The organism is Curtobacterium aurantiacum, from assembly GCF_018598555.1.
GTDB lineage: Bacteria > Actinomycetota > Actinomycetes > Actinomycetales > Microbacteriaceae > Curtobacterium > Curtobacterium aurantiacum.
On record NZ_JAHEWN010000015.1, the window covers coordinates 1 to 57,671 of the forward strand.

General features: G+C 69.7%; 49 protein-coding genes (1 of these 49 running past the window's edge). 32 read left to right on the top strand and 17 right to left on the bottom strand.

Annotation, left to right across the window (positions count from 1 at the left end; translation table 11 throughout):
- Nucleotides 1-190 precede the first annotated feature (190 nt).
- Nucleotides 191-796: an ANTAR domain-containing response regulator gene (locus KK087_RS13105; protein WP_017887240.1), complete on the top strand. Its 606-nt coding sequence runs from the start codon at nucleotides 191-193 to the stop codon at nucleotides 794-796.
- Between the two features lie 108 nt (nucleotides 797-904).
- Nucleotides 905-1,375, top strand: coding sequence for a GNAT family N-acetyltransferase (locus KK087_RS13110; protein WP_214529754.1), 471 nt, complete (start codon nucleotides 905-907; stop codon nucleotides 1,373-1,375).
- Between the two features lie 16 nt (nucleotides 1,376-1,391).
- Here KK087_RS13110 and KK087_RS13115 read toward each other — a convergent pair whose 3' ends face one another.
- Nucleotides 1,392-1,760: a PaaI family thioesterase gene (locus KK087_RS13115; RefSeq protein WP_214545012.1), complete on the bottom strand. Its 369-nt coding sequence runs from the start codon at nucleotides 1,758-1,760 to the stop codon at nucleotides 1,392-1,394.
- 128 nt (nucleotides 1,761-1,888) lie between these two features.
- Between KK087_RS13115 and polA the strand changes: the two genes are divergently transcribed.
- The 7 genes from polA (at nucleotide 1,889) to KK087_RS13150 (ending at nucleotide 12,444) form a co-directional block, all read left to right on the top strand.
- Nucleotides 1,889-4,531 carry a DNA polymerase I gene (polA, locus tag KK087_RS13120; RefSeq protein ID WP_250901102.1) on the top strand — a complete coding sequence of 881 codons (2,643 nt, stop codon included), beginning with the start codon at nucleotides 1,889-1,891 and terminating at the stop codon, nucleotides 4,529-4,531.
- A gap of 68 nt (nucleotides 4,532-4,599) precedes the next feature.
- Nucleotides 4,600-6,279, top strand: coding sequence for a DUF885 domain-containing protein (locus tag KK087_RS13125; protein WP_027465700.1), 1,680 nt, complete (start codon nucleotides 4,600-4,602; stop codon nucleotides 6,277-6,279).
- 158 nt (nucleotides 6,280-6,437) lie between these two features.
- Nucleotides 6,438-7,925, top strand: a complete 1,488-nt coding sequence (gene rpsA / locus KK087_RS13130; protein WP_214529751.1) for a 30S ribosomal protein S1 — start codon at nucleotides 6,438-6,440, stop codon at nucleotides 7,923-7,925.
- Between the two features lie 92 nt (nucleotides 7,926-8,017).
- The gene (gene coaE, locus KK087_RS13135; RefSeq protein WP_214565881.1) at nucleotides 8,018-8,620 is read left to right on the top strand and encodes a dephospho-CoA kinase; all 603 of its coding nucleotides are present in this window, start codon (nucleotides 8,018-8,020) and stop codon (nucleotides 8,618-8,620) included.
- Nucleotides 8,617-9,714 carry a BPSS1187 family protein gene (locus KK087_RS13140; RefSeq protein ID WP_214565883.1) on the top strand — a complete coding sequence of 366 codons (1,098 nt, stop codon included), beginning with the start codon at nucleotides 8,617-8,619 and terminating at the stop codon, nucleotides 9,712-9,714. Before coaE ends, KK087_RS13140 begins: the two co-directional genes overlap by 4 nt.
- 22 nt (nucleotides 9,715-9,736) lie before the next feature.
- A complete protein-coding gene (locus KK087_RS13145; RefSeq protein WP_214565885.1) occupies nucleotides 9,737-11,233 on the top strand; it encodes a class I adenylate-forming enzyme family protein in 1,497 nt (498 codons plus the stop codon).
- Nucleotides 11,230-12,444 carry an acyltransferase gene (locus tag KK087_RS13150; protein ID WP_214565888.1) on the top strand — a complete coding sequence of 405 codons (1,215 nt, stop codon included), beginning with the start codon at nucleotides 11,230-11,232 and terminating at the stop codon, nucleotides 12,442-12,444. The genes KK087_RS13145 and KK087_RS13150 overlap by 4 nt, the downstream gene beginning before the upstream one ends.
- A gap of 213 nt (nucleotides 12,445-12,657) precedes the next feature.
- Here the strand turns inward: KK087_RS13150 and KK087_RS13155 are convergent, their stop codons facing one another.
- On the bottom strand, nucleotides 12,658-13,986 hold the full coding sequence (locus KK087_RS13155) for an MFS transporter (RefSeq protein WP_214529746.1): 1,329 nt from the start codon (nucleotides 13,984-13,986) through the stop codon (nucleotides 12,658-12,660).
- A 170-nt stretch (nucleotides 13,987-14,156) separates the two neighbouring features.
- On the opposite strand from KK087_RS13155, the gene uvrB reads away from it, so the two are divergent.
- The 11 genes from uvrB to KK087_RS13210 all read left to right on the top strand — a co-directional run bounded on the left by uvrB (nucleotide 14,157) and on the right by KK087_RS13210 (nucleotide 28,387).
- Nucleotides 14,157-16,229, top strand: coding sequence for an excinuclease ABC subunit UvrB (gene uvrB / locus KK087_RS13160; protein ID WP_307858388.1), 2,073 nt, complete (start codon nucleotides 14,157-14,159; stop codon nucleotides 16,227-16,229).
- Complete coding sequence (locus KK087_RS13165) at nucleotides 16,219-17,136, top strand: SDR family NAD(P)-dependent oxidoreductase (RefSeq protein ID WP_214565890.1); 918 nt, start codon at nucleotides 16,219-16,221, stop codon at nucleotides 17,134-17,136. Before uvrB ends, KK087_RS13165 begins: the two co-directional genes overlap by 11 nt.
- A gap of 48 nt (nucleotides 17,137-17,184) precedes the next feature.
- On the top strand, nucleotides 17,185-20,241 hold the full coding sequence (gene uvrA / locus KK087_RS13170; RefSeq protein WP_250901103.1) for an excinuclease ABC subunit UvrA: 3,057 nt from the start codon (nucleotides 17,185-17,187) through the stop codon (nucleotides 20,239-20,241).
- Nucleotides 20,242-22,320 carry an excinuclease ABC subunit UvrC gene (gene uvrC / locus KK087_RS13175; protein WP_214544987.1) on the top strand — a complete coding sequence of 693 codons (2,079 nt, stop codon included), beginning with the start codon at nucleotides 20,242-20,244 and terminating at the stop codon, nucleotides 22,318-22,320. It abuts the gene before it with no gap.
- A 103-nt stretch (nucleotides 22,321-22,423) separates the two neighbouring features.
- A complete protein-coding gene (gene rapZ / locus KK087_RS13180) occupies nucleotides 22,424-23,323 on the top strand; it encodes an RNase adapter RapZ (RefSeq protein ID WP_214529742.1) in 900 nt (299 codons plus the stop codon).
- A gap of 74 nt (nucleotides 23,324-23,397) precedes the next feature.
- Entirely contained in the window at nucleotides 23,398-24,378 is a 981-nt protein-coding gene (whiA, locus tag KK087_RS13185) for a DNA-binding protein WhiA (RefSeq protein ID WP_214529741.1), read from the top strand.
- A gap of 267 nt (nucleotides 24,379-24,645) precedes the next feature.
- On the top strand, nucleotides 24,646-25,650 hold the full coding sequence (gene gap / locus KK087_RS13190; protein ID WP_027465689.1) for a type I glyceraldehyde-3-phosphate dehydrogenase: 1,005 nt from the start codon (nucleotides 24,646-24,648) through the stop codon (nucleotides 25,648-25,650).
- 3 nt (nucleotides 25,651-25,653) lie between these two features.
- The gene (locus KK087_RS13195) at nucleotides 25,654-26,871 is read left to right on the top strand and encodes a phosphoglycerate kinase (protein ID WP_214565892.1); all 1,218 of its coding nucleotides are present in this window, start codon (nucleotides 25,654-25,656) and stop codon (nucleotides 26,869-26,871) included.
- Nucleotides 26,868-27,647, top strand: a complete 780-nt coding sequence (tpiA, locus tag KK087_RS13200) for a triose-phosphate isomerase (RefSeq protein ID WP_214565894.1) — start codon at nucleotides 26,868-26,870, stop codon at nucleotides 27,645-27,647. The genes KK087_RS13195 and tpiA overlap by 4 nt, the downstream gene beginning before the upstream one ends.
- A gap of 116 nt (nucleotides 27,648-27,763) precedes the next feature.
- Nucleotides 27,764-28,015: a preprotein translocase subunit SecG gene (gene secG / locus KK087_RS13205; protein WP_017887256.1), complete on the top strand. Its 252-nt coding sequence runs from the start codon at nucleotides 27,764-27,766 to the stop codon at nucleotides 28,013-28,015.
- Between the two features lie 3 nt (nucleotides 28,016-28,018).
- On the top strand, nucleotides 28,019-28,387 hold the full coding sequence (locus tag KK087_RS13210) for an RNA polymerase-binding protein RbpA (protein ID WP_214529738.1): 369 nt from the start codon (nucleotides 28,019-28,021) through the stop codon (nucleotides 28,385-28,387).
- Nucleotides 28,388-28,671: 284 nt separating this feature from the next.
- On the opposite strand, the gene pgl is transcribed toward KK087_RS13210, so the two are convergent.
- The 6 genes from pgl to tkt all read right to left on the bottom strand — a co-directional run bounded on the left by pgl (nucleotide 28,672) and on the right by tkt (nucleotide 36,989).
- Nucleotides 28,672-29,442 (bottom strand): 6-phosphogluconolactonase, encoded by a 771-nt coding sequence (gene pgl / locus KK087_RS13215; RefSeq protein WP_214529737.1) that lies wholly within the window; start codon nucleotides 29,440-29,442, stop codon nucleotides 28,672-28,674.
- A gap of 100 nt (nucleotides 29,443-29,542) precedes the next feature.
- A complete protein-coding gene (locus KK087_RS13220) occupies nucleotides 29,543-30,487 on the bottom strand; it encodes a glucose-6-phosphate dehydrogenase assembly protein OpcA (protein WP_214544995.1) in 945 nt (314 codons plus the stop codon).
- On the bottom strand, nucleotides 30,484-32,022 hold the full coding sequence (zwf, locus tag KK087_RS13225; protein WP_017887260.1) for a glucose-6-phosphate dehydrogenase: 1,539 nt from the start codon (nucleotides 32,020-32,022) through the stop codon (nucleotides 30,484-30,486). The genes KK087_RS13220 and zwf overlap by 4 nt, the downstream gene beginning before the upstream one ends.
- Before the next feature lie 22 nt (nucleotides 32,023-32,044).
- Nucleotides 32,045-33,643: a phosphoglucose isomerase-related protein gene (locus tag KK087_RS13230; RefSeq protein WP_214565896.1), complete on the bottom strand. Its 1,599-nt coding sequence runs from the start codon at nucleotides 33,641-33,643 to the stop codon at nucleotides 32,045-32,047.
- The gene (tal, locus tag KK087_RS13235) at nucleotides 33,643-34,755 is read right to left on the bottom strand and encodes a transaldolase (RefSeq protein WP_214529734.1); all 1,113 of its coding nucleotides are present in this window, start codon (nucleotides 34,753-34,755) and stop codon (nucleotides 33,643-33,645) included. The genes KK087_RS13230 and tal overlap by 1 nt, the downstream gene beginning before the upstream one ends.
- Before the next feature lie 140 nt (nucleotides 34,756-34,895).
- Nucleotides 34,896-36,989, bottom strand: coding sequence for a transketolase (tkt, locus tag KK087_RS13240; protein ID WP_214565899.1), 2,094 nt, complete (start codon nucleotides 36,987-36,989; stop codon nucleotides 34,896-34,898).
- A gap of 424 nt (nucleotides 36,990-37,413) precedes the next feature.
- On the opposite strand from tkt, the gene KK087_RS13245 reads away from it, so the two are divergent.
- Nucleotides 37,414-38,340 carry a heme o synthase gene (locus KK087_RS13245; protein ID WP_214529732.1) on the top strand — a complete coding sequence of 309 codons (927 nt, stop codon included), beginning with the start codon at nucleotides 37,414-37,416 and terminating at the stop codon, nucleotides 38,338-38,340.
- A gap of 486 nt (nucleotides 38,341-38,826) precedes the next feature.
- Here the strand turns inward: KK087_RS13245 and KK087_RS13250 are convergent, their stop codons facing one another.
- On the bottom strand, nucleotides 38,827-39,801 hold the full coding sequence (locus tag KK087_RS13250; RefSeq protein ID WP_214565901.1) for a COX15/CtaA family protein: 975 nt from the start codon (nucleotides 39,799-39,801) through the stop codon (nucleotides 38,827-38,829).
- Nucleotides 39,802-40,052: 251 nt separating this feature from the next.
- On the opposite strand from KK087_RS13250, the gene sufB reads away from it, so the two are divergent.
- Genes sufB through KK087_RS13275 form a run of 5 tightly spaced genes read left to right on the top strand, consistent with a single transcriptional unit; the run spans nucleotide 40,053 to nucleotide 44,268 of the window.
- Entirely contained in the window at nucleotides 40,053-41,471 is a 1,419-nt protein-coding gene (gene sufB, locus KK087_RS13255) for a Fe-S cluster assembly protein SufB (RefSeq protein ID WP_214529730.1), read from the top strand.
- Nucleotides 41,472-42,782 carry a Fe-S cluster assembly protein SufD gene (gene sufD, locus KK087_RS13260; protein ID WP_214565903.1) on the top strand — a complete coding sequence of 437 codons (1,311 nt, stop codon included), beginning with the start codon at nucleotides 41,472-41,474 and terminating at the stop codon, nucleotides 42,780-42,782.
- Nucleotides 42,782-43,108, top strand: a complete 327-nt coding sequence (locus KK087_RS13265; RefSeq protein ID WP_439647651.1) for a non-heme iron oxygenase ferredoxin subunit — start codon at nucleotides 42,782-42,784, stop codon at nucleotides 43,106-43,108. Before sufD ends, KK087_RS13265 begins: the two co-directional genes overlap by 1 nt.
- A gap of 57 nt (nucleotides 43,109-43,165) precedes the next feature.
- A complete protein-coding gene (gene sufC, locus KK087_RS13270; protein WP_071403760.1) occupies nucleotides 43,166-43,939 on the top strand; it encodes a Fe-S cluster assembly ATPase SufC in 774 nt (257 codons plus the stop codon).
- Nucleotides 43,939-44,268 carry a metal-sulfur cluster assembly factor gene (locus tag KK087_RS13275; protein WP_017887270.1) on the top strand — a complete coding sequence of 110 codons (330 nt, stop codon included), beginning with the start codon at nucleotides 43,939-43,941 and terminating at the stop codon, nucleotides 44,266-44,268. The genes sufC and KK087_RS13275 overlap by 1 nt, the downstream gene beginning before the upstream one ends.
- A 299-nt stretch (nucleotides 44,269-44,567) precedes the next feature.
- On the opposite strand, the gene KK087_RS13280 is transcribed toward KK087_RS13275, so the two are convergent.
- On the bottom strand, nucleotides 44,568-45,167 hold the full coding sequence (locus KK087_RS13280) for a biotin transporter BioY (protein ID WP_214565905.1): 600 nt from the start codon (nucleotides 45,165-45,167) through the stop codon (nucleotides 44,568-44,570).
- 116 nt (nucleotides 45,168-45,283) lie between these two features.
- On the opposite strand from KK087_RS13280, the gene KK087_RS13285 reads away from it, so the two are divergent.
- Entirely contained in the window at nucleotides 45,284-46,882 is a 1,599-nt protein-coding gene (locus KK087_RS13285; protein ID WP_214529728.1) for an ABC-F family ATP-binding cassette domain-containing protein, read from the top strand.
- A 316-nt stretch (nucleotides 46,883-47,198) separates the two neighbouring features.
- Here KK087_RS13285 and KK087_RS13290 read toward each other — a convergent pair whose 3' ends face one another.
- From KK087_RS13290 to KK087_RS13300, 3 genes are read right to left on the bottom strand one after another with little or no spacing between them, the layout of a single operon-like run.
- Nucleotides 47,199-48,179, bottom strand: coding sequence for an SURF1 family cytochrome oxidase biogenesis protein (locus tag KK087_RS13290; RefSeq protein ID WP_214565907.1), 981 nt, complete (start codon nucleotides 48,177-48,179; stop codon nucleotides 47,199-47,201).
- Nucleotides 48,176-48,484 (bottom strand): hypothetical protein, encoded by a 309-nt coding sequence (locus KK087_RS13295; RefSeq protein WP_439647662.1) that lies wholly within the window; start codon nucleotides 48,482-48,484, stop codon nucleotides 48,176-48,178. Before KK087_RS13295 ends, KK087_RS13290 begins: the two co-directional genes overlap by 4 nt.
- Nucleotides 48,484-48,906, bottom strand: a complete 423-nt coding sequence (locus KK087_RS13300; RefSeq protein ID WP_214529726.1) for a DUF3099 domain-containing protein — start codon at nucleotides 48,904-48,906, stop codon at nucleotides 48,484-48,486. The genes KK087_RS13295 and KK087_RS13300 overlap by 1 nt, the downstream gene beginning before the upstream one ends.
- 165 nt (nucleotides 48,907-49,071) lie before the next feature.
- Here KK087_RS13300 and fabG point away from each other — a divergent pair, with 165 nt between their 5' ends.
- Nucleotides 49,072-49,785 (top strand): 3-oxoacyl-ACP reductase FabG, encoded by a 714-nt coding sequence (fabG, locus tag KK087_RS13305; protein WP_214545458.1) that lies wholly within the window; start codon nucleotides 49,072-49,074, stop codon nucleotides 49,783-49,785.
- 106 nt (nucleotides 49,786-49,891) lie between these two features.
- Here fabG and serB read toward each other — a convergent pair whose 3' ends face one another.
- Together serB and KK087_RS13315 are read right to left on the bottom strand one after the other, a co-directional pair.
- The gene (serB, locus tag KK087_RS13310; protein ID WP_214529724.1) at nucleotides 49,892-50,530 is read right to left on the bottom strand and encodes a phosphoserine phosphatase SerB; all 639 of its coding nucleotides are present in this window, start codon (nucleotides 50,528-50,530) and stop codon (nucleotides 49,892-49,894) included.
- Between the two features lie 81 nt (nucleotides 50,531-50,611).
- Nucleotides 50,612-51,853: a glucose-1-phosphate adenylyltransferase gene (locus tag KK087_RS13315; RefSeq protein ID WP_214565915.1), complete on the bottom strand. Its 1,242-nt coding sequence runs from the start codon at nucleotides 51,851-51,853 to the stop codon at nucleotides 50,612-50,614.
- Between the two features lie 47 nt (nucleotides 51,854-51,900).
- Here KK087_RS13315 and glgA point away from each other — a divergent pair, with 47 nt between their 5' ends.
- The 3 genes from glgA to KK087_RS13330 all read left to right on the top strand — a co-directional run bounded on the left by glgA (nucleotide 51,901) and on the right by KK087_RS13330 (nucleotide 54,243).
- The gene (gene glgA, locus KK087_RS13320) at nucleotides 51,901-53,100 is read left to right on the top strand and encodes a glycogen synthase (RefSeq protein WP_214565917.1); all 1,200 of its coding nucleotides are present in this window, start codon (nucleotides 51,901-51,903) and stop codon (nucleotides 53,098-53,100) included.
- 9 nt (nucleotides 53,101-53,109) lie between these two features.
- Nucleotides 53,110-53,892 (top strand): ABC transporter ATP-binding protein, encoded by a 783-nt coding sequence (locus KK087_RS13325; RefSeq protein WP_214529721.1) that lies wholly within the window; start codon nucleotides 53,110-53,112, stop codon nucleotides 53,890-53,892.
- A gap of 102 nt (nucleotides 53,893-53,994) precedes the next feature.
- Nucleotides 53,995-54,243, top strand: a complete 249-nt coding sequence (locus tag KK087_RS13330) for a type B 50S ribosomal protein L31 (protein WP_214529720.1) — start codon at nucleotides 53,995-53,997, stop codon at nucleotides 54,241-54,243.
- Nucleotides 54,244-54,411: 168 nt separating this feature from the next.
- On the opposite strand, the gene KK087_RS13335 is transcribed toward KK087_RS13330, so the two are convergent.
- Together KK087_RS13335 and treS are read right to left on the bottom strand one after the other, a co-directional pair.
- Nucleotides 54,412-55,158: a 3'-5' exonuclease gene (locus KK087_RS13335; protein WP_214529719.1), complete on the bottom strand. Its 747-nt coding sequence runs from the start codon at nucleotides 55,156-55,158 to the stop codon at nucleotides 54,412-54,414.
- A gap of 35 nt (nucleotides 55,159-55,193) precedes the next feature.
- Complete coding sequence (treS, locus tag KK087_RS13340) at nucleotides 55,194-56,903, bottom strand: maltose alpha-D-glucosyltransferase (RefSeq protein WP_214545459.1); 1,710 nt, start codon at nucleotides 56,901-56,903, stop codon at nucleotides 55,194-55,196.
- A gap of 114 nt (nucleotides 56,904-57,017) precedes the next feature.
- On the opposite strand from treS, the gene KK087_RS13345 reads away from it, so the two are divergent.
- A protein-coding gene (locus KK087_RS13345; RefSeq protein ID WP_250901105.1) for an alpha/beta fold hydrolase crosses the window boundary here: on the top strand, nucleotides 57,018-57,671 show its 5' portion. It continues 339 nt past the right edge of the window; the window shows 654 of its 993 coding nt (coding positions 1-654); the start codon lies at nucleotides 57,018-57,020; its stop codon lies beyond the right edge, outside the window.

Sequence of the window (57,671 nt, forward strand, 5' to 3'; positions counted from 1 at the left end):
GGACCCGCGTCCCGCCACTCGTACGAAATTGCTCACGGCGTGCGGGGCAGTTCGGACCCGCGTCCCGCCACTCGTACGAAATTGCTCACGGCGTGCGGGGCAGTTCGGACCCGCGTCCCGCCACTCGTACCAAGCATCGTTCTGCGTGGTCTGGGATACGGCACTTCCGGCGTCTAGTAGGCTTTCGTCCGTGAGTGACACAGAAGCAACAGCACCAGCACCCCGTCGCGTCGTCGTCGCCGAGGACGAGTCGCTCATCCGCCTCGACATCGTGGAGATCCTCCGCGACAACGGGTTCGACGTGGTCGGTGAAGCCGGTGACGGTGAGACCGCCGTCCAGCTCGCGACCGACCTCCGCCCCGACCTCGTCGTGATGGACGTCAAGATGCCCCAGCTCGACGGCATCTCCGCAGCCGAGAAGCTGTCCAAGAACCACATCGCGCCCGTCGTCCTGCTGACCGCGTTCAGCCAGAAGGACCTCGTCGAGCGTGCGACCGAGGCCGGCGCGCTGGCCTACGTGGTCAAGCCCTTCACCCCGAACGACCTGCTCCCCGCGATCGAGATCGCCCTCTCGCGGTACCAGCAGATCATCACGCTCGAAGCCGAGGTCGCCGACCTCGTCGAGCGCTTCGAGACCCGCAAGCTCGTCGACCGTGCCAAGGGCCTGCTGAACGAGAAGATGGGCCTCACCGAGCCCGAGGCCTTCCGCTGGATCCAGAAGGCCTCGATGGACCGCCGCCTGACCATGCACGACGTCGCGAAGGCGATCATCGAGCAGCTCAGCGCCAAGAAGTAGTCCACGCACCACCGTCGCTCACGGAACGCCGCCGGACCCCCTGGGGTCGGCGGCGTTCCTGCGTCCGGGGGCGGGGCGTGTTCCGCGACCACCTGGCAGGCTGGAGGCATGGACGACGTGGTGATCCGAGCCTCCCGGCCTGACGACATGGCGGCCGTGGCCGACCTGCGGTGGCGGTGGAGCGTGGACGAGGGCGGCGCGCAGCCGGCGACGAGCGTCGAGGCGTACCGCGATGCCATGACGGCGTTCGCCGCTGCCCACGCGGAGTCGCACCGGTGCGTCGTCGCGGAGCGGGACGGTGTGGTGCTCGGCATGGCGTGGCTCGGGCTCGTCGCGCGACCGCCGCTGCCGGACCGGCCGGGGCGTCGACTGACTGCTGACGTGCAGACGGTCTACGTGCACCCGGAGCTGCGAGGTTCCGGCGTCGCCGGACGCCTCGTGACGGCCCTCCTCGAGCTCGCCGACGAACTCGGCGTGGAGCGGACGTCGGTGCACTCGAGCGTGGACGGCGAACGGCTCTACCGGCGGCTCGGGTTCGGCGACGCGCGCCTGCTCCTGCAGCGGCCGCCGGAGGACTGAGCGGTCCGTCGGTCGGTCAGCGACGCTCGCGGATCATGTTCGTGATCCGCACGGTGGAGCACCGGCGACCCTGGTCGTCGGTCAGGACGATCTCGTGCGTGGTGAGCGTGCCGCCCAGGTGGATGGCGGTGCACGTGCCCGTGACGATCCCGCTCGTGGCGCTCCTGGAGTGCGAGGCGTTGAGCTCGATGCCGACGGCGTAGCGGCCGGGCCCGGCGTGCACGTTCGCGGCCATCGAACCGAGGCTCTCCGCGAGCACGACGTAGGCGCCGCCGTGCAGCAGCCCGACCGGCTGGCGGTTGCCCTCGACGGGGATCGAACCGACCGCCCGCTCGGCCGAGAGCTCGGTGATGACCATGCCCATCTTCTCGGCCAGCTCGCCCATGCCGCGTTCGTCGAGGCGGGGATCGATCGTGGTCGATGTGGTGTCGTCGGTCACGGTCTGCGTCGACCTTCCGTGTCAGCGGGCGTCGGTAGGCTGTCCGGGTGTCGGACTCCGCAAAGCCTACCCTCATGGTCATCGACGGCCACTCGCTCGCCTTCCGGGCCTTCTACGCGCTGCCGGTCGACAGCTTCGTGAACCGCGAGGGGCAGCACACCAACGCGATCCACGGCTTCATCTCGATGCTGCTGATGCTCCTGCAGCGTGAGAAGCCCACCCACCTGGCGGTGGCGTTCGACATCTCCCGGTTCTCGTTCCGCACGCGTGAGTACGCGGAGTACAAGGGCACCCGCTCCGAGACCCCGGCCGAGTTCAAGGGCCAGATCCCGCTCCTGCAGCAGGCGCTCGAGGCGATGGGGATCACCACCGTCACGAAGGAGGACTACGAGGCCGACGACATCCTCGCGACCCTCTCCAAGCAGGGTGCCGACCAGGGTTTCCAGGTCTACGTGGTCTCCGGCGACCGCGACTCGATCCAGCTCGTCAACGACGACGTCACGCTGCTCTACCCGTCGGTCCGCGGTGTCTCCGAGCTCACCCGCTACGACCGCGACAAGGTCTACGAGCGGTACGGCATCGAGCCCCACCAGTACCCGGACATCGCCGCCCTCGTCGGTGAGACCAGCGACAACCTGATCGGCATCGACAAGGTCGGCGAGAAGACCGCGGTCAAGTGGGTGACGCAGTACGGGTCACTCGACGGCGTCCTCGAGCACGCCGACGAGATCAAGGGCGTCGTGGGCAACAACCTGCGCGAGCAGCGGGACCGGGCGATCCGGAACCGCCGGCTCAACCGCCTGGTCACCGACGTCGAGCTGCCCGTCGGTCCCGCCGACGTCGCGCTCCGCCCGGTCGACGAGACCGCGGTGCGCGAGCTCTTCGCCAAGCTGCAGTTCCGCACGCTGCTCGACCGCGTCTTCAAGGTCGCCGGATCGGGCGACCCCGCCGAGCCCGCGGCCGAGGGCACCGTCACCGACGGCGCGCCGACCCCGCCGCCCGTCAAGACCCTGATCGACGAAGAGCTCGGCTACTGGCTCGAGCGCCGCAACGCGACCGAGGCGGCGAACGGCTACGGCGTCGCGGTCGAGGTCATCGACGGCCGCCTCAGCGCCATCGGCATCGCGACCCACGACGACGCCGTGCTCGTGCCGGGCGGCAGCGGTGCGAAGGACTACGAGCAGCTCTCGGCCTGGTTCGCCTCCGACGCCCCGAAGCACTTCCACGACGCCAAGGCCGCGATCAAGGCGCTCGGTACCGCCGGCTTCGTCGTGAACGGCATCGCCGGCGACGCCCGGATCATGGGGTGGCTCGCGCAGCCCGGCAAGCAGGGGCAGCCGCTGTCCGACCTCGTCTACCAGGAGCTCGGCGAAGAGCTGCCGACGGCCGACCCGAACCAGCTCGTCCCCGAGACCGACCCGGTCAACGTCGGGGTGCACGCCTGGTTCGTGCTCCGCGTCACCACGGCCCTGCGTGCCCGGATCGACGCGTCCTCGCTGCAGGTCCTCGACGACATCGAGCTGCCGCTCGTGTCCGTGCTCGCCGGCATGGAGACCATCGGTGTCGGCATCGACCGCCCGGTGCTCACCGGCCTGTCGAAGGAGCTGGGGGAGCGCGCCGCCGAACTCGCGCAGCAGGCCTTCGCCGAGATCGGGCACGAGGTCAACCTCGGGTCGCCGAAGCAGCTGCAGGAAGTCCTGTTCACCGAGCTCGCGATGCCGAAGACCCGCAAGACCAAGACCGGGTTCTCGACCGACGCCGCGAGCCTCGCCGACCTGCAGGAACAGCACCCGCACCCGTTCCTCGGGCTCCTGCTGCAGCACCGTGACGCCACCAAGCTCCGCCAGATCGTGGACACGCTCGACGCCGCCGTCGTCGACGGTCGCATCCACACCCGGTACGAGCAGACCGGCACGAGCACCGGCCGCGTGTCGTCGACCGACCCGAACCTGCAGAACATCCCGGTGAAGACCGCCGTCGGCCGTCGGATCCGTTCGGCCTTCGCGGTCGCCGAGCCGTTCACGACGCTCGTCACCGCCGACTACTCGCAGATCGAGATGCGCATCATGGCGCACCTGTCCGGCGACCCCGGGCTCATCCAGGCCTTCAACGAGGGCGAGGACCTGCACCGCTTCGTCGGCGCCCGGGTCTTCGGGGTCGACCCGTCCGAGGTCTCCAACGAGATGCGCACCAAGGTGAAGGCGATGTCGTACGGACTGGCCTACGGCCTGAGCGCCTTCGGTCTGTCGAAGCAGCTGCGCATCGAGCAGTCCGAGGCGCGCACGCTGATGACCGAGTACTTCGCCCGCTTCGGCGCCGTGCGCGACTACCTGCGCAACGTCGTCGAGCAGGCCCGCGAAGACGGCTACACCGAGACGATCTTCGGTCGCCGTCGTCCGTTCCCGGACCTGAAGAGCCCGAACCGGGTCCTGCGTGAGAACGCCGAGCGGGCCGCGCTGAACGCCCCGATCCAGGGTTCGGCCGCCGACATCATCAAGATCGCGATGCTCGGTGTCGCCGACGACCTGCGCGAGGGCGAGCTGCAGTCCCACCTGCTGCTCCAGGTGCACGACGAGCTCATCCTCGAGGTCGCTCCCGGTGAACAGGAGCGCGTCGAGGACATCCTGCGCACCCGGATGGGCAACGCCGCCGAGCTGAGCGTCCCGCTCGACGTCTCGGTCGGCGTGGGGCCGAACTGGGAGATCGCCGCCCACTGACCCGGGGGCGGCGCGGACTCCGCTCTGCCCGGGGGCCGTCCCGCCCCGCGGGTCGGTAGGGTCGGGGCATGAGCGAAGAGCGTCCTGTCCGCCAGCCGTCCGCCGTCGACCGCGTCGCCGAGGACTGGGTCACCACCCTCGTCGACCTCGACCCCACGACCGCCACGTACATCGGCGTCCCGGGGCGCACGGGGGAGTACGGCGACACCTCGCCCGCCGGTGCCGCCGCGATGGCCGAGGCCGCGCGCGGTGCGAAGCGTGCGCTCGACGCCGCGCCCGCCGTCGACTCCGTGGACCAGGTGACGAAGGCCGACCTCGGCGCCGAACTCGACCTGGTGCAGGAGTCGTACGAGCGCAAGCTGCACCTCCGCGACCTCAACGTCATCGCGAGCCCGGCGCAGTCGGTCCGCGAGATCATCGACCTGATGCCGACCGCGACCGAGGGCGACTGGCAGGACATCGCGAGCCGACTGCACGCGCTGCCCGATGCGCTCGAGGGCATCCGCGAGACCCTGCTCGAGGGCACCCGTGAAGACGTCACCCCGGCCAAGCGCCAGGTCGCCCTGGTCGCCGAGCAGGCAGCCCGGAACGGTGCCGAGGACGGCTTCTTCGCACGCCTCGCCGAAGGTGCCGCGTTCGACGACGGTTCGCCGGTGCCGGACACGCTCCGCGCCGAGCTCACCCGCGGAGCCCAGGTCGCCTCGGCCGCGTACCGCTCCCTCGGGCAGTTCCTCGAGCACGAGCTGCTGCCGCTCGCCACCCCGGTCGACGCGGTCGGGCGCGAAGCCTACGAGCTGCACTCGCGCCGGTTCCTCGGTGCGGTCGTCGACCTCGACGAGACCTACGAGTGGGGCCTCGAGGAACTCGCGCGCATGCGGGACGAGCAGGAGCGCATCGCCGACCGCATCGAGTCCGGCGCGAGCGTCGCCCGTGCGATCGAGGTGCTCGACACCGACCCGTCCCGGATCCTGCACGGAACCGACGCCCTGCAGCGGTGGATGCAGGAGACCAGTGATGCGTCGATCGCCGCGATGGCCGGGACCTACTTCGACATCCCGGACCCGATCCGTCGCCTGGAGTGCCGGATCGCCCCCACGCAAGAGGGCGGCATCTACTACAGCGGCCCCTCCGACGACTTCTCCCGTGCCGGCCGCATGTGGTGGTCCGTGCCCGAGGGCGTCACCGAGTTCGGCACCTGGCGCGAGAAGACGACGGTCTACCACGAGGGCGTCCCCGGACACCACCTGCAGATCAGCCAGGGCGTCTACAACCGCGGCGAGCTGAACACCTGGCGCCGGCAGCTGTCCGGGTCCTCCGGGCACGTCGAGGGCTGGGCGCTGTACGCCGAGCGGCTGATGGAGCAGCTCGGGTTCCTCGACGACGACGGCGACCGGCTCGGCATGCTCGACGGCCAGCGGATGCGGGCGGCCCGTGTGGTGCTCGACATCGGCGTGCACCTGCAGAAGACCAACCCGGACGGCGGGGGCTGGACGTGGGAGTACGCCCTCGACTTCATGGGGCAGAACGTCAACATGGACCCGGCGTTCGTCCGGTTCGAGGTCGCCCGGTACTTCGGGTGGCCGGGGCAGGCACCGTCGTACAAGGTCGGCCAGCGCGTGTGGGAGTCCATCCGCGACGAGGTCGCCGCGCGCGAGGGGGCCGAGTTCGACCTGAAGGCGTTCCACCACCGTGCGCTCTCGCTCGGCAGCATCGGCCTCGACACCCTCCGGACCGCCCTGGTCGGGTGACGCGCCGTCGACACGCCCGGTTGTGGGGCCTCCGCCGGTGCGGTTAGACTTGTGCGGCGCAATCCGCGCCACTCAATCAATCGCCACGGCGGTGCACCACGGGGGCCGAGTCCCCGCACGCCATGGCCCGACTCATGTCCGTTCGGAGCAATCTCTACATGACAACCACTACGACCAAGGCTCCTAAGCAGGTCGCCATCAACGACATCGGTTCGGCTGATGACTTCCTGGCCGAGGTCGAGAAGACCCTGAAGTTCTTCAACGACGGTGATCTCATCTCCGGCACCGTCGTGAAGATCGACCGCGACGAGGTCCTCCTCGACGTCGGTTACAAGACCGAGGGCGTCATCCCCTCGCGCGAGCTCTCGATCAAGCACGACGTCGACCCCAACGAGGTCGTCAACGTCGGCGACGAGGTCGAGGCCCTGGTTCTCCAGAAGGAGGACAAGGAAGGCCGCCTCATCCTGTCGAAGAAGCGCGCGCAGTACGAGCGTGCGTGGGGCGACGTCGAGAAGATCAAGGAGTCCGACGGCGTCGTGACCGGCACGGTCATCGAGGTCGTCAAGGGCGGCCTCATCGTCGACATCGGCCTCCGTGGCTTCCTCCCCGCCTCGCTCATCGAGCTCCGTCGTGTCCGCGACCTCACGCCGTACCTCGGCCAGGAGATCGAGGCCAAGATCCTCGAGCTCGACAAGAACCGCAACAACGTGGTCCTGTCGCGCCGTGCGCTCCTCGAGCAGACGCAGTCCGAGTCCCGGACCACGTTCCTCAACAACCTCCACAAGGGCCAGGTCCGCAAGGGCATCGTGTCCTCGATCGTCAACTTCGGTGCGTTCGTGGACCTCGGCGGCGTCGACGGTCTCGTCCACGTCTCCGAGCTCAGCTGGAAGCACATCGAGCACGCCAGCGAGGTCGTCGAGGTCGGTCAGGAAGTCACCGTCGAGATCCTCGAGGTCGACCTGGACCGCGAGCGCGTGTCGCTCTCGCTCAAGGCGACGCAGGAGGACCCGTGGCAGGTCTTCGCCCGCACCCACGCGATCGGTCAGATCGCACCGGGCAAGGTCACGAAGCTCGTCCCGTTCGGTGCCTTCGTCCGCGTTGCCGACGGCATCGAGGGCCTCGTGCACATCTCGGAGCTCTCGAACAAGCACGTCGAGCTCGCCGAGCAGGTCGTCTCGGTCAACGACGAGGTCTTCGTCAAGATCATCGACATCGACCTCGACCGTCGCCGCATCTCGCTCAGCCTCAAGCAGGCGAACGAGGGCGTGGACCCGGAGAGCGACGAGTTCGACCCGGCGCTCTACGGCATGCCGACCGAGTACGACGAGAAGGGTGACTACAAGTACCCCGAGGGCTTCGACCCGGAGACCAACGAGTGGCTCGAGGGCTACGACACCCAGCGCACCGAGTGGGAAGGCCAGTACGCGGCCGCCCAGGGTCGTTGGGAAGCCCACAAGGCGCAGGTCGCGAAGACCATCGCCGACGAGGCGCAGGGTGGTTTCGACCTCCCGGCCGGCGCTTCCTCCTCGTCGTCGTCGTCTTCCTCCTCCTCGTCGTTCGCCGGCGAGACCGGTGGCGCGAGCCCCCTGGCCGACGACGCCTCGCTCGCAGCACTCCGCGAGAAGCTCAGCTCGACCAACAACTGATCGAGCGGTTCGTCCCGACCGGAAGCCCGGCACCCCTGACAGGGTGCCGGGCTTCCGGCGTTTCCGGCGGCCCGGGTCGTTACCCTGTTGCCGTGCACATCATCGGACTCACGGGCGGCATCGCCGCGGGCAAGTCGACGGTCTCCCGGCGCTGGGCCGAACACGGGGCGGTCGTCGTCGATGCCGACCGGCTGGCGCGGGACGCCGTGGCACCGGGAAGCCCCGGCCTGACGCAGGTCGCGGAGCGGTTCGGTCCGTCCGTCATCGCTGCGGACGGCTCGCTCGACCGGCCGGCACTCGGTTCGGTCGTGTTCGCGGACCCCTCGGCGCGGAAGGACCTCGAGGCGATCACCCACCCCGAGGTCTGGCGCCTCGCGCAGCAGGCCTTCGATGCGGCCGAGTCCGCCGATCCCGACGCCGTCGTCGTGTACGACGTGCCACTGCTCGCCGAGGCCCGGGGATCCCGCCCGCTCCGGTTCGACGCGGTCGTGGTCGTCGATGCGCCCGCCGCGCAGCGCATCGAACGGCTCGTCGAGCACCGCGGCATGCCACGGGACGAGGCCGAGCGTCGCGTCGCCGCGCAGGCCAGCGATGCGGACCGTCTCGCCCTCGCGGACCACGTCGTCGACGCCACCGGAACGCTCGAGCAGACGATCCGCTCCGCTGACGAGGTCTGGACGCGGATCACGGCATGAGTCACCGCCTGCTCCTGGTGCTCGCCGCGATCGTCCTCGTGGCGATCGGGGCGGGCTCACTCGTCGCCGCGAACGTCCTCGGCGCCCAGCGCGTGGCGGACAACGGGCGGGTCGCGGTGCACGAGGAGCCCAGGTCCGACGACCGGCCGGCAGCCGGAGCCGGTCCGTCGGGCGACGAGGGGCCGTCCGGTGACGAGTACGGGCCCGACGGGGAGTTCCACCGGTTCCGGCTCGGGACGGTGAACGGGGAGCGGCTCACCCCGAACCGGGACGACTTCGCCGCCCGGACCTCGTCCGACGGCCCGCTGCTGCTGTTCCTGCCGGCGACCCGTTCGCGCCCGGCCGAGTACCAGCGGTTCCTGGCTGCCGCGCTGGCGGACGGGTACCACGTGCTCGGACTCGACTACTGGAACCTCGGCCGCACGTTGTCCGGCACCTGCGAGGCGAACGCCCGCTGCTACGGCATGGTGCAGCGGAACCGTTTCGACGGCACCCGACCGTCCGAGTTCAGCGCCGTCAGCCCGGCCGGGTCCATCGTCTCGCGCTTCCGTGACGCCGTCGCCTACCTCGACGACCACGACCCCGACGGTGGCTGGGGCCGGTTCGTGCAGGGCGACGACCGGATCATCTGGAAGGACATCGTCGTGGCCGGTCACTCGCAGGGCGGCGGCGAGGCCGCGTACATCGCGCACATCCGCAGTGTCCGCGGTGCGCTGATGTTCTCATCGCCGGTCGAGTCCCGCGGCCCGGCGCACGCCGCGTGGATGGACCGACCCGGGAGGACACCCGTCGACCGCATGTACGCCATCGACGACGTCCGCGACACCTTCGGCCCCCGCATCACCGGTTCGTGGGACGTCCTCGGGCTGAGCGGGGTGACCGGCCCGTTCGAGACGGACACCGCACCGCCCCTCGCCGGCGCCGACCCGCACGCGATCCTCACGGACATCGGTGGTGACGGCAAGGCGCACTCCGTGATCATCAAGGACTCGACCCCGCTCGGCAGCGACGGGGTGCCCCGGATGCTCCCGCTCTGGCAGTGGATGCTGCAGCGGTTCTCCACAGATCCCGCTGCTCCCTCCGACCGCTCATAGGGTCGCGCAATACGCTTTCTCCGTGCAGCCCGTTCGTCACGAACCCGACCTGCGCTCGCTCATCCGGGCCCGTGCGGCCGACGGGGGCGAGCGCCACTTCCTCGAGGACGCCCGGTCCGGACGCGTCCTCACCTACCGCGTGCTCGACGACGCGGTGACCGCCTGGTCGCGCACCTTCGACGCAATCGGCATCGCCCCGTCCGGCGCCGTGCTGGTCGACGTCGGGGACCCACTCGCGTTCGCGGTCGTGCACCTCGGCGCCGTCGCGTCCGGCCGCCGGGCGATCCCCGTCGACACCGGGCAGCCGACCACCGAGCCCGGCCGTCTCGCCGACCTCATCGGCGGCGCGTCGATGGTCGTGTCGGACCGCGCGGTGGACGCGACCGTCCCCGGGGCGCCGGCCAGCGGGATCGACCCGGCCACGTTCCTCCCGGCCACCGTCCGTGACGGCGACCTGCCCGCCGTGAGCCCGCACGCACCGGGCGAGGGCTCCGTCGTGCTCTTCACCTCCGGCTCGACCGGTACCCCCAAGGGCGTCGAACTGCCGGAGACACAGCTCCTGTTCGTCGCCCGGGCCGTCGCGCGGCACAACCGGCTCACGCCGGACGACCGCGGCTTCAACTCGCTGCCGCTGTTCCACGTCAACGCCGAGGTGGTCGGACTGCTCGCGACCCTCGTGGCGGGCGCGACGCTCGTCCTCGACCGCCGGTTCCGACGTACCGGGTTCTGGGAGCTGCTGGCGGAACGGCGCATCACCTGGCTGAACGCGGTCCCCGCGGTCCTCGCGGTCCTTGCGAAGACCGGGCCCCTCGCGTTCCCGCCGGGGTTGCGGTTCGTGCGCAGCGCGTCGGCGCCGCTCCCCGATCCCGTCCGCGCGGCCCTCGGCGACGTGCCGCTCGTCGTCAGCTGGGGCATGACCGAGGGGGCCTCGCAGATCACCGCGACCCCGCTCGACGAGCCCGCCCGGCCCGGGACCGTCGGGGTGCCGGTCGGGTCCGAGGTGCAGGTCCGCGGCGAGGACGGCTCGGTGCTGCCCGTCGACGAGGTCGGCGCGCTGTGGGTGCGGGGCGAGGGGATCGTCCGGGGCTACCTGGGTGGCCGGGCCGCCGAGCGCTTCGACGCGGACGGCTGGCTCCACACCGGCGATGTCGGTTCCGTCGGTGCCGACGGCTGGGTGTCACTCGCCGGACGCTCCGACGACGTCATCAACCGCGGCGGTGAGAAGGTCTACCCGTCCGAGGTCGAGGACGTCCTGCTCGGCGACCCGCGCGTGCTCGAGGCGGTCGTCGTCGGTCGCCCCGACGACGTGCTCGGATCCGTGCCGGTCGCCTACGTGATCCCGCAGCCCGACGAACCGGTCGACCCCGCCACCCTCGTCGCCGATCTCGTGGCGCGGGCCGAAGCTCGGCTGACGCGGTTCCGCCGCCCCGTCGAGGTCATCGTGGTGCCCGACCTCCCGCGTGCGCCGACCGGCAAGGTGCAGCGCGCGAAGGTCCGGACGATGGCCAGTCCGTCGTGACCGGACCGTCGTCCGCGCTCTCGACGGCGGACGCCGGCCGGAGCGCCGGCACTGGGGTACAGACGCCGACACGGACCGCCGAGGGCAAGCCGCGGCACCTGTACGAGGTCGACGTGCTGCGCATCCTCACGTTCGCGTGCGTCATCGGGGTGCACACCACGAGCCACACCGCAGCCACCGACGACGTCGGGCTGAACGCGCTGCTCGCCCTGCTCCACTTCACGCGGCTGGTCTTCTTCTCGCTGACCGCGTTCGTGCTCGTCTACAGCTACACGTTGCGCCCGCGGCCGATGGCGCAGTTCTGGCCGAAGCGCTTCCTGCTCGTCGGCGTGCCGTACCTGGCGTGGTCGTTCGTCTACGTGGCATCGGCCTGGCTGCTCAGCCAGACCCGACGCGGTGACGTCCCCGACCTGGTGCGGACCGCGGCCGAGGGCATCGTGACCGGGACGTCGTGGTACCACCTGTACTTCCTGCTCGTGACGATGCAGGTGTACCTGCTCCTCCCGGTGATCGTGTGGTTGGTACGACGCACCCGCGGGCACCACGTCACGGTGCTGGTCGTCGCCCTCGTCGTGCAGCTGGTGGTCTTCGCCGGGTACAAGTACTTCCCGGCGAGTGACGCCTGGATGCACGGGTACCAGAAGCAGTTCTTCTTCTCGTACGTCTTCTTCATCGTCTCGGGAGCGATCGCCGCCGACCACGCGGACGCCTTCCTGCGGTTCGTCCGGGTCCACCGGCGCGCGGTGCTCTGGGCGTTCGCCGGCGTCGGCGGGCTGACCCTCGGCGGGTGGGCGCTGCAGGTGGGGCTCGGCCAGTCGCTCTACGCAGCCGGCACGCCGCTGCAGCCGATGCAGGTGATCTGGAGCACCGCCGTGTTCGTCGGCTTCCTGGCGATCGGTGCCGCGTGGGCCGACCGACGTCGGGCAGGCAGCCGGATCGCCCGCTTCGTCGACTACGCGTCCGATCGGTCGTTCGGCATCTTCCTGAGTCACCCGTTCATGATCTGGGTCCTGCTGTACGGCGACAGCTGGCTCGAGGCCGTGGTGCCGCGGCCGTGGCTCACCCTGGTGACCTACCTGCTCGTGCTGGTGCTGTCGGTCGCCGTGACCGAGCTGTTCCGGTGGACCCCGCTCAGCGTGCCGCTGACCGGGCGTCCCTCGCTCGCCTCGCGCGGGCAGCGCGCGGCGCGGGCGCGTCGCGCCGACCGCTGAGCGCTCGCACGGCGCAGCTCTCGTGCGAGGTTCCGTTCGTCGTGCGATGGCGGCTCCGCCGCACGGAGTCCGGAACCTCGCACCAGCCGTGCGCGTGCGGCGCGGTGGACCCGTGGCGGGGCGGTCTGGAGGCGCGGGGCGGGCCCGACCCGGGCCTCCAGACCGCGCGTGCGGACCACCAGGGCACGGCACACGTCCCGTGCGCACCGCGCGTCAGGCCGAGCGCTGCTCGGCCTTCGGGGTGCCGATCTCGAGCACGCCGTCCGTCGACGTCAGCCGCTGTGGCTTCATGAACCAGGCGACGACGGCAGCGGCCCCGAGCAGGACGCAGGAGAGCGCGAAGGGCAGCTGCCATCCGGAGGCGTCGATGAGCAGGCCGAAGACCACCGGGGAGACCACACCCGCGATCCCGAACCCGGTGTTCATGAAGCCGGAGGCCGTGCCGGACCACTGCGGTGCGACGTCCATCGGGATCGCCCAGAGGTTGGCGTTGCAGAGCTCGAGGAAGAAGAACGACAGGGCGAGCGAGACCGTTGCGACGAGCAGGCCCTGGCCGACCACGAGCGGGATGAGGCAGAGCAGCGAGCCGCCGAGGCCGATCACCAGGATCACCCGTCGAGCGTTCCGGGTGTCCCCGCCGCGGTGGATGATCCGGTCGCTGAGCATCCCGCCGACGGTGTCCCCGACGACACCGGCGAGCAGGATGAGGGTGGTGAAGAGCGCGAAGTCGGCGATCTCGAGTCCGTAGGTCGAACTGAGGAACGTCGGCAGCCACGTGAGGAACACCCAGAGGGTCCACCCGTAGCCGAAGTCGACGAACGTGACCGGCAGGATCTGCTTCGCCATCTGCCGCCACGGCACCGGGGGACGGGTCGCCCGGGTCTCGACCGGCGGGAGCTCGGCGAGTTCGACCTGCGTGATGCCCTTCGCGGACTCGGGCTTGTCGCGGAACCAGACGAACCAGACGATCGCCCACGCCAGGGAGAGCACCGCGGTGGCGAAGAACGCCCAGCGCCAACTCCCCGTCGCGCCGATCACCCACGCGACGATGAGCGGGGCCAGGGCGTTCCCGAGTCGCGCCGCCGAGTGCACGACGCCCTGGGCGAAGCCGTTCCGGTCACGGGGGATCCACCGGCTCATCGCCTGGGTCGCGGTCGGGAACGCGGCGGCCTCGCTGAGTCCGAGGAGCGCCCGCGCGGCGAAGAGGGTCCAGAAACCGACGGCGAACCCGGTCCAGAGCGTGGCGACGCCCCAGATCACCGTGATGACGAAGAGCGCCCTCCGCGGACCGAACTTCTCGCTGATGGTGCCCCCGAACACCTGCAGCAGGGCGTACGGCAGCGAGAACGCGGAGACGATGAGCCCCGCGGTGGCCTCGTTGAAGCCGAACTCCTCGGTGATGTGCGGCAGGGCGGTGGAGATGTTCGTCCGGTCGATGTACGAGATCGCGTACATGAAGCAGAGCAGGACGAGCACGCGGCCGCGGATGCGTCCGCGGAACGGGGTGCCCTTGGACGGTGCGGCCGGGGTCGCCGTGGTCATGAGGCCTCTTCGGGGGAGTGGGAAGGAGTCGGGGTGCTGAACAGATCGGACGGTATGCCTGACCGTTAGCAGTGGACTTGGAGCCTGCTTGCAGCGGACAATACGCCCAGGGCGAGCAACGTCCTCCCGTGTCAGGGGTGCCGACTACCGTTGTGCCCATGGGTGTTGCGATCGAACCGACCCGAGCGGTGCGTCCGTTCGAGGTCATCAGCGAGTACTCGCCGAGCGGCGACCAGCCCGCGGCCATCGCCGAACTCGCCGGGCGGATCAACGCCGGTGAGACCGACGTCGTGCTGCTCGGTGCGACCGGTACCGGCAAGTCGGCGACGACGGCGTGGCTCATCGAGCAGGTGCAGCGGCCGACGCTCGTGCTCGCGCACAACAAGACCCTCGCGGCGCAGCTCGCGAACGAGTTCCGCAGCCTGATGCCGAACAACGCGGTCGAGTACTTCGTCTCGTACTACGACTACTACCAGCCAGAGGCGTACGTCCCGCAGACGGACACGTTCATCGAGAAGGACTCCTCCGTCAACGCCGAGGTCGAACGCCTCCGGCACTCGACGACGAACTCGCTGCTCAGCCGTCGGGACACCGTGGTGGTGTCGACCGTGTCGTGCATCTACGGTCTCGGCACCCCTGAGCAGTACATGAACGCCTCGGTCGCGCTCCACGTCGGTCAGACGATCTCGCGCGACCAGCTCGTCCGCAAGTTCGTCGCCATGCAGTACCAGCGCAACGACGTCGACTTCGCCCGCGGCACCTTCCGTGTGCGCGGCGACACCATCGAGATCATCCCGATGTACGAAGAGCACGCGATCCGCATCGAGATGTTCGGTGACGAGATCGAAGCGCTCTCCTCGCTGCACCCCCTCACCGGCAACGTCATCGACGACCTGCCCGCCGTCTCGATCTTCCCGGCATCGCACTACGTCGCCGACACCGACGTGATGCACCGGGCGATCGTCTCCATCAAGGAAGAACTCGCGGAGCGGCTCGCCGAGCTCGAGGGCCAGGGCAAGCTGCTCGAAGCGCAGCGCCTCCGCATGCGCACGACGTTCGACATCGAGATGATGGAGCAGATCGGCTTCTGCTCCGGCATCGAGAACTACTCGCGCCACATGGACGGCCGTGGGCCGGGCGAAGCACCGCACTGCCTCATCGACTACTTCCCGGACGACTTCCTCATCGTCATCGACGAGTCGCACGTCACCGTGCCGCAGATCGGCGCGATGTACGAAGGCGACGCCTCCCGCAAGCGGACCCTCGTCGAGCACGGTTTCCGCCTGCCCAGCGCGATGGACAACCGTCCGCTGAAGTGGGAAGAGTTCCTCGAGCGCGTCGGGCAGAAGGTCTACCTGTCGGCCACCCCGGGCCGCTACGAGCTCGGTGTCACCGACAGCGTGGTGGAGCAGATCATCCGCCCGACCGGCCTGATCGACCCCGAGATCGTGGTGAAGCCGAGCGACGGCCAGATCGACGACCTGCTCGAGGAGATCAAGCAGCGCGTCGAGAAGGACGAGCGCGTCCTCGTCACGACGCTCACCAAGCGCATGGCCGAGGAGCTCACCGACTTCCTCGGGAACGCCGGCGTGCGCGTCCGGTACCTGCACTCCGACGTCGACACCCTCAAGCGCGTCGAACTGCTCACCGAGCTGCGGCAGGGCGTGTACGACGTCCTCGTGGGCATCAACCTGCTGCGTGAGGGCCTCGACCTGCCCGAGGTGTCGCTCGTCGCGATCCTCGACGCCGACAAGGAAGGCTTCCTCCGCTCGTCGACGTCCCTGATCCAGACGATCGGCCGCGCTGCCCGCAACGTCTCGGGGCAGGTGCTCATGTACGCCGACAAGATGACCGACTCGATGAAGACCGCGATCGAGGAGACCGATCGCCGTCGCGAGAAGCAGGTCGCGTACAACCTGGAGCGCGGCATCGACCCGCAGCCGCTGCGCAAGAAGATCGCCGACATCACCGAGGTGCTGCAGCGCGAGAACGACGACACGAAGGCGCTGCTGCAGGGCCGCCCCGGGACCGATGGTCGTCGGTCACCGACGCCGAACCTCAAGCGAGGGGGCATCGCCGGCGAGGGCGCCACGCAGCTCGGTGCCACCATCGCCGACCTCAACGACCAGATGCTGCAGGCAGCCGCCGAACTGAAGTTCGAGCTCGCCGCCCGCCTGCGCGACGAGGTGCAGGACCTGAAGAAGGCCCTGCGGCAGATGGAGTCCGCCGGGCATGTCAGCTGATGACCGTCGTACGGTCGTCGTCACCGGTGCGAGCGCCGGCCTCGGCTACCACGCTGCCGAGCAGCTGGCAGCGGCCGGGCACCGCGTCGTGCTCGCGACCCGTGACGGGGATCGGGCGGCGTCGGCCGAGCGCAGCATCCGCCGCCACGTCGACGGTGCGTCGCTCGCCCACGTGCACCTCGACCTCGCCGACCTCGACTCGGTCCACGCTGCCGCCGACGAGCTCGCCGTGCTCGAACCCGACGGCGTCGACGCCGTCGTCAACAACGCCGGTGTCGTCGGGTCGTCCACCCGAGGGAGCACGGCCCAGGGCACGGAGCTGCAGATCGGCACGAACCACCTCGGGCACTTCGCCTGGACCGGCCTGGTCCTGCCCCTGCTCGAACGGCGCGCCGGCCGTGTCGTGCACCTCGGGTCGATCGCCCACCGGTTCGCGCGCCTCGACCCGGTCGACCCGCTCGGGGTCGGCCGGTACTCGAACCACCGCCAGTACGCACGCAGCAAGCTCGCCGTGATGCTGTTCGGGTTCGAGCTCGCCGAACGCCTTGCCGACTCGGGTTCGTCGGTGTCGAGCGTCGTCGCGCACCCCGGTCTGTCGCTCGAGCGCCTCTCACCCGCCCGTCCGGACATCGCGCCCAGCCGACCGGAGCCGTCGTGGATCCGTCCGCCGCAGCGGCTGGCCGCCCAGGGCAAGGACGTCGGTGCACAGCCGCTCGTGCACGCAGCCGTCGGCACCGACGTCCGTTCGGGGGAGTACTGGGGCCCGGCCGGCCGGATGCAACTGCGCGGGCCCGCAGCGGTCGTCCGCGCCGAGCCGCGGGCGCACGACCGCACCGCCGCTGCCCGGCTCTGGGCCGCCAGCGAGCAGGCCTCGGGCGTCGCGTTCGCTCTCGACGCACTCGTCTGACCCTCCCTCCCGGCCGAATGTCGGTGCGGCTTCGTAGAATCGACGGCGATGACCATCACCTCTGATCCCGGTACCTCGACGTCGGGCCGGAACGCCTTCGGCGAGCCCGCTGACCTCCACCTCCCCGGCGGCACCGCACCGCACAGCACCTCCACGCTCAGCGTGCGAGGTGCGCGCGTGCACAACCTCCGCGACGTCGACCTCGAGATCCCGCGTGACTCGCTCGTCGTCTTCACCGGGCTGTCCGGCTCCGGCAAGTCCTCGCTGGCGTTCGACACGATCTTCGCCGAGGGGCAGCGTCGGTACGTCGAGTCGCTGTCCGCGTACGCGCGCCAGTTCCTCGGCCAGGTCGACCGCCCCGACGTCGACTTCATCGAGGGGCTCTCGCCCGCGGTGTCGATCGACCAGAAGTCGACCAACCGCAACCCGCGGTCGACGGTCGGCACGATCACCGAGGTCTACGACTACATGCGTCTGCTCTGGGCGCGCATCGGGGTCCCGCACTGCCCGACCTGTGGCGAGGTGATCAGCAAGCAGACCGTGCAGCAGATCGCCGACCAGCTCATGCAGTTCGAGACCGGTACCCGGTTCCAGGTCCTGGCACCCGTCATCTCCAAGAAGAAGGGCGAGTTCGTCGACCTCTTCCAGGAACTCGCGGCGTCCGGTTACGCACGCGCGATCGTCGACGGTGAACGCATCCAGCTCAGCGACCCGCCCAAGCTGAAGAAGCAGGTCAAGCACGACATCTCGGTGATCGTCGACCGCCTGGTGGCGAGCGACGACATCCTCGGTCGTCTCACCGACTCGCTCGAGACCGCCCTGCGCCTGACCGACGGCACCGTCGGCATCGACCTGGTCGACCACGAGGGGCCAGGAGCGGTCCGGACGTACTCCGAGAACCTCTCGTGCCCGAACAACCACCCGCTGGCGCTCACCGAGATCGAGCCCCGCACGTTCTCGTTCAACGCGCCGTTCGGTGCCTGCCCCGAGTGCTCCGGCCTGGGCACCCGCATGTCGGTCGATCCCGACCTGGTGCTCGGCGACCCCGAGGCCTCGCTGCGCGACGGCGTCCTGCTGCCCTGGACGGGGACGAGCGGGCTGTACTCCTACTTCGAGAAGCTGCTCGGTGGTCTCGGCAAGGAGCTCGGCTTCTCGCTCGACACCCCGTGGAACCAGCTCGACCCGGCGGTCCAGGCCTCGATCCTGACCGGCAAGGACTTCCAGGTGTCCGTCTCCTGGCGCAACCGCTTCGGTCGCGAGATGCGGTACACGAGCGGGTTCGAGGGCGTCATGCCCTACATCGAGCGCAAGTTCGCCGAAGCCGAGTCCGACTCGCAGCGCCAGCGGTTCCAGGGGTACCTGCGCGAGGTCCCGTGCCCGGTGTGCGAGGGCACCCGCCTCAAGCCCGAGGTGCTCGCGGTGACGGTCAACGACCGCAGCATCGCGGACGTCACCGACATGTCGCTCGACAACGCGTACGCGTTCATGGACGACCTGACCCTGACCGACCGCGAAGCGCACATCGCCGCGGCGGTGCTCCGCGAGATCCGTGCCCGTCTCGAGTTCCTGCTCGAGGTCGGCCTGAACTACCTCACGCTGGCGCGCGGTGCGGGTGGCCTCTCCGGCGGCGAGGCGCAGCGCATCCGCCTCGCGACCCAGATCGGCTCCGGCCTGACGGGCGTGCTCTACGTCCTCGACGAGCCGAGCATCGGGCTGCACCAGCGTGACAACCGTCGCCTCATCGACACCCTGGTCAAGCTGAAGGACCTCGGCAACACGCTCATCGTCGTCGAGCACGACGAAGACACGATCCGCACGGCCGACTGGGTCGTCGACATCGGTCCGGGCGCGGGTGTGAACGGCGGCAACGTCGTGCACTCCGGTTCGTACGAGGGCATGATCGAGAACCGCGAGTCGATCACCGGCGACTACCTGGCCGGCCGACGTGCGATCGAGGTGCCTGCCGAGCGCCGCAAGGTCAACCTCAAGCGTGCCATCACGGTGCAGGGTGCCCGGGCGAACAACCTCAAGTCGATCGACGCCGACTTCCCCCTCGGTGTCTTCACGGCCGTCACCGGTGTCAGCGGCTCCGGCAAGTCGACGCTGGTGAACGACATCCTGTACAAGGTGCTGGCCAACCAGCTCAACGGCGCACGGCACATCGCGGGCAAGCACACCCGCGTCAAGGGCCTCGACCAGCTCGACAAGGTCGTGCACGTCGACCAGGCCCCGATCGGCCGCACGCCGCGATCCAACCCGGCGACCTACACGGGTGTGTTCGACCGCATCCGTCAGCTCTTCGCCGAGACGCAGGAGGCCAAGACCCGCGGCTACCAGCCCGGACGCTTCAGCTTCAACGTCAAGGGCGGCCGCTGCGAGAACTGCGCGGGCGACGGCACGATCAAGATCGAGATGAACTTCCTGCCCGACGTCTACGTCGCGTGCGAGGTCTGCGGCGGTGCGCGCTACAACCGCGAGACGCTCCAGGTGCACTACAAGGGCAAGAACATCTCCGAGGTCCTCGACATGCCGATCAGCGAGGCGGCCGAGTTCTTCGAGCCGATCTCCGCGATCCACCGCTACATGGCGACCCTCGTCGACGTCGGCCTCGGCTACGTGCGACTCGGGCAGAGCGCCACCACGCTCTCCGGCGGCGAGGCACAGCGCGTCAAGCTCGCCACCGAGCTGCAGCGTCGTTCCAACGGTCGCACGGTCTACGTGCTCGACGAGCCGACCACCGGTCTGCACTTCGAGGACGTCCGCAAGCTGCTCCTCGTGCTGCAGAGCCTGGTCGACAAGGGCAACACCGTCGTCACGATCGAGCACAACCTCGACGTGATCAAGTCCGCCGACTGGGTGATCGACATGGGCCCCGAGGGTGGTTCGGGTGGCGGCACGGTGCTCGCGACCGGCACACCGGAGCACGTGGCGACCGTGCCGGAGAGCCACACCGGCGTCTTCCTGCGCGAGATCTTCGACGCGCAGGACGCCCGGGTCGGCAAGCAGCTGGCCGTCGGCGCGCGTCAGGCCACCCAGAAGCAGGGCGCGACCAAGCAGGGCACGGGCAAGCAGGGCACCGGCAAGCAGAAGGCGGGTGCTCGGTAGGTGGCGGACACCGTCCCGTGGCGTCCGAAGGCGGGGGAGATCCCGACCGACCCGGGCGTCTACCGATGGCGTGACGAGGCCGGTCGGGTGCTCTACGTCGGCAAGGCGAAGAACCTCCGCGCGCGGCTGAGCAACTACTTCGCCCCGCTGCCGACGCTGCACGAGCGAACCCGGCGCATGGTCCTCACGGCCCGCAGCGTCGAGTGGACGACGGTCGGCTCCGAGATCGAGGCACTCCAGCTGGAGTACACCTGGATCAAGGAGTTCGACCCGCCGTTCAACGTCAAGTTCCGCGACGACAAGTCCTACCCGTACATGGCGGTCACCCTCGGGGACGAGGCGCCGCGGGTGATGGTGACGCGCAACCGCAAGATCAAGGGCGCGAAGTACTTCGGTCCGTACCCGAAGATCTGGGCCGTGCACGACACCATCGACCTGATGATCAAGGTGTTCCCGATCCGGACGTGTTCGGACTCCTCGTACAAGAAGGCGATGCAGACCGGGCGCCCGTGCTTCCCAGGGCAGATCGGCAAGTGCGGTGGCCCCTGCTCGCAGAAGGTCACGATCGAGGAGCACCGCGCCCTCGTCGAGGAGTTCGTGCGCTTCATGAACTCCTACGATCGCCGCGTCATCACCGAACTCCGGCAGCGCATGGGGGCCTCGGCCGATGCGATGCAGTACGAGCAGGCCGCCAGGTACCGTGACCAGGTCGAGGCGCTCGAAGCCGTGCTCGAGAAGTCCGCCGTGGTCCTCCGAGACTCGGTCGACCTCGACCTGTTCGGCATCGCGGAAGACGAGCTCGCCGCCGCCGTCCAGCTGTTCTCGGTCCGTGGCGGCCGCATCCGCGGTGTCCGCGGCTGGGTGGTCGACAAGGAGCTCGACATCGCCACCGGCGACCTCGTCGAGCAGATCGTCCAGGGCGTCTACGTCACCGACGAGCCGCCGCGCGAGGTCGTCGTCCCCGAGCTGCCGGAGGACGCCGACGCACTGCAGCAGTGGCTCAGCGAGCGCCGGAGCGGGCGTGGCACCAAGCTCAGCACCGCGCAGCGCGGCGACCGAGCGGGTCTCGCCCGGACCGCCGCGCAGAACGCCGGCCAGGCGCTCATGCTCTACAAGACCAAGCGCTCCGCCGACTACACGACCCGCGCGGCCGCACTCGCGGACATCCAGGACGCCCTCGGCATGACCGAGGCGCCGCTCCGCATGGAGTGCTACGACATCTCCCACCTGCAGGGCACGAACGTCGTCGCGTCGATGGTGGTGTTCGAGGACGGCCTCCCGCGCAAGGACCAGTACCGGCGGTACTCGATCGCCGAGACCACCGACGACACCGACAGCATGTACCAGGTGCTGTCGCGGCGTCTGGCCCGGCTGGACGAGGACGCCGAGCTGCCGGACGTCCCCGACGTCACGACGGACGAGGTCGTCGAGGGGTCGAAGCCCACGAAGCGGTTCGCCTACCGCCCGCAGCTGCTCATCGTGGACGGCGGCCAGCCCCAGGTGCAGGCCGCGAAGCGTGCGATGGACGAAGCCGGAGTGCACGACATCGCCCTGGTGGGCATCGCGAAGCGTCTCGAGGAGCTCTGGCTGCCCGACGACGACTTCCCGGTCATCCTGCCCCGCAACTCCGAGGCGCTGTTCCTCATCCAGCGCATCCGTGACGAGGCGCACCGGTTCGCCATCACGCACCAGCGCAGCAAGCGCAAGCGTGACGTCCGCTCCCGGCTCTCGGAGATCCCCGGTCTGGGGCCGAGCCGTGTCAACGCCCTGCTGAAGCACTTCGGGTCGGTCGCACGGTTGCGTGAGGCCACGGCCGCGGACATCGGCGAGGTGAACGGCATCGGCCCGGCGACCGCTGCCGCGGTCGTGTCGAAGCTCGCGCAGACGCCGACGAGCGCGCCGGCGACGAGCGCGTCCAGCGCCCCTGAACCGGACGCCGACGCGATCTCGGACACCGGAACGGACGCGATCGCGGACGCCGGACCCGAGAACGCGGCCACCGAGCAGACCGCCACCCACCCGGGAGGCCCGGTGCGGGTCCCCGAGGTGACCAGCGACGGTCCGCAGCGACCTTCGTGACGGTCCCCGTGCCTCCAGGGCGAGACCGGGCGGTAGCCTGGTCCGGCAGCCGAGACCTCCCCGGGCGACGCGCCCGGGCCGCCACGACGGAGCCCACTCCCAGATGACCGACAGCGCCACCGCGACCACGCACGCGTCGCAGCACGACATCCTCATCGTCACCGGCATGTCCGGCGCCGGGCGTTCCACCGTCGGCAAGGCCCTCGAAGACCTGGGCTGGTACGTCGTCGACAACCTCCCCACGCAGATGCTGGCACCGCTGACCGAGCTCGCCGACCGTGCGGGGGAGAAGATCCCGAAGATCGCCACCGTTGTCGACGTGCGGGGCGGGCGGTTCTTCACCGACCCCGAGCACGCGGTCGAACAGGTCCGGTCCAGCACGTCCGCGCGGGTCCGGGTGCTGTTCCTCGAGGCGACCGACGCCGTGCTGGTCCGGCGCTTCGAGCAGGTCCGACGACCTCACCCGCTCCAGGGCGAGGACACCCTGCTCGACGGCATCGCACGTGAGCGGGCCCGTCTCGCCGGCCTGCGCGAGGCGTCCGACGTGGTGATCGACACGTCCGACCTGAACATCCACCAGCTCGCGAACACCGTCATCGAGCAGTTCGCCGACGAGCACTTCGTGGGTGTCCAGGTCACGCTGATGAGCTTCGGCTTCAAGTACGGGCTGCCCGCCGACGCCGACATGGTGGCCGACGTGCGGTTCCTCCCGAACCCCTACTGGGTGCCGGAACTCCGGCCCCACACCGGCCTCGACCAGCCCGTCTCGGACTACGTCCTGGCCCAGGCCGGGGCCCGTCCGTTCGTCGACCGCTACGCCTCCGTGCTCGAGCCGGTGTTCGAGGGGTACCAGCGCGAGAACAAAAGACACGCTACGATCGCCATCGGCTGTACCGGCGGGAAGCACCGCTCGGTCGCCATCGTCGCCGAGTTGGCGAACCTCCTCCGCGGGATGCCAGGCGTCGCCGTGCGTGTGAAGAACCGAGATCTCGGCCGGGAGTGACCGTCCCTCCGGCCGCTCCCACGCCCGTGCCGCCGGATCTGCGGGAACCACTGAACGAAGTTAGGAATGATGCTGTGCCGTTGACTGCCGAAGTCAAGGACGAACTGGCCAGGGTCGCCGTGAACCGCAACACGGTCCGCGCCGCCGAACTGGCCACGATCCTCCGGTTCGCAGGTGGTCTGCACGTCATCTCGGGCCGCATCGCGGTCGAGGTCGAGCTCGACACCCGGATCATCGTGCACCGGGTCCGCAAGGACCTCGCCGAGCTCTACGGGGTGCGCAGCGAGGCCTCGGTGGGGTCGTCCGCGTCCTCCCGCCGTGGCACCCGGTACCTGGTCCGTGTGCTCGAGGCGGGGGAGACCCTCGCGCGCCAGACCGGGCTGATGGACGCCCGTCGCCGCCCCGTCCGCGGGCTGCCGAACCGGCTCACCACCGGCAACCGTGAGGACCTCGCCGCCATCTGGCGCGGCGCATTCCTCGCCTCCGGCACGCTGACCGACCCGGGTCGCGCCGCAGCGCTCGAGGTCACCTGCCCCGGCAACGAGGCAGCCATGGCCCTCGTCGGTGCCGCGTCGCGCCTCGGCGTCGCCGCCAAGGGCCGCGAGGTCCGCGGGGTGCACCGGGTCGTCATCCGCGACGGCGAGGCCATCGGTCAGATGCTCACCGTCATGGGCGCCGCACGCACCACCGCCGACTGGGAGGAGATGCGCCAGCGCCGCGAGGTCCGTGCGACCGCGAACCGCCTGGTCAACTTCGACGACGCGAACCTGCGCCGTTCCGCGCAGGCCGCCGTGGCCGCCTGCGCCCGGGTCGAGCGTGCGCTCGAGATCCTCGGCGACGAGGTCCCCGACCACCTCAAGTACGCCGGCGCGCTGCGTCTGCAGCACCGCGACGCATCGCTCGACGAGCTCGGTCAGCACGCGGACCCGCCCATGACGAAGGACGCCATCGCCGGGCGCATCCGCCGCCTGCTCGCGATGGCCGACAAGCGGGCGTCGGACCTCGGCGTCCCCGGTACCGAGGCGAGCGTCCCGGAAGAGCTCGAAGGGGTCTGAGCGCGGGCTGTCGACCCTGCGGACAGGAGGCGCGGTGCCAGCTGGCACCGCGCCTCCTGTCCGTCTCCCGACCGTTCTCGGGCCCGTTCCCTGCCCGGTCGGTGACCGTCCGGACGGACCGTCATCCCGCTCGGGCACGCAGTGTCCGACTGCTAGGGTCGTTACGGCGACGTTACGGGGCGTATCGTCCACCACACGCGGACCCGCCAGGGTGCGCGACTCCCGAAAGCAGCGCCCCCTGGGCGCTCCACACCACCAGGAGATCCATTGACCGTCAAGATCGGTATCAACGGCTTCGGCCGAATCGGCCGTAACTTCTTCCGGGCCGCCCTCGCGAAGGGCTCCGACCTCGAGATCGTGGCGGTGAACGACCTCACCGACAACGCGTCGCTCGCCAACCTGCTGAAGTTCGACTCCATCACGGGCAAGCTCCCCGCGACCGTCGAGCTCGACGGCGACAACATCGTCGTCGACGGCAAGGCCATCAAGGTCCTCGCCGAGCGCGACCCCGCCAACCTCCCCTGGGGCGAGCTGGGCGTCGACATCGTCATCGAGTCGACCGGTTTCTTCACCAAGGCCGCCGATGCGCAGAAGCACATCGACGCCGGTGCCAAGAAGGTCATCATCTCCGCTCCGGCCTCGGGTGACGACGTCACCATCGTGCTCGGTGTGAACGAGGGTCAGTACGACCCGGCGAACCACCACATCATCTCGAACGCGTCCTGCACCACGAACAGCCTCGCGCCGCTCGCCAAGGTGTTCCACGACAAGTTCGGCATCGAGCGTGGCCTCATGACGACGGTGCACGCCTACACCGCCGACCAGAACCTGCAGGACGGCCCGCACAAGGACCCCCGCCGTGCCCGTGCCGCCGCGCTGAACATCGTCCCGACCTCGACCGGTGCCGCGAAGGCCATCGGCCTCGTGCTCCCCGAGCTCGCCGGCAAGCTGGACGGCTTCGCGCTGCGCGTCCCGGTCCCGACCGGCTCGATCACCGACCTCACCCTCGAGACCAAGTCCGAGGTGACCGTCGACGAGATCAACGCCGCCTACAAGGAGGCCGCAGAAGGCCCCCTCAAGGGCATCCTGCTCTACAGCGAGGACCCGCTGGTGTCGACCGACATCACCACGGACCCGCACTCCTCGATCTACGACTCCGGCCTGACCAAGGTCATCGGCGGCCTCGTGAAGATCACCTCGTGGTACGACAACGAGTGGGGCTACTCGAACCGCCTCGTCGACCTCACCGAGTACGTCGGCGAGCGTCTGTAACACATGGCCCTCCGCACCCTCGAGGACCTCGGCGACCTCGCCGGCAAGCGCGTCGTCGTCCGTTGTGACCTGAACGTCCCGCTCAAGGACGGCACGATCACGGATGACGGCCGCGTCCGCGCGTCGCTGACCACGCTGAACACCCTCGTGAACGCCGGCGCACGCGTCATCGTGATCTCGCACCTGGGCCGCCCCGACGGGGAGCCCAAGCCCGAGTTCTCGCTCGCACCGGTGGCCCAGCGGCTCTCCGAGCTGCTCGGCAAAGAGGTCACGTTCGTCGGCGAGACCGTCGGCGACGAAGCGACCGCCGCGGCCGAGGCCCTCGAGGACGGCGACGTCCTGCTGCTCGAGAACCTCCGCTTCAACCCGGAGGAGACCTCGAAGGACGCCGCCGAGCGCGGTGCCTTCGCGGACCGCATCGCCGCCCTCGGTGATGCCTTCGTCTCCGACGGCTTCGGTGTCGTGCACCGCAAGCAGGCCTCGGTCTACGAGCTCGCGTCCGCACTGCCCAGTGCGGCCGGTTCGTTGATCGAGACCGAGCTGCGCGTGCTCGAGCGCCTGACCAAGGACCCGGAGCGGCCGTACACGGTCGTGCTCGGCGGGTCGAAGGTCAGCGACAAGCTCGGTGTCATCGACCACATCCTGCCGAAGGTCGACACCCTCTGCATCGGTGGCGGCATGCTCTTCACGTTCCTCGCGGCCCAGGGCCACGGGGTCGCGAAGTCGCTGCTCGAGGCGGACCAGCTCGACGTCGTCCGCGAGTACCTCTCGCGGGCGAAGGAGCTCGGTGTCACCATCGACCTGCCGACCGACGTCGTGGTGGCCTCCGGCTTCGCGGCCGACGCCGACCACGAGACCGTGGCGGCCGACGCCATCGAGTCCTCGTCGTTCGGCACGGACGGCATCGGCCTCGACATCGGCCCGGAGACCGCCGCGCGGTTCGCCTCGGCCGTCTCGGGTTCGGAGACCGTGTTCTGGAACGGCCCGATGGGCGTGTTCGAGTTCCCGGCCTTCGCCGCCGGCACGAAGACCGTTGCCCAGGCGCTGACCGAGGTCGACGGCCTCGGCGTCGTCGGTGGTGGCGACTCCGCTGCCGCCGTGCGCTCGCTCGGGTTCTCGGACGACCGGTTCGGGCACATCTCGACCGGCGGCGGCGCGAGCCTCGAGTTCCTCGAGGGCAAGTCGCTGCCCGGTCTCGAAGCACTGGGGTGGACCGCATGACCCGTACTCCTCTGATCGCCGGCAACTGGAAGATGAACCTGGACCATCTCCAGGCCATCGCCACCGTGCAGAAGCTCGCGTGGACGCTCAAGGACGCCCGGCACGACTTCGACGACGTCGAGGTCGCGGTCTTCCCCCCGTTCACCGACCTGCGGAGCGTGCAGACGCTCATCTCGGCCGACAAGCTGCCGATCCGCTTCGGCGCCCAGGACCTGTCGCAGTACGACTCCGGTGCCTACACCGGCGACGTCTCCGGTGCGTTCCTGGCGGCGCTCGACGCCCAGTACGTCATCGTCGGACACTCCGAGCGGCGCACGCTGCACGGTGAGACCGACGAGGTCGTCGCGGCGAAGACCGGCGCGGCCGTCAAGCACGGTCTCGTGCCGGTGGTCTGTGTCGGCGAGACCGGTGCGCAGCGCGAGGAGCGCGGCCCCGGTGTCGTGCCGGTCGAGCAGCTCCGCGTCGTGCTCGACGCGGTCAAGCCCGCCGAGATCGTCGTCGCGTACGAGCCGGTCTGGGCCATCGGTTCCGGCCAGGCGGCCACGGCCGAGCAGGCGCAGGACGAGTGTGCGGCCATCCGTCGCGGGATCGCCGCGGCCTGGGGCGACCAGGCCGCTACCGACACCCGCGTGCTCTACGGCGGCTCGGTGAAGTCCGGCAACATCGCGGGGTTCCTCCGCGAGCCGGACATCGACGGTGCCCTCGTCGGCGGCGCCTCCCTCGACGTGCAGGAGTTCGCGGCGATCGCCCGGTTCCGGCAGCACGTCGGGCTGTAGCCCCCACGAGCTGGGGCCGGCTGCCGGCTGCAGTTCTGCACCACTCCCGTCCGTGTACCGGCCGTGCTCCGCGCGGCCGGTACACTGGTACGGCTGACTGACACGAAAGGTACGTCGTGGCGATACTCTCCGTCGTGCTGCAGGTCCTGCTCGCAATCACGAGCCTCCTGCTCACGCTCCTCATCCTGCTGCACAAGGGCCGCGGTGGTGGCCTCTCCGACATGTTCGGCGGTGGGGTCACGAGCAACCTCGGTGCGTCCGGCGTGGCCGAGCGCAACCTCAACCGCATCACGGTGATCCTCGGTCTGGTCTGGATCGTGTCCATCATCGTGCTCGGTCTCATCAACAAGTTCACGGCGGGGGTCTGATCCATGGCAAGCGGAGGCAGTGCAATCCGAGGGTCTCGCGTCGGCGCGGGCCCGATGGGGGAGCAGGACCGTGGGGTCCAGGCAGAACGTGTGGCGATCTCGTACTGGGATGCCCTCGGCAACGAGGTCGTGCGGTACTTCGCCGCCAACCTGCCGGAAGAAGAGATCCCCGAGACGGTGGACTCGCCGTCGAGCGGTCTCCCGGCTGGGCGCGACAAGGAGAACCCTCCCGTGGTCTCCAAGACGGAGCCCTACAAGACCCACCTCGCGTACGTCAAGGAACGCCGCACCGAGGAAGAGGCAGCGCAGCTCCTCGAAGACGCGCTCCAGCAGCTCCGCGAGCGTCGCGGCACCGCGGCCAAGAAGGCGTAGCGAACACACACTGACGAGAGGCCCTCGCACCGATGGTGCGGGGGCCTTCGTGCGTCGCGGCAGGGTCTCGAGATCCATGGCACGCCACGTGCGCCCCGCCGAGGTTCCACGACATGCCGCGCACATCCCGCCGAGGTTCCGCGGCCCGGCGGAGCGAGGGCCGAGATGCCGAGATTTCGGAACCTGGGGCGACGGGGGCGGGGCGTGCGGTGGGCGAGACCACCGACAGACGGGAGGCCCGGTGCCAGCTGGCACCGGGCCTCCCGTCCGTCTGGAACGCGCGTCTAGTACGTCGACGCGATGAGGTTCTCGGGGACGTCGCGTGCGGCGTCCTGGTCCACGAAGAAGACGGTGCGCTTGCGGCCCTGCACGCCGCCGACCGGGACGTCGTCGACGGACGCGCCGGCGAGGGCGAGACCGAGGACCGAGGCCTTCTCGGCGCCGGAGAGGATGACCCAGACACGCTGCGAGGCGTTGATCACCGGGAAGGTGACGGTCAGGCGCTGCGGCGGCGGCTTGGGGGAGTCGTCCACCGACACGACGGCGCGGTCGGTGACGGTGAGCTGCGGGAACTCCGGGAAGAGCGACGCGGTGTGCCCGTCGGGGCCGACACCGAGCAGCGTGATGTCGAAGCGCGGGGCGACGGCCCCCTCGGGAGCGGCCTCCTGCAGCTCGCGCTCGTACTGCGTCGCCGCTGCCTCGATGTCGAGGGGCCCGTCCGACGCGGGCATCGGGTGGATGTTCGCCGCCGGGATGTCGACGTGGTCGAAGAAGTCGGTCTGCGTGCCGGTGGTGTTGCGGTCGGCGTCGTCGGACGGCACCCAGCGCTCGTCGACCCACCAGACGTGCACCTTCGACCAGTCGACGCTCTCGCGGGCCGGCGACTGGCCGATCGCGGCGAGGACGAGGGAGGAGACCGAGCCACCGCTGATCGCGATGTCGGCACGCTCCTGCTCGTCGAGCACGTCGATGATCTTCGTGATGAAGCGTGCGGCGACCGAAGCGCCGAGGGCCTGCTTGTCCGGGTGCACGAGCACCCGCCGTTCGTTGGTCACGTGACTCCCGTGTTCGTGGCGGCCGACCGGTCGTCCGACCGCCTTCGGTCCGGTCGGGCCGCCTGCACCAGACAGGCGGCCCGACCGTGTGGGGTGTGGATCAGCGGGCGATGGTCTCGCGCAGCTGGGGCACCCCGTGCTTGACGACGTCTCCGAAGAGGACGTCCGGGTCGAGTCTACGGAGTTCCTCGGCCAGGCAGTCGCGCAGGTTGCGGCGTGGCAGCGACAGGTCGTGCGTCGGCTGCCCGGGCATCGAGAGCGTCGCGACGTCCACCAGGGACCGCTCGAGCTCGATGGTGCCGGAATCCCGCACGAGCTTGACGCCGTGGATGCCACTGGATCCCGTCGCGCGGGGCGACGTGACGACGGACACCGGCACCTTGAGCTGCAGCTGAAGCCAGGCGGCGAGGAGGATCGTCGACGGGCTGTCCGACGCTCCGGAGACCTCCACCGCGGTGATCGGCTCGTACGGCGGCTGGTCGAGCGCCGCGGCGAGCTGGTTCCGCCACAGCGTCAGACGGGTCCACGCGAAGTCGGTGTCACCCGGCACGTACGAGGCTCCGAGCGCCTCGATCGCACCGTTCGGGTCCCGCTGCGCGGCCGCGTCGGTGATCCGGCGCTGGGCGATGCGACCCAGGGCCGACGCCGCGGGCTGCTCCGGAGCGATCTGCGGCCACCAGGCCACGACGGGTGCGTCCGGCAGCAGGAGGCCGGTGACCAGGCTCTCCTCGTCGGTCGCGGTCTCACCGTACGCGCGGAGGACGATGACCTCACTGGCCCCGGCGTCGCTGCCGACGCGGATCTGCGCGTCGAGGCGACCGGGGGACTTCGTGTCCCCGCTGTTCTTCGACACGATGATGACGCGCATCGGGTGCTCGCGGGACGCCTCGTTCGCGGCCTCGATCGCCTCTTCCTCGTGGCCGAGGGCCGTCGAGATGATGAGGGTCAGCACACGGCCGAGGGCGACGGCGCCGCCCTCTTCGCGGATGCGGACGAGCTTCTTCTGGATCTTCGACACCGTGGTGTCGGGCATGTCGATCTTCACGGACGCCTCCAGGTCCGACCGTCGCGGGCGAGCAGGGCGTCGGCGGATGCCGGACCCCACGTGCCGGGACGGTACTGCTCGGGCTGGCCCTGCGTGGCCCAGAACTCCTCGATCGGGTCGAGGATCTTCCAGGACAGCTCGACCTCCTGGTGCCGCGGGAACAGCGGCGGGTCGCCGAGGAGCACGTCGAGGATGAGTCGCTCGTACGCCTCGGGGGATGCTTCGGTGAACGCGTGGCCGTAGCCGAAGTCCATCGTCACGTCGCGCACCTGGGTGCCGACGCCGGGGACCTTCGAGCCGAAGCGGAGCGTGACCCCCTCGTCCGGCTGGACGCGGATCACGAGTGCGTTCTGGCCGAGCGGGGACTGCGAGTTGCCGTACACGTCCTCGGGGACGCGCTTGAACACGATCGCGATCTCGGTCACACGACGGCCGAGGCGCTTGCCGGCGCGCAGGTAGAACGGGACGCCCTGCCAACGCCGGGTCGCGATGTCGAGCTTGATGGCCGCGTACGTCTCGGTGCCGGACTCGGGGTCCATGCCGCCTTCCTCGAGGAAGCCGAGCACCTTCTCGCCGCCCTGCCAGCCGCCCGCGTACTGGCCACGGGCGGTCGCGGTCGACAGGTCCTCGGGCAGTCGCACGGCGGAGAGCACCTTCTCCTTCTCGGCGCGGAGGTCCGCGGCCTTGAACGAGACGGGTTCCTCCATCGCGGTGAGCGCGAGGAGCTGCAGGAGGTGGTTCTGGATGACGTCCCGCGCCGCACCGATGCCGTCGTAGTACGCGGCACGTCCGGCGACGCCGATGTCCTCCGCCATCGTGATCTGCACGTGGTCGACGTAGTTCGAGTTCCAGATGGGTTCGTACATCTGGTTCGCGAACCGGAGCGTCAGGAGGTTCTGGACGGTCTCCTTGCCGAGGTAGTGGTCGATGCGGAACACGTCGTCGGGCGCGAAGACGCTCTCGACGATCGCATTGAGCTCGCGCGCGGTGCGGAGGTCGGAACCGAACGGCTTCTCGACGACCACGCGGCTCCAGGAGCCCTCGCGCTTCTCGGTCAGCCCGGACAGCTTGAGCTGCTCGGTGACGACCGGGAACATCTTCGGCGGGATGGACAGGTAGAACGCGTGGTTGCCCAGCGTCCCGCGCTCGGCGTCGAGGTCGTCGACGGTGCGCTTGAGCTCGCGGAACGCCTCGGGGTCGTCGAACGAGCCCTGCACGAAGCGGATGCCCTGTTCGAGCTGACGCCAGACGTCCTCGTCGAACGGGGTGCGCGAGTGTTCCTTGACGGCGTCGTGCACGAGCTGGGAGAAGTCTTGGTCCTCCCAGTCGCGACGGGCGAACCCGACGAGCGCGAACCCCGGGGGCAGCAGCCCCCGGTTGGCCAGGTCGTAGACCGCGGGCATCAGCTTCTTGCGTGACAGGTCGCCCGTCACGCCGAAGATGATGAGCGTGCTCGGTCCCGCGATCCGGTTCAGTCGACGATCCGTCGGCAGCCGGAGCGGGTTGTGCTCCGGGGTGATTGCCACCGGTGACATGAGTCGGTGAACTCCTTACGAGTCAGTGGGAGACGGCGGACGTGATCGCCGCGGTGGCGGCGTGGACGTCCGACGTCGTGAGGGTGAGGACCGGCCGGCGGTGCTCGGCGAGGACACTCGCGTCGCCGGCGGCCTGGGCCTGGAGGAGCTGCCCGAACGTGAACGGCCGGCCCGGGATCGCCAGGTCGTCCGCTTCGTCGGCCACGATCTGCAGGAACACTCCCGTGGCGGGGCCGCCCTTGTGGTACTGGCCGGTCGAGTGCAGGAACCGCGGGCCGTACCCGAAGGTGACGGGGCGCTCGGTGCGCGCCGCGATCGCGTCGCGCAGCGACTCGAGGTCGCCGTTCGCGGTGCGGTCGACGTACGCCTGCACCGACACGTAGCCGGTCGGGTCGAGTGCGGACAGGAGGCCCGACACGGCTTCTGCGAGCGAGGTCCCGACCGCGAGTCCGGGGGTCGCGCGGACGGCGATGCCGTCCTCGGTGAACGCCGGCTCCGCGGGCGCGGGACGGTCGTCGAGCAGTGCGCGGGTCGCGACCTTGGCGGCCTCGACGTCGGGCTGGTCGAACGGGTTGATCCCGAGCAGTCGACCGGCGACGGCGACGGCGTACTCCCAGACGAGGATCTGGCCACCGAGGGTTCCGGTGATCTCGACCTCGCCCTCGGCCACGTGGCGCTCGTCCTCGCGCGAACCGACCAGGCGGATGACCTGGACGTCGGGCAGGGCGGCGGTGAGCTCGGGGGAGTCGGTGTGCAGCACGACGGGCAGCAGGCCGCGACCGTCCTTGCCGGTGGACTCGGCGATCAGCTGCTCGACCCAGTCGCCGAAGCCGACGATGTGGGTTCCGTCGGCCACGATCGCGATCTTGTCGCGCAGCGGTTCGGTGCCGGCGAGGACCGCTCCGAGCACGAGCCCGGGGTTCTCGTCCAGGTCGACCGAGAGCAGCGCGGAGATGGCGTCGGCTTCGTCGAGGAGCTCCGCGATGTCCGCACCCACGAGCCCGGACGGCACGAGGCCGAAGGCGGTCAGCGCGGAGTAGCGGCCGCCGACGGTCGGGTCGGCGGTGAAGACGCGGTAGCCGGCGTCGACCGCTGCGGCCTCGAGCGCGGAGCCCGGGTCGGTGACGACGACGATGCGGCGGGCCGGGTCGATGCCGGCGTCGCGGAAGGCCTGCTCGTAGACGCGGCGCTGCGAGTCGGTCTCCAGTGTGGAGCCGGACTTCGACGACACGACGAGCACGGTGCGCTCGAGGTCGGTCGAGACGGCGGCACGGACCTGCGCCGGGTCGGTCGAGTCGAGGACCGTGAGCGGCACCCCGGCGGTGCGGGTGATGACCTCGGGCGCGAGGGACGAGCCGCCCATGCCGGCGAGGACGACGTGGTCGACCCCTTCGGCACGGAGCGACTCGCGGAGCGCGGCGACCTCGGCGACGAGCGGGCGGGAGACCGAGACGGCCTCCACCCAGCCGAGGCGCTTCGACGCCTCGGCCTCGGCGTCGGTTCCCCACAGATCGGCGTCCTGGGCGGTGATGCCCGAGGCCACCAGGTCAGCGACGAGCCGCGGGACCACCTGTTCGATGGCCCGCGCGGCATCGCCGCTGGCTGCGATGGAAACCGTCACTACTTGGCGCCCTCGAGCGCGTTCTTCACGGTGTCGACGAGCTCGCCCCAGGAGACGTTGAACTTGTCCACGCCTTCCTTCTCGAGCAGTGCGACGACTTCGTCGTAGTCGACGCCCTGCGCGGCGAGCTGGTCGAGGACCTGCTGGGCCTGGTCGAACGTGCCGGCGATGGCGTCGCCGTGGATCTCACCGTGGTCGAACGTGGCGTCGAGCGTCTTGCCCGGCATCGTGTTGACGGTGTTCGGGGCGGCGAGCTCGGTCACGTAGAGCGTGTCGGGCAGCGACGGGTCCTTGACACCGGTCGAGGCCCAGAGCGGACGCTGCGTGTTGGCACCGGACTCGAGCAGGCCGAGGGCGCGCTCGGAGGCGAACGCCTCGGTCCAGACCTGGTAGGCGAGCTGCGCGTTGGCGATGCCGGCCTTCGACTTGAGGGCCTTGGCCTCGTCGGTGCCGACGGCGTCGAGACGCTTGTCGATCTCGGAGTCGACCCGCGAGACGAAGAACGAGGCGACCGAGTGGATCTTCGAGAGGTCGTGGCCGGCGGCCTTGGCCTTCTCGAGGCCACCGAGGTAGGCGTCGATGACGGCGCGGTAGCGCTCGAGCGAGAAGATCAGGGTGACGTTGACGGAGATGCCGGCGCCGATGACCTCGGTGATCGCCTCGAGGCCCTCGAGCGTCGCCGGGATCTTGATGAGGACGTTCTCCTTGCCGACCTTCTCGAACAGGAACTTCGCCTGCTCGATGGTCTTGGCGGTGTCGTGCGCGAGGCCCGGCTCCACCTCGATCGAGACGCGGCCGTCGAAGCCCTTGGTCTCGTCGTAGATCGGCTTGAAGACGTCGGAGGCGTTCGCGACGTCCTGCGTGGTGATCTCGAAGATCGCCTCGGTGACCTCGGTGCCCGCAGCGGCGAGCTCCTTGACCTGGGCGTCGTAGCGCTCACCCTTGGCGAGGGCCGACGCGAAGATCGTCGGGTTGGTCGTCACACCGACGACGTTCTTCTGCTCGATGAGCTCGGTGAGCTTGCCGGTCTCGAGGAGCTCGCGGGAGAGGTCGTCGAGCCAGATGCTCACGCCGACCGCGGAGAGGGCGGCGGTGGGGGTGTTGTCAGCCATGTGTTTCTCTTCTTCTTTCATCGACGGGTCCGTGGGGACCGTGAGTCGGGGTCTTGGGGGACGGGAGGCCCGTGGCGGAACCGAGCCGGGCCTCCCGGAAGAAGGGCCGGATCCGGCAAACCGGACCCGGCCCTCGCAGGTCAGGAAGCTGCGATCGATTCCTTCGCGGCGGCCACGACGTGCTCCGTCGTGAAGCCGAACTCCTTGAAGAGCGTCTGGTAGTCGGCCGAGGCACCGAAGTGCTCGATCGAGACGCTGCGGCCCTTGTCGCCGACGATGTCGCGCCAGCTCATGGCGATGCCGGCCTCGACCGACACGCGAGCGGTGACGTCCTTCGGGAGCACCTGGTCCTGGTAGTTCTCGGACTGGGCGCGGAACCACTCGATCGACGGGGCGCTCACGACGCGGGCGTTGATGCCCTCGGCCTTGAGCTGCTCGCGAGCCTCGACCGCGATCTGGACCTCGGAACCGGTCGCGATGAGGATGACGTCCGGGGTGCCGTTCGGCGCCTCGGCCAGGATGTACGCACCCTTGGCGACGTTCTTCGCCGAGGCGAAGACCTCACCGGCGGCGTCACCCTCGCCACGCTCGAACACGGGGAGGTTCTGACGGCTCAGCGCGATGCCCGCCGGGCGGTCCGTGTGCTTGAGCATCTCGAGCCACGCGTACGCGACCTCGTTGGCGTCGGCGGGGCGGACCACGTCGAGACCCGGGATCGCACGGAGCGACGAGACCTGCTCGATCGGCTGGTGCGTCGGGCCGTCCTCGCCGAGGGCGACGGAGTCGTGGGTCCAGACGTAGATCGCCGGCGCCTGCATGAGCGCGGCGAGACGGACCGCCGGACGCATGTAGTCGCTGAAGATCAGGAACGTGCCGCCGAAGGGGCGGGTGTTCCCGTGCAGGACGATGCCGTTGAGGATCGAGCCCATGGCGTGCTCGCGGATGCCGAAGTGCAGCACGCGGCCGTACGGGTCGGTGCTCCAGGTCGACGTCGAGGCCTCGGCCGGACCGAAGGACTTGGCGCCCTCGATCGTGGTGAGGTTCGACTCGGCGAGGTCGGCCGAACCGCCCCAGAACTCGGGCATCAGCGGCGCGATGGCGTTGATGACCTTGCCGGAAGCGGCACGGGTCGAGACGGCCTTGTCCGTCGGGAAGACCGGGAGCGCTGCTTCGAGGCCCTCCGGGAGCTCCTTCGACTGCACACGGTCGAACAGGGCCTTCTTGTCGGCGTTGGCCGCGGCCCATGCGTCGAAGGACTTCTGCCACTCGGCGTGCTCGGCCTGGCCCTTGGCGACGGCGCCGCGGGTGTACTCGAGGACCTCGGGGGCGACCTCGAAGGTCTTGTCGGTGTCGAATCCGAGGACCTCCTTGAGGCCCTTGATCTCGTCGGCGCCGAGCGCCGAACCGTGGATCTTGCCCGAGTTCTGCTTGGTCGGCGACGGCCAGCCGATGATCGTCTTGAGGACGATGAGCGACGGCTTGTCGGTGACCTGCTTGGCGGCCTCGATCGCGGCGTGGAGCTCCTCGGCGTCTTCCGAGTACTCGCCGTTCTTCTTCCAGTCGACGATCTGGACGTGCCAGCCGAGCGCCTCGTAGCGCTCGGGGACGCTCTCGGAGAACGCGATGTCGGTGTTGTCCTCGATCGAGATCTGGTTCGAGTCGTAGAACGCGATGAGGTTGCCGAGCTGCTGACGGCCGGCGAGCGAGCCCGCCTCGTTCGTCACGCCCTCCTGCATGTCACCGTCGCCGGCGATCACGTAGGTGAAGTGGTCGAACGGCGACTGACCGGCCGGGGTCTCCGGGTCGAACAGGCCGCGCTCGAAGCGCTGGGCGTAGGCGAAGCCGACCGAGGACGCGAGGCCCTGGCCGAGCGGGCCGGTGGTGATCTCGACACCGTCGGTGTGGCCGTACTCCGGGTGACCCGGGGTCTTCGAGCCCCACTTGCGCAGGTGCTGCAGGTCCTCGAGCTCGAGGCCGTAGCCGTGCAGGTAGAACTGCACGTACTGGAGGATCGAGGCGTGACCGGCGGAGAGGATGAAGCGGTCGCGGCCGATCCAGGTGGCGTCGCTGGGGTCGCGACGCATCACCTTCTGGAAGAGCAGGTGGGCGAGCGGAGCGAGGCTCATCGCGGTGCCGGGGTGACCGTTGCCGGCGGCCTCGACCGAGTCGGCGGCGAGAACGCGGGCCGTGTCGACGGCCTTCCGGTCGATGGCGTCCCAGGTGAATTCAGCCACTTGGATGTTGACCCTTCTTGATGCGACATGTGCGAGGGCTCGTGCCATCGCACGGACATGTGGCCATCCCGGGGCCGAGTCGTGTCGCCGTCTGACGGCGGCCGACCGGCTCATCGCGGCCGACGTCATCGGGGCGCGCACTGCGGGAGGGCGTGTCCAGCATAGTGACCCGGTACTCAGAAGGGGTTCAGGTGACCCCCGATGTTCACGCCGGGGTGGACGTCGACGGGCGATCCGGGCGTGTCGGACGCGTCCGGATCACGCCGGGATGTCGGAGCGGGGCACCGTCGCGGCGCTTCCATCCCGTAAAGTGGTCGTGACCCGTGGACATTCCGGGTCAGCGCATGCCCGGACGCCGCCGCAGTCGTCCACCGAGTGTGCGAGCTGATGCGAACAGACTGAGGTTCCCTTGCCGACTGCCACCGTGACCCGGCCAGACACCGATCGACCCCGATCGCCGCTGTCCCGCAAGGTCCGTGCGTACGTCTCGTTGACGAAGCCGCGCGTGATGGAGCTGCTGCTCGTCACCACGGCGCCGACGATGTTCCTCGCCGAGCGCGGCGTCCCCGACCTGTGGCTCGTCTTCTGGACCATGCTCGGCGGTGCGATGTCGGCCGGTTCGGCTTCGGCCTTCAACTGCTACATCGACCGTGACATCGACCGGCTGATGAAGCGGACGAGCACCCGCCCGCTCGTCACCGGTGAGTTGTCCGACCGCGAGGCCCTCGTGTTCTCGTGGGTGCTCGGCATCCTGTCGACGGCGGTCCTCGGGTTCCTGGTGAACTGGCTCGCCGCGGCGCTGAGCGTCATCGCGATCCTCATCTACGTCTTCCTGTACACGCTGTGGCTCAAGCGCCGGACCCCGCAGAACATCGTGTGGGGCGGTTCGGCCGGCTGCATGCCCGTGCTCATCGGCTGGGCGGGCGTGACCGGGTCGCTGACCTGGACCCCGGTCATCCTGTTCATGGTGATCTTCCTCTGGACGCCGCCGCACTACTGGCCGCTGTCGATGAAGTACCGCGACGACTACGACGCGGCCGACGTGCCGATGCTCGCCGTGGTACGCGGCCGCACCGTCGTCGGCCTGCAGGTCGTGCTGTACGCCTGGGCGACGCTCGTCTGCTCGCTCCTGCTCATCCCCGTCGGGCACATGGGGCCGCTCTACACGGTGGTCGCGCTGGCCGGCGGCATCTGGTTCGTGGTCGAGTCGCACCGTCTGTACTCGCGGGCGATCCAGCACGTCGAGCACGTGCACCCGATGCGGGTGTTCCACAGCTCGATCACGTACCTGACGCTGCTCTTCATCGCCGTGGGCATCGACCCGCTGCTCCCGCAGGTCTTCACCTTCTAGGTCGGTCGCGCCCGGGTCCGCGTCCGCGCCCGCGCGAGCTCGGTCTGCAGGACGCCGTCGTGTCCGTTTGACGCCGTCGTGTCGCCGCGGTGCGGTCGTTTCCGTACGACGCCGTCGTGTCGGCATGACGCCACCCATCCGCCGAGACGCCGCCGAAACCGGCGGCGTCTCGAGCGTTCGGCGGCGTTCTCGGACGACGCCGGCGTCCTGTACAGGGCACGAGGCGGCCTGGAGGCACGGTGCGAGCCCGCCACGGGCCTCCCGTCCGGTGCGGACTGCGTGGGCCGCGGGGCGGACGCGAGTGGCCGCGGATCGCGGATGGTGCGGTCGTGGTGCGACGGAGTCGATGTCGTACGACGTCGGCGGTGTCGTTCCGCGTCAGCAGCGCCTCGCCCGACCCCGCCCACTGCAAACACGACACCCCACGAGTCGAGCGACTCGTGGGGTGTCGGAGAACGGATGTCGTGCGTTCGACGCGCCCGGGCGTCAGGCGTCGATGGGTTCCCGCACGGCACTGCGGCCGGCCGCGGCCCGCGTCGAGAGCACCACGGCGGTCACGGCACCGACGAGCAGCCCGGCGAGCACCATGTGCGTGCCGACGAGTCCGACGGGCAGGCCCGTCCGTGCCTGGGTGAGCCCGACGGCGATCTGCAGGAACTCGACGACGAGCAGCATGAGCGGCCACTTGCTCGGGCGGCCCAGGCGGACGGCGCCGATGACGAGCACCAGGGTCAGTGCGAAGAGCGCGTACGCGGGCCAGGCGTGCACGTGCTCCATCACCGCGGGGTCGAACCCGGTGCGGTGCAGGCGTCCGCCGTCGACCGCCGCGTCGGCTCCGGCGTGCGGCCCGCTGCCGGTGGTGAGGATGCCGACCAGCACGGTCACGACGACGGCGGCCACGGTGCCCCGGACGACACCCCTGTACCAGCCGGGGACGAGGCGCTCCGCGGTGCGGGGGCCGTTCGTCGTGCGGTAGACCAGGGCAGCGGTCACCGAGGTGAGCGCCGCGGAGACCACGAAGTGCAGCCCGACCACGAAGGGGTTCAGGTTCGTCCAGACGCTCATGCCGCCGATGACGGCCTGCACGGGGATCGCGACGCCCTGAGCGAACGCCAGCCAGAAGAGTTCGGGGCGCGTGCGGAGCATCCGGACGACCGCGAGGAACATCGCGACGGCGACGATCACGAGCACGAAGGTGAGCAGACGGTTGCCGAACTCGATGACGCCGTGGATGCCCATCTCCGGCGTGGAGACCAGCGAATCCGCCGTGCACTTGGGCCAGGTGGGGCATCCGAGGCCCGAGGCGGTGAGGCGCACGAGGCCTCCGGTGCCGATCAGCACGACCTCGACCACGAAGGACGCCCAGGCCAGTGCGACGACGCGACGGTCGACCACGCGGGGGAGCGACCACCACCGTCCGGTCCGGAGATCCTGCTCGACGGGGGATCCGACGCGTGTCACGAGGGTGGTGCCTTCCTGTTGTTCCGTGCAGTGAACCTGTAGGATTCGAGGGTTCAGCAGCAGTCAAGTCTAGGCAGGCGCCGGCTCCGAATGAGCCGAGATCGCCGATCACTCCACGGACTGCGTGGAACCATTGTCGTTGCGAGGGAGCAGCACCGGGTCCGCATGTCAGCGGTCCGCGGTGGAATGGCGTCCAGACGCCACGGGTTGACACCTGCAACGCTGTCCCGCGAGAAGGAAACGAGGAGACCATGTCCGACGTGCTCATCGACCGTCCCGAGCTCGAAGGTCTCGGCCAATACGAGTTCGGCTGGTCCGACTCCGACTCGGCAGGGTCCTCCGCCCGTCGTGGGATCTCGGAAGAGGTCGTCACCGACATCTCGAACCTCAAGAACGAGCCCGAGTGGATGCTGAAGAACCGCCTCAAGGGGTTGTCGCTCTTCGGCCGCAAGCCGATGCCGACGTGGGGTGCCGACCTGACGGGCATCGACTTCGACAACATCAAGTACTTCGTCCGCTCCACCGAGAAGCAGGCGCAGTCGTGGGAAGACCTCCCCGAGGACATCCGTGCGACCTACGAGAAGCTCGGCATCCCCGAGGCCGAGCGCCAGCGCCTGGTCGCCGGCGTCGCCGCGCAGTACGAGTCCGAGGTCGTCTACCACCAGATCCGCGAGGACCTGGAGCAGCAGGGCGTCATCTTCATGGACACCGACACGGCGCTCCGTGAGCACCCGGAGCTGTTCGAGGAGTACTTCGGCACCGTGATCCCGGCCGGCGACAACAAGTTCGCCGCGCTGAACACGGCCGTGTGGTCCGGTGGCTCGTTCGTCTACGTCCCGAAGGGCGTCCACGTCGAGATCCCGCTGCAGGCCTACTTCCGGATCAACACCGAGAACATGGGTCAGTTCGAGCGGACGCTGATCATCGCGGACGAGGACTCGTACGTCCACTACATCGAGGGCTGCACCGCCCCGATCTACAAGTCCGACTCCCTGCACTCGGCCGTCGTCGAGATCATCGTGAAGAAGAACGCCCGCGTTCGCTACACGACGATCCAGAACTGGTCGAACAACGTCTACAACCTCGTCACCAAGCGCGCGATCGCGCACGAGGGCGCGACGATGGAGTGGATCGACGGCAACATCGGCTCCAAGGTCACGATGAAGTACCCGTCGATCTACCTCGCCGGTGAGCACGCCAAGGGCGAGACGCTCTCCGTCGCCTTCGCAGGCCCCGGTCAGCACCAGGACGCCGGCGCGAAGATGATCCACATGGCGCCGTACACGACGTCGTCGATCGTCTCGAAGTCGATCGCCCGTGGCGGCGGTCGTGCGGGCTACCGCGGAGAGGTCCGGGTGGACCCGGGAGCGCACCACGCCGCCAACACCGTGCGCTGTGACGCCCTGCTCGTCGACACGATCAGCCGGAGCGACACGTACCCGGCGATCGACATCCGCGTCGACGACGTCCAGCTGGGCCACGAGGCCACGGTCTCGCGTGTCAGCGAGGAGCAGCTCTTCTACCTCATGTCCCGTGGCATGGCCGAGGACGAGGCGATGGCGATGATCGTCCGTGGCTTCATCGAGCCGATCGCCCGCGAGCTCCCCATGGAGTACGCACTCGAACTCAACAAGCTCATCGAGATGAGCATGGAAGGATCCGTCGGCTAGATGTCCAGCACCACCCCTCCCCACATCGACCAGCCGATCGAGCCCGCTGCCGCAGCGCAGGGCGGTACCCAGCACGGCGCCGGAGCCCACTCCGACGGCGGCTGGGACGCCCCCGACAAGAAGGTGCCGGTCCAGACCCGCTCGGAGCGGTTCCAGTCCGGCGACGTCGAGGCGTTCCCGAAGGTCACCGGCCGAGAGGTCAACTGGAAGTTCGCGCCGCTGACCAAGCTCCAGCCGCTGCTGGACGGCGCGCTCGACGGATCCGCCTACCCGTACCTCGCAAGGCAGTCCGAGGGCGCCGACGTCGAGTGGGGTCGCAGCGACGACCCCCGTGTCGGCACCGCCGGTCTCCCCGAAGACCGAGCTGCGGCCGCAGCCTGGAGCGCTCGTGACGCGGTGCTCGCGATCACGATCAAGGCCACCGAAGAGCACGAGTTCATCACGGTGACCCGTTCCGACTTCGGGTCGCAGCCCCGCGCCGCGCACACGGTCATCACGGCCGAGCCGAACGCGCAGGGCATCGTCGTGCTCGACAACCGCGGCAGCGCCCTGCTCAGCGAGAACGTCGAGATCGTCGCGCAGCAGAACGCACGACTGACCGTCGTCAGCCTGCAGGACTGGGACGACGACGCGGTGCACGTCTCGACGCACTTCGCCGAGGTCGGCCGCGACGCCTTCCTGAAGCACGTCGTGGTCTCGCTCGGCGGCGACGTCATCCGGGTCAACCCCTCGACGCACCTCGGTGCGCAGGGTGCCGACACGGAGATGTACGGCGTGTACTTCGCCGACGCCGGCCAGTACATCGAGCAGCAGGTCTACGTGAACCACGACGCGCCGAACACGCGCGGTCGGGTCAACTACAAGGGCGCGCTGCAGGGCCAGGGTGCGCACACCGTCTGGATCGGCGACGTGCTGATCGGTCGTGCCGGTGACGGCACCGACTCGTACGAGCAGAACCGCAACCTCGTGCTGACGGACGGCACCCGTGCCGACAGCATCCCGAACCTCGAGATCGAGACGGGCAACATCGAGGGCGCCGGCCACGCGAGTGCGACCGGTCGCTTCGACGACGAGCAGCTGTTCTACCTGCAGTCCCGCGGAGTCCCGGAAGAAGAAGCACGGCGCCTCGTCGTGCTCGGCTTCCTGGTCGAGGTCATCCAGAAGATCGGTGCGCCCGAGCTCGAGGAACGCCTCATCGCGGCGGTCGAGCAGGAGCTGGCCGAGGGCCGTTCGGTCATCGCCGCACCGGCTGAGCCCAGCACAACGGCGGCCAACGCGACGGAGGCCAACGGCTCGGAGGCCAACGCCTGATGGCCGAGAAGGTCTGCGCCGAAGCCGACATCGCGGTGGACAGCCCGATGCGGGTGGTCGTCGACGGCACGGCGGTCGCGATCGTCAAGGACTCGTCCGGCACGGTCCACGCCATCGGCGACACCTGCACGCACGGCGACATCTCGCTGGCCGAGGGCTTCGTCGAGGGTGACTCGCTGGAGTGCTGGGCCCACGGGTCCCGCTTCTCGCTGAGCACCGGCAAGCCGCAGAACTTCCCGGCCTACGAGCCCGTCCCGGTCTTCCGGGTCGAGGTCCGCGACGGCGATGTCTACGTCGACGTGCAGGACGTCGTCCCGGTCGACTGAGCACCCCCAACACTTCCCGCGGCTGACGCCGCACACAGCTGCAACCGAAGGAACGCAATGTCCACTCTGGAAATCCGTGACCTCAAGGTCTCGATCGACACCGATCAGGGCACCAAGGAGATCCTGAAGGGTGTCGACCTCACCATCAACGAGGGCGAGATCCACGCGATCATGGGGCCGAACGGCTCCGGCAAGTCCACCCTGGCGTACACGATCGCCGGGCACCCCCGGTACAACGTCGTCGGTGGCACGATCACCCTCGACGGCGAGGACGTCCTCGCGATGAGCGTCGACGAGCGTGCCCGTGCCGGCATGTTCCTCGCGATGCAGTACCCGGTCGAGATCCCCGGCGTCACGGTGTCGAACTTCCTCCGTACCGCGAAGACGGCGATCGACGGCGAGGCCCCGGCCCTGCGCGGCTGGATCAAGGAGCTCCGCCAGTCGATGGCCGACCTCAAGATGGACTCGTCGTTCGCCGAGCGCAACGTCAACGAGGGCTTCTCCGGTGGTGAGAAGAAGCGCCACGAGATCATGCAGCTCGAGCTCCTCAAGCCGAAGTTCGCCGTCCTCGACGAGACCGACTCCGGCCTCGACGTCGACGCGCTGAAGATCGTGTCCGAGGGCGTCAACCGTGCGAAGGCCGCGACCGGCCTCGGCGTGCTGCTCATCACCCACTACACCCGCATCCTCCGCTACATCAAGCCGGACTTCGTGCACGTGTTCGTCGCCGGCAAGATCGCGGAGCAGGGCGGCCCCGAGCTCGCCGACCGCCTCGAGAACGAGGGCTACGACCGCTACGTGCAGGTCGCCGCCGCCGAGGCGCAGGCCTGATGATCGCCGCACTCGCTCCCGACAAGTTCGACGAGGTCGTCGAGGGCCTGAAGGAGGTCCAGGACCCGGAGCTCGGCGTGAACATCGTCGACCTCGGCCTGATCTACGACCTCGCCTGGGACGACGACGCCAACGCGCTCGTCATCAGCATGACGCTCACCAGCGCCGGCTGCCCCCTGACCGACGTCATCGAGGGTGACACCGCGAACGCCCTCGACGGCATCGTGGACGCCTTCCGGATCAACTGGGTCTGGATGCCGCCGTGGGGTCCGGAACGGATCACCGACGACGGACGCGAGATGATGCGCGCCCTCGGGTTCGCGATCTAGTCGCGACCCACCCGGACGGGAGGCGCGGTGCCAGCTGGCACCGCGCCTCCCGTTCGTCTGTGCGCACGCCACGCGCGGGGCGCGACGCCGATCGGTCGCAACCGCCCGCTCACCTTCCCCGGGCGGTCACGTTCTGTCGGCTGGCCGTGCTCCAGGCGACGGAACGTGACCACTCGGCGTCCGGGCGACGGGAAGTCATGACCGACCGACACCCCGTCTCCGCACCGACACCCCGTCCCCGCGCCCGACGCAGAACGGCCCCGCACCGAACCGGTGCGGGGCCGTACTCGTACGCGACGTCAGCGGCGGCCGACGGCCTTCCACGCGAGGGGCAGGATGCCGGCCGCGATGAGGGCCTTGGCGATGCCGCCGACGATGAACGGGTACAGGCCGGCGGCGAGCACCGACTGCAGGTCGTTCGGTGCACCGAGCTGACCGAGCGCCATGGCCAGGTACGGCAGGCCGGTCACGAACGGGATGGCACTCGCGAGCAGCATCGCGACCGCCGCACGGCCGACGTTGCGGTCCCAGTTGCGACGGGCGAGCCAGCCGACGAGCCCGGCGGCGGGGATGAACCCGATGACGTAGCCGAAGCTCGGCAGCGCGAGGGCCTGCAGCCCGCCCTGCATGTCGGCGAAGAACGGGGCACCCGCGAGTCCCGCGACCGCGTAGACGAGCAGCGAGAGCATGCCGCGGCGGGCACCGAGCGTCGCGCCGACGAGCACGACGGCGAGCGTCTGCCCGGTGATCGGGACCGGCCACATCGGGACCTCGAGCTGCGCCATCGCGGCGGTGAACAGGGCTCCGCCGGCGACGAGGGCGGCGTCGGTGGCCAGCCCGTGCGTGCGCAGACGGTCGGCGAGGACTGCGCGGGGAGCGAACCCGGTGGCGTTCGTCATGGATTCTCCTAGAATGGACTGCTGGTCCCGTTTCGGAACCATCGGTCCCGTCAGCGTAGCGGTGCACCTCACGCACACACCGTTGTGCAAACCCACCAACTGATTGGACGTCCACTGTGCTTGCCGTGCACGAACTCGAGATCCGCGTCGGAGCTCGTCTCCTCATGGAGGACGTGTCCTTCCGTGTCGAGAAGGGCGACAAGATCGGACTCGTCGGCCGCAACGGCGCGGGGAAGACGACGATGACGAAGGCCCTCGCGGGCGAGACGCAGCCCACCGGCGGCAAGATCGAGCGCGGTGGTGAGATCGGTTACCTGCCGCAGGACCCCCGCTCCGGCGACCCGGAGGAGACCGCGCGCAAGCGCATCCTCGACGCCCGCGGGCTCGGTGAGCTCGTGGAGGGCATCCGCCTCGCGACCCTCGACATGGCGAGTGACGACGCGGCCGTGGCCGAGAAGGCGATGCGGCGCTACAGCCGCCTCGACGACCAGTTCAACGCGCTCGGTGGCTACGCGGCCGAGGCCGAGGCTGCCTCGATCGCGTCGAACCTCAAGTTGCCGGACCGCATCCTCGACCAGCAGCTCAAGACGCTCTCCGGTGGTCAGCGCCGTCGCATCGAACTCGCCCGGATCCTGTTCTCGGACGCCGAGACGATGATCCTCGACGAGCCGACCAACCACCTCGACGCCGACTCCGTCGTGTGGCTCCGCGAGCACCTGAAGACCTACCCCGGCGGCGTCATCATCATCTCCCACGACGTGGAGCTCGTCGACGAGGTCGTGAACCGCGTGTTCTACCTCGACGCCAACCGCCAGACCATCGACATCTACAACATGGGCTGGAAGCTGTACCAGCGACAGCGCGTCGCCGACGAGGATCGCCGTCGCAAGGAGCGCGCCGGCGCCGAGAAGAAGGCCGCGACCCTGAAGGACCAGGCCGCGCGCTTCGGTGCCAAGGCGTCCAAGGCCGCGGCAGCGCACCAGATGGTCGCCCGTGCCGACAAGCTGCTCGCCGGCCTCGAGGACGAGCGCGTCGCCGACCGGGTCGCGAAGATCCGCTTCCCGACGCCGGCTCCGTGCGGCCGCACCCCGCTGATGGCCGAGGGGCTGTCGAAGTCCTACGGGTCGCTCGAGATCTTCGCGGGTGTCGACCTGGCGATCGACCGCGGTTCGCGCGTGGTCATCCTCGGGTTCAACGGTGCCGGCAAGACGACGCTGCTGCGCATCCTGGCGGGTGCCGACCAGCCCGACACCGGCGAGATCCAGCCCGGGCACGGTCTGCGCATCGGGTACTACGCGCAGGAGCACGAGAACATCGACATCAACCGCACGGTGATCGAGAACATGGTGTCGGCGTCGACCGACCTCAACGAGACCGAGGCCCGTCGGGTGCTCGGGTCGTTCCTGTTCACCGGCGACGACGGCTACAAGAAGGCCGGCGTGCTGTCCGGTGGCGAGAAGACGCGTCTGTCGCTCGCGATGATCGTCGTCTCGGGTGCGAACGTCCTGCTGCTCGACGAACCGACGAACAACCTGGACCCTGCATCGCGCGAGGAGATCCTCAACGCACTCGCCGGGTTCGAGGGCGCGGTCGTCCTGGTGTCCCACGACGCCGGTGCGGTCGAGGCACTCAACCCCGAGCGTGTGCTGCTCCTGCCGGACGGCACCGAGGACCACTGGAACAAGGACTACGCGGAGCTCATCGAGCTCGCGTAGCTGCCGCGCGGGTGGTCGGGCGAGGCCCGTCCGCACGGTGCCGTGTTCGCGGGCCGGTGCGGCGTTGCGTGCTGGGTGCGCGCTTGTTGCGCGGCACGGTGCGTGGAAGCGCGCACGGGGCTGCGAGGTGCGCACGGTGCGGACGGGAGGCGCGGTGCCGGTCGTGCGCCGTGCCTCCCGTCCGCACGGTGCCGCGTTCGCGGGCCGGTGCGGCGTCGCGTGCTGGGTGCCCGTTTGCGGCGCTGCGCGGTGCGCGGAAGCGCGCACGGGGTTGCGGGATGCGCACGGTGCGCTGACGCGCACGCTCGGCCGCGCGTCAGCGACGCGACGCGAGCAGCTCGTCCTCGATCTCGGCGTCGGTCTTCGGCTTCGCGTTCTTGCGGCGTTCGCGCTCCAGGGCACGCTCGCGTTCCTCCGGGTCGTCCTGGTTGAGGTTCCGGTACTCCTGCACCATCACGTACGCCAGGAACCCGAAGCCCCCGGCGGCGAACAGGAACCACTGGACGAAGTAGCTCATGTGCAGGCCGGTGTCGGCGTTCGGACGCTCCCAGCCGAGCGGGCGTGCCTCCGTCGGGGCGGGGGACTCCGACGCGAGTTGACCGTAGGCACCCGTCCAGATCGGGTCGTCGACCTTGTCCGCGACGTCGGCCAGGGTGACCGACTGCACCTGGTCGGTGTCCTTCGGGTCCGAGCGGCCGGGGATGCGCGGTTCGCTCTCCTGCAGTCGGACGATCGCGGTGACCTCGCCGGACGGGGGAGCGGGCACGTGGTCGGGGGCGTCCTGCGTGTTGCCGGTCGGCACCCATCCGCGGTCGACGACGAAGGCGCGCCCCTCGGGTGTCACCAGCGGCGTCAGGACCTCGAACCCGGGCTGGCCGTTGTGCACGCGGTTGCGGACGAGCAACTGGGAGTCGACGTCGTACCGGCCGGTCACGGACACCCGGAGCCACTCCTGCTCGTCCTGCCAGCTCGACGCCTTCGGCAGCGCCTGGTCGAGCGGGACCGGGGTGTGGTCGTAGTTCTGGGCGACCTGCTCGTTCTGCCGGACGGCCTCGTTCCGGCGGTCCCACTGCCACATGCCGAACAACGCGCACACGATGGCGAAGGCCACGGCGATCGCGAAGTAGCCGAGCCAGCGACGGCTGCGGACGAACCGCCAGCCGACGAAGGGCTCGTTCGCGTGGCGACCGGACTCGCCCGACCCGGAGTCGTCAGCCGGGCCGGAACCAGCGGCGCGCTGCAGCTTGGCGGCGTGCTTGCGGCCGTAGCGCGACTGCGGGTCGAAGCCCTCGGTCATCGCGAGGTGCCGGTGGAGCGCACCCCGACGTCGTTCTTCGGCGTCGCGGTCGGGTCGCGCTCGTCGTCGAGGCGGTCCACGTCCTCGTGCATGCCCGTGACGCGCACGGGGAAGGATCGGGATCGCAGGTAGTCGGCCAGGAAGTCGCGGTGCTCCTCGCACGCCGCCCAGATCTTCACGCGGTCGATCGCGTGGATCCGGGGGTTGCGCCAGTTCACGCGCCAGCCGGCCGTCGAGGTACAACCGGCCCGTGAGCACACCGGGGTGGACCCGGGTTCGGTCTGCAGGTCGAACGTCGCACCCATCAGCGGGGTCCCCACATCTTCGATCGGTCGCCGTTGCGCTGCCACTCGTCCTGCGCGTGCTGCGCCTGCTGGCGGAGGCGGTCCTGCTCGTCGCGGTAGGCCTGGGCCCGGGCGTCCTCCTGCTGTTCGCGGAGACGCGGGTCGACGGCGTCGTAGAGCTCGATCGATCCGGCGGGGGAGATCATGTCGCTCTCGGTACGGCTGCCGGCGTTCGCGATGACGACGGCGACCCACGGGATCACCGCGGCGAGCACGATCGGGATGACCGCGAGCCACGAGTGCCAGATGGAGTAGACGAGCACGGCAGAGATGAACAGGACCACCCGGATCGCCATCTGCCACACGTAGCGGGACAGGCGGTGCGCCCGGTCCTGCTCCGGTGAATCCGGCAGCGAGGTGATGCTCGTGTGCGTGCTCTTCATACAGATGGTCTCCGTCTACCCGTGGTCAAGCCTAATCCCGCGTGGCCGATCGTGGGTCCGCCGCGCGCGAACCGGCGGGGTGGACTGCTCCGGTACGCTCGTCCGGGCGTGTCAGCCGGACCTCCGGCACGGCGCGCCGAGCAGATCCCACCGAACGGAGCGACCATGAGCACCCCCCGTACCGTCCTCATCACCGGCGGCAACCGCGGCATCGGCCACGCGCTGGCCGAGCGGTTCGTCGCAGCCGGCCACCGGGTCGCCGTGACGTCGCGCAGCGGGCAGGGCGGGCCAGAGGGCGCGCTGACGGTGCAGGCCGACATCACCGACACGGCCTCCGTCGACGCGGCGTTCACCCGGGTCGAGGCCGAGTTCGGACCGATCGAGGTGCTCGTCGCCAACGCCGGAATCACGAACGACCAGCTGCTCCTCCGCATGTCCGAGGACGACTTCACCAGCGTCGTCGACACGAACCTCACGGGCACCTTCCGCGTCGTCAAGCGCGCGACGAAGGGCATGATGAAGGCGAAGTTCGGCCGCATCGTGCTGATGTCGAGCGTCGTCGGCGCCTACGGCCAGATCGGGCAGGTCAACTACGCCTCGTCGAAGGCCGCCCTCGTCGGCATGGCCCGGTCGATCACCCGTGAGCTCGGTTCGCGCGGCATCACCGCGAACGTCGTCGCCCCCGGCTTCATCCAGACCGACATGACCGCGGCGCTCTCCGACGAGCTGCAGGCTGAGTTCAAGAAGGCGATCCCGGCCGCCCGCTACGGGACGGTGGACGACGTCGCCGACGCGACGCTGTTCCTGGCGAGCGACGGCGCCGGGTACGTCTCCGGCGCGATCATCCCCGTCGACGGCGGCCTCGGGATGGGGCACTAGCCGACGCTCGCCGACGTCGTTCCGCGCCCAGCGACACCTCACGGGCCTTCGTGCGCGTGAGGTGTCGCTGAGCGCGAAGAACCGGCGCGTCGGACGCTCGGAGCCGTCAGCCGCGCAGGCCGAGCGTCGCTAGGACAGCGGACAGGTCCCGGTCGACGACCGCGACGTCCGCCTGCTCCCGCACGCGGGGCTTCGCGTCGAACGCCACCGACAGGGCGGCGACGCGCATCATCTCGAGGTCGTTCGCACCGTCGCCGATCGCGACGGTGCGCGACGGGTCGACCCCGTCGGCAGCCGCCCACTCGCGGAGCGCGACGGCCTTCGCGTGTGCGTCGACGACGTCGCCGAGCACCCGACCGGTCAGCACGCCGTCGGTGACCTCGAGGCGGTTCGCCCGGCAGTGGTCCAGGCCGAGTCGCGCGGCGAACGGGTCGAGCACCTCGTGGAACCCGCCGGACACGACACCGACGGTGCCGCCGGCGGCGTGCACGCCGCGGACGAGCTGGTCGGCGCCCCGCGTCACACGGACCGCCTGCTGCGCGCGCACGAAGACGTCGGTCTGGAGGCCCGCCAGGGTCGCGACACGCTCCCGGAGGCTCTCGGCGAAGTCGAGCTCCCCACGCATGGCGCGCTCCGTGATCGCCGCGACCTGTGGCCGGGTCCCGGCGCTGTCGGCGAGCAGCTCGATCACCTCGTCCTCGAGGAGGGTGGAATCAGCATCGAGGACGACGAGGAAGCGGGGCACGTACCAACGGTACCGATTGATGGAGGCACGGCCGCGTCCGTGACGCGAGCCGTGCCTCCAGTGTGTTCCCGGCTGTCGACGCTACGCGTCGACGCGGACGCCCTTGCCCACCACGGTGATGCCGGACTCGGTGACGGTGAAGCCGCGCGCCTCGTCGGCCTCGCGGTCGACGCCGACCTGCGCACCCGGTGCGAGGACGACGTCCTTGTCGAGGATGGCGCGGTTGACGATCGCCCCGGCGCCGATGGTGGCACGCTCGAACACGATCGAGTCGAGGACCTTGGCACCGGAGTCGATCGAGCACCAGGGCCCGATCATGCTGCGCTCGACCTGCGCACCCGACACGAGGCAGCCGAGTGAGACGAGTGAGTCCACCGTGGAACCGGTGTTGCCGTTCGCGTCGCGGACGAACTTCGCCGGCGGCAGGTTCGTCTGCTGGTTGAAGATCGGCCAGTCCTGGTTGTACAGGTTGAAGACCGGGACCGGGGCGATGAGGTCCATGTGGGCGTCGAAGAACGAGTCGATCGTCCCCACGTCGCGCCAGTAGTACTTGTCGCGGTCGGTGGAGCCGGGGACCTCGTTGCGCTGCAGGTCGTACACGCCGGCGTCGCCGCGGTTCACGAAGTCCGGCACGATGTCGCCGCCCATGTCGTGGGCCGAGGTCTCGAGCTGGCCGTCCCGCAGGACCGCGTCGACGAGGGCGTCGGCGTTGAACACGTAGTTGCCCATCGAGGCCAGGATCTCGCCGGGGGAGTCGGCCAGGCCGATGGCGTCCTTCGGCTTCTCGAGGAACGCGTCGATCTTGGTCGGGTCGTCCTCGGCCACCTGGATCACGCCGAACTGGTCGGCGAGTCCGATCGGCTGGCGGATCGCCGCCACGGTGGCGCTGCGGCCGGAGGCGATGTGCGCCTCGACCATCTGGTGGAAGTCCATCCGGTACACGTGGTCCGCGCCGACGACGACCACGATGTCGGGGCGTTCGTCGCGGAGCAGGTTGAGCGACTGCAGGATCGCGTCGGCCGAACCGGCGAACCAGCGCTTGCCGAGCCGCTGCTGCGCGGGGACGGACGCGACGTAGGAGCCGAGCAGCCCCTCCATGCGCCACGTCTCCGCGACGTGCCGGTCGAGACTGTGCGACTTGTACTGCGTCAGGACGACGATCTTCTGCAGACCGGAGTTGACCAGGTTCGACAGTGCGAAGTCGATGAGACGGAAGTTGCCGCCGAACGGGACGGCGGGCTTCGCGCGGTCGGCCGTGAGCGGCATGAGTCGCTTGCCTTCGCCGCCGGCGAGCACGATGCCGAAGACCTTCTTTGGTGCCATGCCGCTCACAGTAGGCGTCAGCACTGGGAACCGGTTACGTTGAACCAGTGCGAGTCGATCTGCTGACCAGGGAGTATCCGCCGGAGGTCTACGGCGGAGCGGGTGTCCACGTGTCCGAACTCACCGCCGCGTTGCGGTCGGGGACGGACACGGAAGTCCGTGTCCGGGCCTTCGGGGCCTTCCGTGACGAACCCGACGTGTGGGGCTACCGGACCCCGGACGGCCTCGGCCAGGCGAACGGCGCGCTGCAGGCGCTCGGCACCGACGTGGCCATCGCGGCCGACGTCGAAGGTGCCGACCTCGTGCACTCGCACACCTGGTACGCGAACTCCGCGGGCCGGATCGCGCAGCTCACCTACGGCATCCCCCACATCGTCACCGCCCACAGCCTCGAGCCCCTGCGCCCGTGGAAGGCCGAACAGCTCGGCGGCGGCTACCGCCTGTCCAGCTGGATGGAGCGCGAGGCGTTCGAACACGCCGACGGGGTCATCGCGGTCTCCAAGGCCATGCGCGCGGACATCCTGCGCTCGTACCCGTCGATCGACCCGGCGAAGGTGCACGTGGTCTACAACGGCATCGACATCGACGCGTGGAAGCCCACCGTCGACGAGGACGCCGTGCGCGCCCTCGGCATCGACCCGACGCGCCCGAGCGTCGTGTTCGTCGGACGCATCACCCGCCAGAAGGGCCTGCCGTACCTGCTCCGCGCGGTGGCGTCGCTGCCGTCGGACGTGCAGATCGTGCTGTGCGCCGGCGCGCCGGACACCCCCGAGATCCTGGCCGAGGTCACCGAGCTCGTCGAGGGACTCCGCGCGGAACGCGAGGGCGTCGTCTGGATCGACCGGATGCTCGCGCACCAGGAGATCGTGAACGTGCTGTCCTCGGGCACCGTGTTCGTGTGCCCGTCGGTGTACGAGCCGCTCGGCATCGTGAACCTCGAGGCCATGGCGTGCGGCATCCCCGTCGTCGGCACCGGCACCGGGGGCATCCCCGAGGTCGTCGCCGACGGCCTCACCGGTCGGATCGTCCCGATCGACCAGGTGCAGGACGGCACCGGCACGCCGACCGACCCCGACCGCTTCGTGGCCGACCTCGCCGCGACCCTCACCGAGGTGCTCGCCGACGAGGGTCTCGCGAAGCTCATGGGGCGTGCCGGGCGGCTCCGTGTCGAGACCGAGTTCACCTGGGATGCGATCGCCACCAGGACACGGCACGTCTACGACCAGGTGCTCGGCCAGAACCCGTAGGCTGGTCGCATGCCCTCGGTCGTGCGCTTGTCAGACGTCTCCGTGGTCCGCAACGGGGCCACCATCCTCGACGCGATCTCGTGGGAGGTGCAGGACGACGAACGCTGGGTCGTGCTCGGTGCGAACGGTGCCGGCAAGACCACGCTGCTGCAGGTCGCCGGTGCCCAGACGTTCCCGACCTCGGGTGACGTCGAGGTGCTCGGCACCGAGCTCGGTGGCGCCGACCTGTTCGAGCTCCGTCCGCGCATCGGCTTCGCGTCGACCGCCCTGGCGCGGCGCATCCCGGTGACCGAGAAGGTCATCGACGTCGTGCTCACCGCGGCGTACTCGGTCACGGGTCGCTGGAACGAGGAGTACGAGGAGCTCGACGTCCGCCGCGCGCAGCGCGTGCTCGAGGAGTGGGGCCTGGGGTCCTTCACCGATCGCACGTTCGGCGAGCTGAGCGACGGCGAGCAGAAGCGCGTCCAGATCGCCCGTGCCGTGATGACCGACCCCGAGATCCTGTTCCTCGACGAACCGGCCGCGTCCCTCGACCTCGGCGCCCGCGAGAGCCTGGTCCGCACGCTCGGCGGGTACGCCCAGAGCGCGGACTCACCGGCCATCGTCATCGTGACCCACCACGTCGAGGAGATCCCGGCCGGGTTCACGCACGCGCTCGTCCTCGCCGACGGCCACGTGCAGGCCGCCGGTCCGATCGACGAGGTCCTCACCGACCAGACCCTGACCGAGGCGTTCGGCATCGACCTCTCGGTCACGAAGGACGCCGGTCGCTACACGGCACGCGCCGCGTAGCGCTGCGATCCCGCCGTCTCTCTGGTATCGTGGACGGCTGGCGCAAGCCGACGACTTCCCGCGCAGTTCGCGCAATCCCACCACCGCTATCGAGGAATCTCCATGAAGACCGACACCCACCCCGAGTACCGCGCCATCGTCTTCCGCGACCTGGCTTCCGGTGAGACGTTCCTGACGCGTTCGACCGCGAACAGCAACAAGACCATCGAGCTCGACGGTGCGACCTACCCGGTCATCGACGTCGAGATCTCGTCCGCGTCGCACCCGTTCTACACGGGCAAGCAGCGCATCCTCGACTCGGCCGGTCGCGTCGAGAAGTTCAACCAGCGCTTCAAGGGCTTCAGCAAGTAAGCAGCCCCGCAGCACGGAACGGGCGGTCCTCCTTCGGGAGGGCCGCCCGTTCGCGTTGTGCAGCCAGCGTCCTGACCGCAAGACACCGGTGTCCGTGCGTCGAACCGCGGTCTGCGGGTGTTCAACGCGCGAACACCGGTGTTTTGCGAAGACGGGCAGCGCGAGGGGTCAGGCGCCGTTGCGGTGGGGCCAGCGGCCGTCGGCGATGAACGAGGGGTCCCGCTTCTTGCGCATGTAGTCCTGGAACGAGGTGGCCTGCTCGGCACACCAGCCGACCTGCTTGCGGTGCAGCTCTTCGGCGGAGATGCCGAGCTCGTCGGGGTACTTGCCGGCGATGGCCTGAGCGACACGCCCGGCAGCGATCGCGTCGGCACCGGCGTCGTGCGCGTCGTCGAGGGTGACGCCGTACAGCTCGGACGCTGCCTCCAGCGTGCGCTTGCCCTTGCGGAACGTGTCGAGCGCCTTGTCGATCACCAGAGGGTCCACGACGTTGCCGATGACGGGTGAGGCGAACCCGTGTCGCTTGGCTTCGCGGTCGAGCACGGTGAGGTCGTACGGGGCGTTGTAGATCACCAGGGGGATGCCGCGGGCGAACACGGCCTCGATCGCGGCGATGATCTCGGCCACGACCTCGGCCGCAGGACGCCCTTCGGCCTGGGCTCGCTCGGTGGTGTACCCGTGCACCGCCGCTGCGCCCTCGGGGATCGGGACACCGGGGTCGGCGATCCACGCGCCCTCGACGATGGAGGCCCCGGTCATGTCGATGAGGCCGACGTGGGCCGTGACGATGCGGGCCGTCTCGACGTCGACCCCGGTGGTCTCGAGGTCGAAGACCCCCAGAGCGTGCCACCAGGGGCGGCCCGTGAGGTCCTGGGACGGAGCGGGCGCGTCGAGCTGTGCTGTGGGGAACGTCACGCGGTCAGGCTAACGGGACGCACCGACACCCCCGACTACCGGGTCGGCGCGCCGACGTGCAGCCAGTAGAACGACTGCGTGCCCATGGTGAGTGTGACGTTGCCGTCCTCGTCGAACGACGGGAACGAGCCGCCGCCGAACAGGTCGTACAGCGGCCGCCCCGCGAACTCCGGAGCGGACACCGTGACCGAGGTCGGGTTCGTCGCGAACGAGAACACGCACAGGACGTCCTCGGCGGAGGGGCCGAACTGTTGGCCGGAACCCTCCCACGAGCGGACGAAGGCGAGCACGGAGTCGTTCGAGGTCTCCTGCACGTGCAGCGTGCCGAGCCCGAACACCGGGTGCGCCTTGCGCGTGTGGATGACGTTGCGGACCCAGTGCAGCAGCGAGCGCGACTGGGCCAGCTGCGCCTCGACGTTGACCTGCGCGTAGTTGTAGACGAGCGACTGGACGACCGGCAGGTAGAGCTTGCCCGGGTCGGCGGTGGAGAAGCCCGCGTTCCGGTCCGGCGTCCACTGCATCGGCGTGCGCGACGAGTCGCGGTCCGGCAGCCAGATGTTGTCGCCCATCCCGATCTCGTCGCCGTAGTACAGGAACGGCGAGCCCGGCAGCGAGAACAGCAGCGCGTGGATGAGCTCGAGCTCGGCGCGCGAGTTGTCGAGCAGGGGAGCGAGGCGTCGCCGGATACCGATGTTCGAGCGCATCCGCGGGTCGTATCCGTACCAGCCGTACATCGCCTGGCGGTACTCCTCGCTCACCATCTCGAGCGTGAGCTCGTCGTGGTTGCGCAGGAAGACGCCCCACGCCGCGCTGGCCGGAACGTCGAGGGTCTCGGACAGGATCGCCTTGAGCTCGGCGGCGTGCTGGGCACGGAGCGAGTAGAAGATGCGGGGCATCACCGGGAAGTCGAACGCCATGTGGCACTCGGGCTCCTCGTCGGTGCCGAAGAACGCCGCGGTCTCGCGCGGCCACTGGTTCGCCTCGGCGAGGAGCACCCGGCCGGGGTACTCGTCATCGACCATCGCGCGGAGCTTCTTGATGAACTCGTGCGTCTCCGGCTCGCCCTCGCCGTTGCCCTCTTCCGACTCGAACAGGTAGGGGATCGCGTCGAGCCGGAGCCCGTCCACACCCATGTCGAGCCAGTGCCGGACGACGTCGTAGATGGCCTCGATGACCGCGGGGTTCTCGAAGTTCAGGTCGGGCTGGTGCGAGAAGAACCGGTGGAAGAAGAACTGGCGCCGGACCGGGTCGAAGGTCCAGTTGGACTCCTCGGTGTCGACGAAGATGATGCGGATGTTCGAGTAGTCCTCGTCGGTGTCCCGCCACACGTAGAAGTCGCCGTAGGGGCCGTCCGGGTCCTCGCGGGACTGCTGGAACCACTCGTGCTGGTCGCTGGTGTGGTTGATCACCATGTCGATCACGATGCGCATGTTCCGCTCGTGCGACTTCGTGACGAGCTCGCGGAAGTCGTCGAGCGTGCCGAACTCGGGCAGGATCGCGCGGTAGTCGGCGATGTCGTAGCCGCCGTCGCGCATCGGTGACTGGAAGAACGGCGGGAGCCACAGGGCGTCCACACCGAGCCACTGGAGGTAGTCGAGCTTGCCGATGACGCCCTGGATGTCGCCGATGCCGTCTCCGTTGGAGTCGACGAACGACCGGATCATGCACTCGTAGAAGACCGAGCGCTTGTACCACTGCGGGTCGAGCGTCAGGCCGGGCAGCTGGATCGGGGCTGTGAAGGTCACCGTGCTCCTCGTCGAAGGTCCACGGACCGGTCGACGGCCCGCCCCGGACACGATAGGCGCGAGATGCTGCGGGTGTCCGGGTTTTCGTGCGGTTGGCTCCCTAGACTGGCGCGGATGCAACCGCCCGTGCTCTCCCCGTACCAGTCGCTGATGGCCGCAACCCCGGTCGTGCACCGGGCCGTCCAGGTCGACGGCCGGACCACCCACTACTGGGTCTACGGGCCTGAGGACTCGGATCGCACGGTCCTCGCGGTGCACGGGTTCCGCGGCGACCACCACGGGCTCGAGACGATCGCCGCGCACCTCGAGGGCGTCCGGGTGATCGTGCCGGACCTGCCCGGCTTCGGCGTGTCCGATCCGCTGCCGGTGTCCGACATCGACGCGTACGTGGCCTGGCTCACCGGCTTCCACGCCGCGCTCGGGCTCGGGCGCGACACGGTCGTGCTCGGCCACTCGTTCGGGTCGATCGTGGTGTCGGCCACCGTCGCCGCCGGACTCGACACCCGGCTGCTCGTGCTGGTCAACCCGATCGCCGCCCCGGCCCTGCAGGGTCCGCGCGCCGTCGGCACCGCGATCGCCATCGGGTACTACCGCGCCGGCGCTGTGCTGCCGAAGCCGATCGGGCTCGGGATCCTGCGGAACGCCGCGATCGTCCGGGCGATGAGCATCGCGATGCTCAAGTCGAACGACCCCGCGATGCGACGGTGGGTGCACGACCAGCACGACCGCTACTTCTCGGCCTTCGCGAACCGGACGAGCGTGCTCGAG

Excerpts from the sequence above, each read along its gene's own strand:
- zwf (WP_017887260.1), bottom strand. The coding sequence starts at position 32,022 with ATGTCACCGGTGGCAATCACCCCGGAGCACAACCCGCTCCGGCTGCCG.
- tal (WP_214529734.1), bottom strand. The coding sequence starts at position 34,755 with ATGGCTGACAACACCCCCACCGCCGCCCTCTCCGCGGTCGGCGTGAGC.
- KK087_RS13265 (WP_439647651.1), top strand. The coding sequence starts at position 42,782 with ATGGCCGAGAAGGTCTGCGCCGAAGCCGACATCGCGGTGGACAGCCCG.
- KK087_RS13115 (WP_214545012.1), bottom strand. The coding sequence starts at position 1,760 with ATGGGCGAGCTGGCCGAGAAGATGGGCATGGTCATCACCGAGCTCTCG.
- rapZ (WP_214529742.1), top strand. The coding sequence starts at position 22,424 with ATGACCGACAGCGCCACCGCGACCACGCACGCGTCGCAGCACGACATC.
- sufD (WP_214565903.1), top strand. The coding sequence starts at position 41,472 with ATGTCCAGCACCACCCCTCCCCACATCGACCAGCCGATCGAGCCCGCT.
- KK087_RS13315 (WP_214565915.1), bottom strand. The coding sequence starts at position 51,853 with ATGGCACCAAAGAAGGTCTTCGGCATCGTGCTCGCCGGCGGCGAAGGC.
- KK087_RS13110 (WP_214529754.1), top strand. The coding sequence starts at position 905 with ATGGACGACGTGGTGATCCGAGCCTCCCGGCCTGACGACATGGCGGCC.
- rpsA (WP_214529751.1), top strand. The coding sequence starts at position 6,438 with ATGACAACCACTACGACCAAGGCTCCTAAGCAGGTCGCCATCAACGAC.
- KK087_RS13300 (WP_214529726.1), bottom strand. The coding sequence starts at position 48,906 with ATGAAGAGCACGCACACGAGCATCACCTCGCTGCCGGATTCACCGGAG.
- KK087_RS13155 (WP_214529746.1), bottom strand. The coding sequence starts at position 13,986 with ATGACCACGGCGACCCCGGCCGCACCGTCCAAGGGCACCCCGTTCCGC.
- KK087_RS13195 (WP_214565892.1), top strand. The coding sequence starts at position 25,654 with ATGGCCCTCCGCACCCTCGAGGACCTCGGCGACCTCGCCGGCAAGCGC.
- KK087_RS13280 (WP_214565905.1), bottom strand. The coding sequence starts at position 45,167 with ATGACGAACGCCACCGGGTTCGCTCCCCGCGCAGTCCTCGCCGACCGT.
- polA (WP_250901102.1), top strand. The coding sequence starts at position 1,889 with ATGGTCATCGACGGCCACTCGCTCGCCTTCCGGGCCTTCTACGCGCTG.
- uvrA (WP_250901103.1), top strand. The coding sequence starts at position 17,185 with ATGACCATCACCTCTGATCCCGGTACCTCGACGTCGGGCCGGAACGCC.
- KK087_RS13325 (WP_214529721.1), top strand. The coding sequence starts at position 53,110 with ATGCCCTCGGTCGTGCGCTTGTCAGACGTCTCCGTGGTCCGCAACGGG.
- fabG (WP_214545458.1), top strand. The coding sequence starts at position 49,072 with ATGAGCACCCCCCGTACCGTCCTCATCACCGGCGGCAACCGCGGCATC.
- KK087_RS13125 (WP_027465700.1), top strand. The coding sequence starts at position 4,600 with ATGAGCGAAGAGCGTCCTGTCCGCCAGCCGTCCGCCGTCGACCGCGTC.
- sufC (WP_071403760.1), top strand. The coding sequence starts at position 43,166 with ATGTCCACTCTGGAAATCCGTGACCTCAAGGTCTCGATCGACACCGAT.
- KK087_RS13275 (WP_017887270.1), top strand. The coding sequence starts at position 43,939 with ATGATCGCCGCACTCGCTCCCGACAAGTTCGACGAGGTCGTCGAGGGC.
- KK087_RS13140 (WP_214565883.1), top strand. The coding sequence starts at position 8,617 with ATGAGTCACCGCCTGCTCCTGGTGCTCGCCGCGATCGTCCTCGTGGCG.
- KK087_RS13295 (WP_439647662.1), bottom strand. The coding sequence starts at position 48,484 with ATGGGTGCGACGTTCGACCTGCAGACCGAACCCGGGTCCACCCCGGTG.
- KK087_RS13330 (WP_214529720.1), top strand. The coding sequence starts at position 53,995 with ATGAAGACCGACACCCACCCCGAGTACCGCGCCATCGTCTTCCGCGAC.
- sufB (WP_214529730.1), top strand. The coding sequence starts at position 40,053 with ATGTCCGACGTGCTCATCGACCGTCCCGAGCTCGAAGGTCTCGGCCAA.
- KK087_RS13290 (WP_214565907.1), bottom strand. The coding sequence starts at position 48,179 with ATGACCGAGGGCTTCGACCCGCAGTCGCGCTACGGCCGCAAGCACGCC.
- KK087_RS13210 (WP_214529738.1), top strand. The coding sequence starts at position 28,019 with ATGGCAAGCGGAGGCAGTGCAATCCGAGGGTCTCGCGTCGGCGCGGGC.
- tpiA (WP_214565894.1), top strand. The coding sequence starts at position 26,868 with ATGACCCGTACTCCTCTGATCGCCGGCAACTGGAAGATGAACCTGGAC.
- KK087_RS13165 (WP_214565890.1), top strand. The coding sequence starts at position 16,219 with ATGTCAGCTGATGACCGTCGTACGGTCGTCGTCACCGGTGCGAGCGCC.